At 49.1% G+C, this 57,671-nt stretch carries 48 protein-coding genes, 1 tRNA gene and 1 other annotated feature (1 of these 50 running past the window's edge); of the genes, 38 read left to right on the top strand and 11 right to left on the bottom strand.

What is annotated here, in order from left to right; translation table 11 throughout:
- From AC50YG_RS19595 to nagB, 3 genes are all read right to left on the bottom strand, one after another.
- Positions 1-67, bottom strand: partial view of a glycosyltransferase family 39 protein gene (locus AC50YG_RS19595; protein WP_494828898.1) — the beginning only. It extends 1,433 nt beyond the left edge of the window; only the first 67 of its 1,500 coding nucleotides appear in the window; it begins with the start codon at positions 65-67; the stop codon falls past the left edge of the window.
- A 196-nt stretch (positions 68-263) separates the two neighbouring features.
- Positions 264-1,457: an N-acetylglucosamine-6-phosphate deacetylase gene (gene nagA / locus AC50YG_RS19590; RefSeq protein ID WP_494828896.1), complete on the bottom strand. Its 1,194-nt coding sequence runs from the start codon at positions 1,455-1,457 to the stop codon at positions 264-266.
- Position 1,458: 1 nt separating this feature from the next.
- Positions 1,459-2,184, bottom strand: coding sequence for a glucosamine-6-phosphate deaminase (nagB, locus tag AC50YG_RS19585; RefSeq protein WP_494829368.1), 726 nt, complete (start codon positions 2,182-2,184; stop codon positions 1,459-1,461).
- Positions 2,185-2,350: 166 nt separating this feature from the next.
- Between nagB and fni the strand changes: the two genes are divergently transcribed.
- Positions 2,351-3,430, top strand: coding sequence for a type 2 isopentenyl-diphosphate Delta-isomerase (fni, locus tag AC50YG_RS19580; RefSeq protein WP_494828894.1), 1,080 nt, complete (start codon positions 2,351-2,353; stop codon positions 3,428-3,430).
- Positions 3,431-3,469: 39 nt separating this feature from the next.
- On the opposite strand, the gene AC50YG_RS19575 is transcribed toward fni, so the two are convergent.
- The 3 genes from AC50YG_RS19575 to AC50YG_RS19565 are packed head-to-tail and all read right to left on the bottom strand — an operon-like array spanning position 3,470 to position 7,001.
- Positions 3,470-4,576 (bottom strand): Ger(x)C family spore germination protein, encoded by a 1,107-nt coding sequence (locus tag AC50YG_RS19575; protein WP_494828889.1) that lies wholly within the window; start codon positions 4,574-4,576, stop codon positions 3,470-3,472.
- Positions 4,573-5,673: a GerAB/ArcD/ProY family transporter gene (locus AC50YG_RS19570; protein WP_494828884.1), complete on the bottom strand. Its 1,101-nt coding sequence runs from the start codon at positions 5,671-5,673 to the stop codon at positions 4,573-4,575. Before AC50YG_RS19570 ends, AC50YG_RS19575 begins: the two co-directional genes overlap by 4 nt.
- Positions 5,670-7,001 (bottom strand): spore germination protein, encoded by a 1,332-nt coding sequence (locus tag AC50YG_RS19565; RefSeq protein ID WP_473761856.1) that lies wholly within the window; start codon positions 6,999-7,001, stop codon positions 5,670-5,672. Before AC50YG_RS19565 ends, AC50YG_RS19570 begins: the two co-directional genes overlap by 4 nt.
- Before the next feature lie 169 nt (positions 7,002-7,170).
- Between AC50YG_RS19565 and AC50YG_RS19560 the strand changes: the two genes are divergently transcribed.
- Both AC50YG_RS19560 and AC50YG_RS19555 read left to right on the top strand, forming a co-directional pair.
- Positions 7,171-7,920, top strand: a complete 750-nt coding sequence (locus AC50YG_RS19560) for a class I SAM-dependent methyltransferase (RefSeq protein WP_494828881.1) — start codon at positions 7,171-7,173, stop codon at positions 7,918-7,920.
- Entirely contained in the window at positions 7,920-8,909 is a 990-nt protein-coding gene (locus tag AC50YG_RS19555; protein ID WP_494828879.1) for an MBL fold metallo-hydrolase, read from the top strand. The genes AC50YG_RS19560 and AC50YG_RS19555 overlap by 1 nt, the downstream gene beginning before the upstream one ends.
- Here AC50YG_RS19555 and AC50YG_RS19550 read toward each other — a convergent pair.
- A complete protein-coding gene (locus AC50YG_RS19550) occupies positions 8,894-10,720 on the bottom strand; it encodes an APC family permease (protein WP_494828877.1) in 1,827 nt (608 codons plus the stop codon). The genes AC50YG_RS19555 and AC50YG_RS19550 overlap by 16 nt on opposite strands.
- A gap of 604 nt (positions 10,721-11,324) precedes the next feature.
- Positions 11,325-11,864 carry a phosphatidylglycerophosphatase A family protein gene (locus tag AC50YG_RS19545; RefSeq protein WP_056039845.1) on the bottom strand — a complete coding sequence of 180 codons (540 nt, stop codon included), beginning with the start codon at positions 11,862-11,864 and terminating at the stop codon, positions 11,325-11,327.
- A 139-nt stretch (positions 11,865-12,003) separates the two neighbouring features.
- On the opposite strand from AC50YG_RS19545, the gene AC50YG_RS19540 reads away from it, so the two are divergent.
- The 3 genes from AC50YG_RS19540 to rdgB all read left to right on the top strand — a co-directional run bounded on the left by AC50YG_RS19540 (position 12,004) and on the right by rdgB (position 14,613).
- Positions 12,004-13,065 carry a GerMN domain-containing protein gene (locus AC50YG_RS19540; RefSeq protein WP_494828875.1) on the top strand — a complete coding sequence of 354 codons (1,062 nt, stop codon included), beginning with the start codon at positions 12,004-12,006 and terminating at the stop codon, positions 13,063-13,065.
- Positions 13,066-13,225: 160 nt separating this feature from the next.
- Positions 13,226-13,975, top strand: a complete 750-nt coding sequence (rph, locus tag AC50YG_RS19535) for a ribonuclease PH (protein WP_473761842.1) — start codon at positions 13,226-13,228, stop codon at positions 13,973-13,975.
- Positions 13,975-14,613, top strand: coding sequence for an RdgB/HAM1 family non-canonical purine NTP pyrophosphatase (rdgB, locus tag AC50YG_RS19530; protein ID WP_494829366.1), 639 nt, complete (start codon positions 13,975-13,977; stop codon positions 14,611-14,613). Before rph ends, rdgB begins: the two co-directional genes overlap by 1 nt.
- Positions 14,614-14,677: 64 nt before the next feature.
- Here the strand turns inward: rdgB and AC50YG_RS19525 are convergent, their stop codons facing one another.
- Together AC50YG_RS19525 and asnB are read right to left on the bottom strand one after the other, a co-directional pair.
- The gene (locus AC50YG_RS19525; RefSeq protein WP_494828871.1) at positions 14,678-15,418 is read right to left on the bottom strand and encodes a glycosyltransferase; all 741 of its coding nucleotides are present in this window, start codon (positions 15,416-15,418) and stop codon (positions 14,678-14,680) included.
- Between the two features lie 117 nt (positions 15,419-15,535).
- Positions 15,536-17,383: an asparagine synthase (glutamine-hydrolyzing) gene (gene asnB, locus AC50YG_RS19520; RefSeq protein ID WP_494828867.1), complete on the bottom strand. Its 1,848-nt coding sequence runs from the start codon at positions 17,381-17,383 to the stop codon at positions 15,536-15,538.
- A 159-nt stretch (positions 17,384-17,542) separates the two neighbouring features.
- On the opposite strand from asnB, the gene AC50YG_RS19515 reads away from it, so the two are divergent.
- The 4 genes from AC50YG_RS19515 (at position 17,543) to AC50YG_RS19500 (ending at position 21,495) form a co-directional block, all read left to right on the top strand.
- A complete protein-coding gene (locus tag AC50YG_RS19515; RefSeq protein ID WP_494829364.1) occupies positions 17,543-17,929 on the top strand; it encodes a hypothetical protein in 387 nt (128 codons plus the stop codon).
- Positions 17,907-18,041, top strand: coding sequence for a hypothetical protein (locus tag AC50YG_RS19510; protein WP_257790761.1), 135 nt, complete (start codon positions 17,907-17,909; stop codon positions 18,039-18,041). The genes AC50YG_RS19515 and AC50YG_RS19510 overlap by 23 nt, the downstream gene beginning before the upstream one ends.
- A gap of 399 nt (positions 18,042-18,440) precedes the next feature.
- A complete protein-coding gene (locus AC50YG_RS19505; RefSeq protein WP_494828865.1) occupies positions 18,441-19,700 on the top strand; it encodes a TraB/GumN family protein in 1,260 nt (419 codons plus the stop codon).
- Between the two features lie 214 nt (positions 19,701-19,914).
- Positions 19,915-21,495: a trypsin-like peptidase domain-containing protein gene (locus AC50YG_RS19500; RefSeq protein ID WP_494828863.1), complete on the top strand. Its 1,581-nt coding sequence runs from the start codon at positions 19,915-19,917 to the stop codon at positions 21,493-21,495.
- A gap of 264 nt (positions 21,496-21,759) precedes the next feature.
- On the opposite strand, the gene AC50YG_RS19495 is transcribed toward AC50YG_RS19500, so the two are convergent.
- Positions 21,760-21,833: transfer RNA gene (locus AC50YG_RS19495), tRNA-Arg, on the bottom strand.
- Positions 21,834-22,044: 211 nt separating this feature from the next.
- Here AC50YG_RS19495 and AC50YG_RS19490 point away from each other — a divergent pair.
- From AC50YG_RS19490 to AC50YG_RS19355, 28 genes are all read left to right on the top strand, one after another.
- Positions 22,045-23,034 carry a hypothetical protein gene (locus tag AC50YG_RS19490; RefSeq protein ID WP_473761832.1) on the top strand — a complete coding sequence of 330 codons (990 nt, stop codon included), beginning with the start codon at positions 22,045-22,047 and terminating at the stop codon, positions 23,032-23,034.
- A gap of 88 nt (positions 23,035-23,122) precedes the next feature.
- Positions 23,123-24,430, top strand: coding sequence for a trigger factor (gene tig / locus AC50YG_RS19485; RefSeq protein WP_494828860.1), 1,308 nt, complete (start codon positions 23,123-23,125; stop codon positions 24,428-24,430).
- 217 nt (positions 24,431-24,647) lie between these two features.
- Positions 24,648-25,232, top strand: a complete 585-nt coding sequence (gene clpP / locus AC50YG_RS19480; protein WP_056039867.1) for an ATP-dependent Clp endopeptidase proteolytic subunit ClpP — start codon at positions 24,648-24,650, stop codon at positions 25,230-25,232.
- Positions 25,233-25,255: 23 nt separating this feature from the next.
- Positions 25,256-26,512 (top strand): ATP-dependent protease ATP-binding subunit ClpX, encoded by a 1,257-nt coding sequence (gene clpX, locus AC50YG_RS19475; protein WP_046229405.1) that lies wholly within the window; start codon positions 25,256-25,258, stop codon positions 26,510-26,512.
- A gap of 94 nt (positions 26,513-26,606) precedes the next feature.
- Positions 26,607-27,719, top strand: a complete 1,113-nt coding sequence (ispG, locus tag AC50YG_RS19470; RefSeq protein ID WP_494828857.1) for a flavodoxin-dependent (E)-4-hydroxy-3-methylbut-2-enyl-diphosphate synthase — start codon at positions 26,607-26,609, stop codon at positions 27,717-27,719.
- Between the two features lie 270 nt (positions 27,720-27,989).
- Positions 27,990-29,693: an ATP-dependent protease LonB gene (lonB, locus tag AC50YG_RS19465; RefSeq protein WP_473761825.1), complete on the top strand. Its 1,704-nt coding sequence runs from the start codon at positions 27,990-27,992 to the stop codon at positions 29,691-29,693.
- Between the two features lie 37 nt (positions 29,694-29,730).
- Positions 29,731-32,262: an endopeptidase La gene (gene lon / locus AC50YG_RS19460; RefSeq protein ID WP_494828854.1), complete on the top strand. Its 2,532-nt coding sequence runs from the start codon at positions 29,731-29,733 to the stop codon at positions 32,260-32,262.
- Positions 32,259-32,846, top strand: a complete 588-nt coding sequence (yihA, locus tag AC50YG_RS19455; RefSeq protein WP_341281726.1) for a ribosome biogenesis GTP-binding protein YihA/YsxC — start codon at positions 32,259-32,261, stop codon at positions 32,844-32,846. Before lon ends, yihA begins: the two co-directional genes overlap by 4 nt.
- Before the next feature lie 275 nt (positions 32,847-33,121).
- Positions 33,122-33,712, top strand: coding sequence for a non-ribosomal peptide synthetase module (locus AC50YG_RS19450; RefSeq protein ID WP_341281727.1), 591 nt, complete (start codon positions 33,122-33,124; stop codon positions 33,710-33,712).
- Positions 33,713-34,358: 646 nt separating this feature from the next.
- Positions 34,359-34,757, top strand: coding sequence for an adenosylmethionine decarboxylase (gene speD / locus AC50YG_RS19445; RefSeq protein ID WP_341281729.1), 399 nt, complete (start codon positions 34,359-34,361; stop codon positions 34,755-34,757).
- A 188-nt stretch (positions 34,758-34,945) separates the two neighbouring features.
- Positions 34,946-36,328 carry a glutamyl-tRNA reductase gene (gene hemA, locus AC50YG_RS19440; protein WP_473761820.1) on the top strand — a complete coding sequence of 461 codons (1,383 nt, stop codon included), beginning with the start codon at positions 34,946-34,948 and terminating at the stop codon, positions 36,326-36,328.
- Positions 36,329-36,374: 46 nt separating this feature from the next.
- Positions 36,375-37,187 carry a cytochrome c biogenesis protein CcsA gene (gene ccsA, locus AC50YG_RS19435; protein WP_473761818.1) on the top strand — a complete coding sequence of 271 codons (813 nt, stop codon included), beginning with the start codon at positions 36,375-36,377 and terminating at the stop codon, positions 37,185-37,187.
- Positions 37,188-37,203: 16 nt separating this feature from the next.
- A complete protein-coding gene (locus AC50YG_RS19430; protein WP_494828844.1) occupies positions 37,204-37,848 on the top strand; it encodes a precorrin-2 dehydrogenase/sirohydrochlorin ferrochelatase family protein in 645 nt (214 codons plus the stop codon).
- The gene (gene hemC, locus AC50YG_RS19425; RefSeq protein ID WP_494828842.1) at positions 37,849-38,820 is read left to right on the top strand and encodes a hydroxymethylbilane synthase; all 972 of its coding nucleotides are present in this window, start codon (positions 37,849-37,851) and stop codon (positions 38,818-38,820) included. It abuts the gene before it with no gap.
- 2 nt (positions 38,821-38,822) lie between these two features.
- Positions 38,823-40,373: a uroporphyrinogen-III C-methyltransferase gene (gene cobA, locus AC50YG_RS19420; RefSeq protein WP_494828840.1), complete on the top strand. Its 1,551-nt coding sequence runs from the start codon at positions 38,823-38,825 to the stop codon at positions 40,371-40,373.
- 117 nt (positions 40,374-40,490) lie between these two features.
- Entirely contained in the window at positions 40,491-41,489 is a 999-nt protein-coding gene (gene hemB, locus AC50YG_RS19415; protein ID WP_494828838.1) for a porphobilinogen synthase, read from the top strand.
- 3 nt (positions 41,490-41,492) lie between these two features.
- Entirely contained in the window at positions 41,493-42,794 is a 1,302-nt protein-coding gene (gene hemL / locus AC50YG_RS19410; RefSeq protein ID WP_494828836.1) for a glutamate-1-semialdehyde 2,1-aminomutase, read from the top strand.
- A 60-nt stretch (positions 42,795-42,854) separates the two neighbouring features.
- Positions 42,855-43,823: an RluA family pseudouridine synthase gene (locus tag AC50YG_RS19405; protein WP_494829362.1), complete on the top strand. Its 969-nt coding sequence runs from the start codon at positions 42,855-42,857 to the stop codon at positions 43,821-43,823.
- A gap of 117 nt (positions 43,824-43,940) precedes the next feature.
- Positions 43,941-45,425 (top strand): LysM peptidoglycan-binding domain-containing protein, encoded by a 1,485-nt coding sequence (locus tag AC50YG_RS19400; RefSeq protein ID WP_494828834.1) that lies wholly within the window; start codon positions 43,941-43,943, stop codon positions 45,423-45,425.
- A 314-nt stretch (positions 45,426-45,739) separates the two neighbouring features.
- Positions 45,740-45,972 (top strand) — a binding site (T-box leader).
- 75 nt (positions 45,973-46,047) lie between these two features.
- A complete protein-coding gene (locus AC50YG_RS19395; RefSeq protein WP_494828833.1) occupies positions 46,048-48,708 on the top strand; it encodes a valine--tRNA ligase in 2,661 nt (886 codons plus the stop codon).
- 29 nt (positions 48,709-48,737) lie between these two features.
- A complete protein-coding gene (locus tag AC50YG_RS19390) occupies positions 48,738-50,111 on the top strand; it encodes a bifunctional folylpolyglutamate synthase/dihydrofolate synthase (RefSeq protein WP_494828831.1) in 1,374 nt (457 codons plus the stop codon).
- Positions 50,112-50,118: 7 nt separating this feature from the next.
- Positions 50,119-51,519 (top strand): UDP-N-acetylmuramate--L-alanine ligase, encoded by a 1,401-nt coding sequence (murC, locus tag AC50YG_RS19385; protein ID WP_494828829.1) that lies wholly within the window; start codon positions 50,119-50,121, stop codon positions 51,517-51,519.
- A 535-nt stretch (positions 51,520-52,054) separates the two neighbouring features.
- Positions 52,055-53,527 carry a hypothetical protein gene (locus AC50YG_RS19380; protein WP_494828827.1) on the top strand — a complete coding sequence of 491 codons (1,473 nt, stop codon included), beginning with the start codon at positions 52,055-52,057 and terminating at the stop codon, positions 53,525-53,527.
- Between the two features lie 63 nt (positions 53,528-53,590).
- Positions 53,591-53,833: a DUF4321 domain-containing protein gene (locus AC50YG_RS19375; RefSeq protein ID WP_338555257.1), complete on the top strand. Its 243-nt coding sequence runs from the start codon at positions 53,591-53,593 to the stop codon at positions 53,831-53,833.
- A 25-nt stretch (positions 53,834-53,858) separates the two neighbouring features.
- Positions 53,859-54,650, top strand: a complete 792-nt coding sequence (locus tag AC50YG_RS19370; RefSeq protein ID WP_494828825.1) for a Maf family protein — start codon at positions 53,859-53,861, stop codon at positions 54,648-54,650.
- 546 nt (positions 54,651-55,196) lie between these two features.
- A complete protein-coding gene (locus AC50YG_RS19365; protein WP_494828823.1) occupies positions 55,197-56,087 on the top strand; it encodes a hypothetical protein in 891 nt (296 codons plus the stop codon).
- Positions 56,074-57,009 carry a DNA adenine methylase gene (locus AC50YG_RS19360; RefSeq protein WP_494828821.1) on the top strand — a complete coding sequence of 312 codons (936 nt, stop codon included), beginning with the start codon at positions 56,074-56,076 and terminating at the stop codon, positions 57,007-57,009. Before AC50YG_RS19365 ends, AC50YG_RS19360 begins: the two co-directional genes overlap by 14 nt.
- Positions 57,010-57,046: 37 nt before the next feature.
- Positions 57,047-57,472: a hypothetical protein gene (locus AC50YG_RS19355; RefSeq protein WP_494828819.1), complete on the top strand. Its 426-nt coding sequence runs from the start codon at positions 57,047-57,049 to the stop codon at positions 57,470-57,472.
- Positions 57,473-57,671: the final 199 nt, after the last annotated feature.

Here is a 57,671-nt window from a genome sequence, read left to right as displayed (position 1 = left end):
CTCCTATAAAATTGAGTGCTTGAGCAGATAAAGAACGAATCGATTGGAATGAGTGGAATAAACGCATAGCTTCTCCTTTCTTTTAGCGGACTGACTTCTCCAAGTTTATCCGAAAAGGGGGAATGAGGCTAGCGGCGAGCTGGATTTGACTAAAACCAGCAGAAATAAGCAGTATTAAACCGAAGCCTAAGCCGTGTATCTCAAACGAATAAAGCCGCCCCTGCTGTTAGGCAAGGGCGGCTTACATCTATTGAGGAGAAGGTTTATTTGTCGGAAGCATGGAACACAAGCTTGCCGCCTACCCAGGTGCGGCTAACAGCGGAGAAATCGGCATCCGTCAGGATGACATCTGCTTGCTTGCCGCAAGCGATGGAGCCCGTCTGCTCATAGATGCCAAGCTGCTTAGCCGCATTGCCGCTCGCGCAGCGGCTGACTTCAAAGGCGGACAGCTCAGTGTTCGCCAGCATGTACCGGAAGGCGCGCAGCATCGTCAGACTGCTGCCTGCGAGACTGCCGCTGCCCTGCAGGCGGGCAACCTGATCCTTCATCTCGACGGCCAAGCCGCCGAGCGAGTAGTTCCCGTCGGGCATGCCCGCTGCCGACATGGCATCGGTAATGAGAATAAGCTTGTCTGCCGGTTTGGCAGCTGCAAGCAGCCGGATCGCTCCCGGATGGACATGATGCCCGTCGGCAATCAGCTCGGCATAAATCCGTGGATCGCTGAGAACAGCGCCGACGGTTCCCGGTTCCCGGTGATGCAGCGGACGCATCGCATTATACGTATGGACGGCGTGGGACAGCCCAGCGTCTGCTGCGGCTTCCATATCCGCATAGGTAGCATCTGTGTGGCCGCAAGCGGCAACGATGTTATTTTCAGCAAGCCAGGCAATGAGGGGAAGAGAGCCTTCCCGTTCAGGGGCAAGCGTCAAAATTTGAATTAAATCGGGAAACGCTGCAGTCCATGCTTCCAGCCAGTCAAGCCGAGGAGGCGAGAGGTAAGCGGGATTTTGCGCACCGATCCATTTTTCATTCAGAAAAGGCCCTTCCAAATGGACGCCAAGCAGCGCAGCATAGGGCATGTCGCCGCTTCTGTAATCCGCTGCTGCTTGCAAAACAGCTTCGATAGCTTCTTTAGACGCTGTCATGGTAGTCGCCAACATGCCAGTTGTGCCTTGGGAGGCGTGGAAACGGGTAATCGTGTCGTAGCTGCTGCGGCTGGCATCCATAAAGTCGGCGCCAAAGCCGCCATGCACATGGACGTCGATAAAGCCCGGCAATAAATAACCGCCGGCTCCATCTATAGTTGGCAGCGCCAGATCCTCAGCGCTAAGAACTGCATCATTTTCCAGCAGACGGTGAATGAGGCCATTTTTAATAACGGCACTGCCGGTAATCATACGGTCTTCCAAGACAATATGGACGTGATGTATCACCCATGAGGCGGGCGAGTTGAACATATTATTTCAGCTTCCTTCCGGCTTCGCGGTCAAGAAGCACGATAACCCGGGGATGCGTCTGGAGCAGCGAAGCCGGTACATTGGTTGTAATAGGGCCGGTTAATGCTTGCTTCACGATCTCCGCTTTATCTGCGCCGCGAACCACGAGTATTATAGTGTGTGCTTTCAGGATGGAGCCAACACCCATTGTCAGCGCCATCTTCGGAACTTCTGAGGCTGATTCAAAAAAACGGGCATTCGCTTCCAGCGTTTCCGCCTTCAATTGAACGGCATGGGTGCCTGCGGATAGCAACGCATCAGGCTCATTAAAGCCAATATGTCCGTTATGTCCGAGCCCAAGCAGCTGAATATCGATCGGATTTTGCTCCAGGAGCTGGTCGTAACGGACGCATTCGGCTTCCAAATTTTCAGCCAGCCCATTAGGCAAATGATAATGGTCGTCTGCAATATCAATCTGGGAAAATAAATGCTGCTTCATATAATAAGCATAGCTTTGTTCATGCTCAGGAGGAAGGCCTACATATTCGTCCAAATTGACGGTAGTCGTCTTGGCAAAGGATACCTCCTTGCTGCGATATGCTTCTATTATTTTGGCATAGATGCCGAGAGGTGTCGAGCCTGTAGCGAGCCCTAGCACTGCATCCGGCTTCTCCTGGATTTTATTAATAATGGTTTGGGCCGCATAAGCGTCAAGCAGCTCCCAGTCGTTAAAGTGAATGATTTGCATCATGAAGCGCCTCCTTCAGGTTATGATTTTATTTTAAACCAAAACTATCTTTTTAACAATAATTTTGATTGTAAAATTCATATTAATGAATTTTACAATCAATTTAGCATGGACTTACAGCATATGTTATGATGAACGGATAGAATATTCGCAGGAGGTAAGGGCAATGACGATAACGCAGCGTACGGAGGCGGAGGAAGCGGAGAAAACCGCGAAGCGCAAAAATGAGCATATCCGCATTTGCTTGCAGGAGGAAGTGAACGGGCAGCATATCGATACAGGGCTTGATCGGTTGCGGTTCCGTCATAATGCGCTGCCTGAGCTGTCATTTGAGGAAATTGAGCTTAAGACGGAGTGGTTCAAGTCGCCGATGAAAGCGCCGCTGCTCGTCAGCTCCATGACCGGAGGCACCTCGGAGGCTGGGGCTATTAACCGCCGGCTGGCGGAGGCTGCCGAGGCACGAGGCTGGGCGATTGGACTCGGCTCCATGCGGGCAGCTATTGAGCGCGAGGACTTGGCGTCCTCCTTCCATGTCAGAATGGAGGCGCCCTCGGTACCGGTCATTGCCAATTTGGGAGCCGTACAGCTAAATTACGGCTTCGGTACGGATGATTGCCTGCGTGCGGTTGACATTGCAGAGGCGAATGCCCTCGTGCTTCACGTCAACAGCATGCAGGAGGTTTTTCAGCCGGAAGGCAATACGGACTTCCGCGGCTTGCTGGCGCGAATCGAGCAGGTATGCCGTGCGCTCCCTGTGCCAGTCGGCGTGAAGGAAGTAGGCTGGGGCATTGATGCTGGCACTGCCGCAATGCTTGCGAATGCAGGCATTTCCTTTATAGATGCGGCAGGAGCGGGAGGCACATCCTGGAGCCAGGTCGAGAAATACCGGGCGGGTGATGGACTGCGCCGGCAAGCTGCGGAGGCGTTCGCGGATTGGGGCATTCCGACTGCGGAAAGCGTTAGCGCCATTCGCAGTACATTGCCGCATATGAACGTCATTGCGAGCGGCGGCTTAAGGCATGGTGTTGATGCAGCTAAAGCGATTGCGCTTGGGGCGAATCTCGCTGGCTTTGGGCGTGTCTTATTGCCGCAAGCGGTGCATGGGACAACCGATCTGTCGATTCGCCAGCTTACCCAGCAGTTTGAGCGAATTGAATTTGAGCTGAAGGCGGCGATGTTCGGCATTGGCGTCCGCACGATTGAGCAGCTTCGCCAGACAGATCGGCTAGCTTCGAAAGCCGACTAATGATGAAATAGCCCACACAGCAAACGAAAGGACCGCAGCCTATCTTACTAGGCCGGTCCCTTCGATTTTGATTCGGGCATTGACGGCGAATTGCAGCGTCGGGTAAATATTTTGCCATTGCTGCCAGGCTGCTTCGCCAGCATGGGTTGCCCGGTAGCGCAGGCCAAAGCCAAAGGGATCTACGCCAGCCTGTTGTATTTTTTTCAGCAGCTGCTCCGTCGATTTAGAGTAATCTGCACTTAGTTTTTTCTCCACGGGCCCCCAGCTTTGCTCAAATAGATTGGAAGGAGCTTCCTCCATAAGCGCTTTAATGCGAACATCCATGTTTAATTGAAGCTTGCCATTATTATCGCTGAAGTAATAGCGGCTCTTAATTCTGCTGATAGCCCCCACAAGCCGATTGCTCGAGAAGCTTCCCTGAATGGAGGATTTCTCGAAGTTTTGGGCCAACTGATTAAAGAGCTGTGATTCTTCCGGCTTCAGGACGAGCTTAATTTTCGTTTTATCCAGCAGCGCAGTACGGTTAATAATATAGCCGCTGTTGCCCTCGTTGCGAATAATCGGAATAATAGGATCGAGACCTTGTTCCATGACCCGTCTGGACAGATCGGAAAGCGATTCTACATAGGTATAGGGATTATCCGTTCCATCTGCTCCGAAGCTTAGAAACAGCGCATTTCCCGGATAGCGCTCTGCCAGGGGATTTATTTGCAAAATCGTCCGCGCATCCGGCTTGCCGATCGCCAAATTCGCAATGCTTTGTATATCCCTCCGTCTTTTCATCCAATCCAGCACAGGGGAATAATCTTTCCTGGCCACGCGCTCGCCAATGAGGAAAATTTTGCAATGGCCAAAGTCCAACTCCTTGTCCACATGGGCTTTCAGCATGCGCACACCTTCGGCTATGCTTGCAGCTTCAATGGTTTCGACTTGCGCTTTGCCAGCTCCAGGCTCGATTTTAGGTGAGGCGATGGCGAGGCGCAGTGTAATGAGATAAGGATTTTGTTTTTTGCCGCTGTAATCGATACCCATCGCCACGATAAAATAACGTTTGTCAATATCCTTAAAACCGCAGCCGCTTGATGCTGTACAGACTAATAGCAAGCACAAAGCTAGCAGCGTGAGCTTTAACCAGCGCATGTTCATGCGGATTTACGCTCCTTTCGGCTAAGCATGAACACAGAAATAACGATGGCTATATAAGAAAACAGCATCGCGATTAGCCAATAGCGCGTAAATATAAACTCCAAACGTTCATCGCTGAAAAATAAATAAAATACGGCAGCTATAGCAAACACGCCGCAAATGATATAGTTGATAAATGGCGTTTCCTCGAAGTCGGTCGCCATTTTCAGCTTGGGGAAGCAGCTTTTTATAAATTCCATCGCTTGATGCCAGCAGCTCATCGTATAAATGAGCGATAGATTCAAATAGACTATCAGAAACAGAAACAATACGCGTTCGATGAAGCCGTATTGCAGTGTAATTGAGTCGGCAGTCATGCTCCAGACATAGAGGTATTCGCCTACCGCTTCTGTACCATGGAACCCAATAGGCACGAAGAAGGAAATGCTCAATATAATCATGCCCAAAATCGGAACGAGCCAGCGGTACGTATAGCTGAAATTCGGCGGCAGCAGACGGTTGAAAATCGACAGATTGAAAAATCCGGTGAATACAAATACTCCGGCTGCTATAGAACCAAGCTCCGGACGCACCATGACAAAATTGGCAACGGTATGAATGGCATCCCAATTCAGCTGCGGGTTTCTCACCATTTTGAACAGCACGAAAAAAATTATCGGAGCATTGAGCAGCAGCCCAACCTCAATAATATGCTGAACGGATAACGTCGAACGCGAAGCCGCATAGCCGCAGGCAATTACGAGCAAGCATAAAATCGCCAGCGGATTCAGCTCCGGATTGAAGAAGCGGTTAATCATGACCGCAAAGGCGGCCACGACAATAGTAGACGAAATGAAGCAAATAATCGCTACGTAAAACATAATGGGGGAGACGAGCCAGCGCGGCCAATAGATGCGTAAAATTTCAGGCAGCCCCATGCCGGGAAAATGCGATAGCGCAGCCGTGTAGGCATAGGTCAGAAAAGTTCCGATGGCTCCGGAAATCAGCATCGAAGAGACGGCGCCGGTGTAGCGGTGTTCGATCAAAATATGCGGTACATACAGCATCAAGTTAACAAAGCTGGTCAGAAAAAAGTTGTAAAAGAAGTAACGCGTCATTCCACCTTCACCTGCCCAATATCCCCCGACTGCGGTTTTGTGCCTGCAAACATGCGGAAATAAGGCTTGCCAAAGCTGCGCAAATTGCATAAATACACCACATACATGAAAGCACCTACCGTAACACCGGTAATACCGAAAAAGATGGCCATCACAATGAGCGGGTATTTCAAAAAGCGTATCGCAAATGACAAGGAATTAACGGGAACGACAAAGTTGGAAATAGCGACAACGGAGGTCACGATAATCATAATGCTGCTGACGAGACCGGCTTGCTGGGCAGCTTGTCCCAAAATAAGACCGCCGACGGTCGTAGCGGTTGAGCCAATATAGCGGGGCAGCCTAATGCTAGCCTCTATTAGCGCTTCGATCATAAATAGCATGACCATTACCTCGATGAAGGACGGATAGGGAACGGCCGAACGGCTTCCAGCGATGGAGAGCGCCAGTTGTACCCGGAACAGCTCTGGATTGTAAGAAATAATGGATACATAGAGAGCTGGCAGCGTTATAGTCAGTACAACCGCAACATACCGCAGTAAAATGAGCGTACGGGTCATCCAAAAGGCTTCATAGTTATCCTCGACAGCATGCATAAAATCGAAAAAGGTGACAGGAAGCACTAAAGCGAACATATTTCCTTTTATGAGAATGGCGATTTTACCATTGGAGATGGCGGTCGTAATGCGGTCTGGGCGCTCAGTAATCAGGACGGTAGGGAACAAATGCCACTGCTTTCCAGTTAAAATAGTTTCTAGCTCGCCTGCTGCCTGCAGCATTTCGGTTTGCGCTTTCGTCAGTCTTTGCCTTAACTGATTCAATACAGTCGGATCGACGCGGCGCTGGTCAAACAGCACAATAATTTCCGTCTTCGACAGCGAGCCTACGGTGTGCTCCTCGACACACAGCTCAGGGGAGTGGTACATGCTGCGGATGAGGTTGAGCGACTTTTTCAAATCTTCGTTCAATGCTAGTTGAGGCCCTTGAATCGCGCTTTCTACTTGGGTTTGGGTACTTTCATTACTAATAATTTTCGCTGTGTAAAGCGAGTAAACAATACCTTGCGCTTCGATTAAGATATTGCCCTTAAGCAGCAAATCGGTCCATGTAGCTGGATCGTCAACGACTAGATAATCGCTAATTGTACGCAGCTGCTTATCGTAAGGCACCTCTTCCTTCATAAAAGGAACGATCACATAATTGCTGATCATTTGCTCGTCGCATAGAGAGGAAATATAGGCAATTTCAATACTCAATTCATCATTTTTGAGTTGTTGCACCTTCAAGTCAACCGATTGGGCAAACAGCAGGCGAATGTGTTCGATCACAGGGCTTCCCTCCTTCCAGCTTGTCGCTCACGGGCTTAAGGTGCGCCAGGCGACCAGTAATTATACCCATTGGAGTGAAACATTACAGGGTATTCTTTTGCCTAAGCAGCATAAAGTGCAGTACAATGAAGGGATGAGAAGTGAATTGCTAGGGTAGAGGAGAATACATATGTCCAACTGGTTTGAGCAGAGTTTCGGAAACGATTATATGGTTGTTTATAAGCATCGGGATTGGGATAATGCCTACAAGGAAGTACAACTGATGGCGCAGTGGCTCCAGTTGCCAGCTACAGCAAAGGTGCTGGATATTGGCTGCGGCATGGGTCGTCATGCTTTGGCACTGGCGGATTGCGGCTACGAGGTCACAGGGATGGATTTGTCAGAGCCGCTGCTTAGCGAAGCAAGGAAGCAGGATGCGTTGCAGCGCGTAACCTGGGTGCAGGGCGACATGCGCCAGCTCCCTTTCGAATCGGGGACGTTTGAGGGGACGGTTAATTTATTTACGTCGTTTGGCTATTTTGCAGATGAAAAAGAGAACGTACAGGTACTGCGGGAAATTCGCCGCATGCTGAAGCCAAACGCGCCATTTCTAATTGATTTTCTGAATCCGGCTTATGTCGAGCGTAATCTCGTTCCGGCATCGGAGCGCAAAGATGCAGAAACAGGCTGGGTCATTCGCGAGCAGCGTAAAATTGAGGATGGTTGGGTTAAAAAGCATATCGAAATTGCCGTAAGCAGCAATGAGGCGGATAATCGCCATTATGATGAGCAGGTTCGCTTATATTCGCTCACGTGGTTTGAGCGGGCTTTCGCCGAGGCAGGCCTTGTGCTGGAGAAAACATTCGGCAATGTCGATGGCTCAGCCTTTGATGAGCTGAATTCGCCGCGCCTCATTATGCTCGGAAGGGCTCTTGCGTAATGGCGGCTCAAGCGGTGCAATGGGAGCATGGACTGCTGCAAGTAAAGCTTCCGCTGCCCTTTGCACTAAAAACGGTAAACAGCTACGTATTTACTGAGCCTGCGGGGGGTTATACGCTTATCGATCCTGGTCTTCGAACGGAGGAGACGCTTGCGGCCTGGGGAGAGGTGTTTGCGGACCATTCGTTTGCGCCAGAGCAAATTTCGCGCATCGTCCTCACGCATCAGCATCCCGATCATTACGGCTTGGCGGGCTATTTTGCCGAGATAAGCGGCGCGCCAGTATTGATGTCAAGGCGCGCCCATAACTATGCCAAACGGTTATGGGGAGAGGGCAGCACGATGACAGAGGAGTTTGCTGATTTATTTGCGCTGCATGGCATGCCGCAGCACGATATAGATGAAATTAGCAGCAACTTTAGCAGCTTTCATGAAAAAGTTTCGCCGCAGCCGCAGCAAGAGCAAATCATTTATATTGAAGCTGGAGAGATGCTTGAGCTTGGCGGTTCGCAGTGGGAGCTGCTAGATGCGCCAGGGCATGCCTATGGCCAGCTCTGCTTTTATGAAGCAAATAAACAATGGATGATATGCGGCGATCAGGTGCTGCCGCGCATTACCCCCAATATTAGCATCATGCCAGGTGAGGAGATAAATCCGCTTGGCGATTTTCTGGCAAGTCTGGATCGCTTAAGCGAATTCGAGGTGAAGCGCGCTTTTCCAGGTCATTATGATTCATTTACTACGTTTGCCAGCCGGATCGCCGAAATCAAGCAGCATCATGTGCAACGGCTGGAGCAAATGCGAATGATGCTGCAGGAGCCGCTCACAGGCTTTGAGGTGTGTGAACGATCTTTCGGTGCACGGGTACAACAAAGCCCGCATCAGCACCGTTTTGCAATGGCCGAGACGCTTGCCCATTTGTATGAGCTGGAGCTGTCAGGCAAGATATCGCGAACGGAGCGTGCGGGCGTTATTTATTTTTTTAAATGATAGGGAACGGTCGTTACGACGACGTTTTTGCGGTGCAGCAGCAGGGCGCGAATCATAAAGCTCGTTTGGTTGTGTAAAATATTATGCCAGCCGCGTTTCGGGATAAATTGCGGAATAATAACCGTCACGCGGTAGCTCGATTGGCTTGCCTTGCGCTCCACCGTATCAATAAATTTCAGCAGCGGCTGCATGACAGAACGATAAGGCGAATGCAGCACAACGAGCCGTATGTCCGGCTGCCACTCCTTCCATTTTTCCTCGAACGCCTCGCCTTCCTCTCGCTCAAACGGCACATACACCGCGATAATTTGATTCACTGACAATGACTTCGCATAGGCAATGGAATTATCAACAACATGCGTCATGCCGGCCACAGGCAATATCAATACATTACCTTCAATAGCCATGGCAGGCTCGCAGGTTGTGAGCCGCAGTTGCTCGCCGACAGCGTTGTAATGCTTTTTAATCCGGTGAAACACATAAATAATAATCGGCAGAAACACGAGCACAGGCCATACCTGAGCGAACTTGGTCAAAAAGAACATCATCGTGACGATTAGGCTAATGAGCGCTCCTGCCGAATTAATAAGCAGCTTCACGACCCAGCCCTTCGGCTTCTGGCGTACCCATTTTACGATCATTCCCGTCTGGGACAGGGTAAATGGAATGAACACACCGACTGCATAAAGCGGAATCAAATGCTCGGTCTGACCGCCAAAAGCAATAATTAATAGGATGGACAGCACGCCAAGGCTGATAATGCCGTTGGAATAGCCAAGGCGATCGCCCCTGACCGTAAACATACGCGGAATAAACTTGTCTTTAGCCAAATTCACCGCAAGCAGCGGGAAGGCCGAATAGCCAGTGTTGGCTGCCAAAATCAAAATCAGCGCCGTTGTGCCCTGAATGAAAAAATACATAAAATGCCGTCCAAAAGTATGCTCAGCAATTTGCGAAACAACCGTAACTTCTGCCGCCGGTTTAATGCCATAAAAATAGGCCAGAAACACAATGCCAGAGAAGAGAATAGCCAGCAATATGCCCATCGATGCCAGCGTCTTTGCAGCATTGCGGGGAGCCGGGTCGCGAAAGTTTGGTATCGCATTGGAAATGGCCTCTACTCCTGTGAGCGCGGAGCTGCCAGAAGCAAAGGCGCGCAGCAGCAGGAACAAGCTAATGCCTGCAACTGGCGTGCCAATCGGCGTATGCAGCTCAGGCGGCACGTGGCCGGTTACAATGTTGTAAATACCTGCCCCAATTAAAATAAACAGCGCAAGGACGAACAAATACACCGGATAAGCGAGAATGGAGGCCGACTCGGTTACGCCCCGCAAATTCAATATCGTAATTAAAATGACGAAAATAACAGCAATCAACACATTATGCTCATGGAGGCTGGGAAATGCCGATGTGATCGCATCGGTTCCAGCGGAGACGCTTACGGCTACCGTCAATATGTAGTCTACTAGCAAGGAGCCGCCTGAAATTAATCCAGGGAAAATGCCGAGATTTTCTTTGGAAACGATATACGCGCCCCCGCCCTGCGGATAGGCAAAAATAATTTGCCGATAAGACAGGATGAGCGCCAGCAGCAAAATGAGCACGAATGCGGCAATGGGGATGGAATACCAGAACGCAGCAGCGCTTACCGTTATTAACACAATCAAAATTTGTTCAGGTCCATAGGCAACGGAGGATAGAGCATCCGACGAAAGGATAGCCAGCGCTTTCAGCTTATTCAGCTTCTGATCGCCCAATTCATTGGATTTGAGCGGCCGTCCGATTAAAAGCCGTTTTAAAAAAGTCATCATTTTAGGTCACCGCCAGCTGTTAGTCGTAAAAGTAAAAAGCATTTTTGCAGAGCACGTTATTGCTACTATCTCCTGTTATAAGTTATTTCACCATGGAAAAAAAAGCTGCATAATCTCTCCGCATGATCATAGTCCTCCAGCATGCTGTTTGTAAAATCTCGTTTTCAGCTGAAAAGAGGCGGAAAGGTTCCCTTTTGACCGTGTAAGCGATTACAATCAATTGCTGTTTAGCGGCGCGAGGTGTAGCTTGCGGTAGGAATGATTATTGCCTTATTTTCAAAAATCATGATTTGAAATCATCCTGTATGGTTGCTCTTTTATTTGCTTTGAGGGGTTATCCCCTCAGCTCAGAAAAGTTAATATGCATAGGCAAGCCCAGATTCTGAGCTAAGGGGATAACAGCGTAAAGCAAAAAATATAGCGGGCATTATTTCATGGCTAAGCTTGTAAAGCTGAAAAGAGAATGCTGGGTGGTTGAAGGCAGAAGGGGGACATGAGGTGTTTCTAAAGGGTACATCTGCCCTTTAACGGGCTAGTCGCTAGTTATTAAAACAGGCGCCGCGTCTTGGGTGAGACGCGGCGCCTGTTCGTTAAATATCCGACTTTAATCGAGCGGGGGATTAGTTGCTCCTTCACGCTCCGCTTGCTTACGATGGGCAATGCGGCTTGCGGCTGAGGCTGCAATGGCACCGATAATATCATCGAGGAAGGTGTGGACGTCACCGCTCGATTTATCGTTAAGCTTTTTCAAAATGCCGGGCTTCAGCTTGTCAATATAGCCGAAGTTTGTGAAGCCGATACTTCCATATACATTGACGATGGACAGGGCGAGAATTTCATCGCAGCCGTACAGTCCTTCATCGTTTTTGATCATTTCCTGAAGCGGCGGCAGCAGCTTGCCTTCCTCGGCCAGCATATCGAGCTGGATGCCAGTGAGCACTGCATTTTGTACCTCGCGCTTGGATAGAACGGCGTCAACATTTACGATGCATTCATCGATCGTTAGCTCAGGAAAATAATCCTTTTGCAAAAAATGCACGAGCTGGGCCACGGCGATCTTCGTAATGCCGCGCTTAACAAGCCACTCCTCCGTCGCCTCGGCAACCTTGCGGCTGTTCAAGCTGTATGGTTGTGGTGTTGTCATCTTGGTGTCCCCCTTATTGGATGTAATTTTGTGGACAAAACTGGTCTAAAACGGGGAAGGGCTCGTATACATATTACTACAAAATGAGAGTTGTACAAAGCCGCATGCGGCAAAAATCACTAGAGGAGGAAAAAATAAAATGGTTCAAACGAAATGGATTCGCCTTGCCGCGATAAGCGGTGTTATGGTTGTGCCTCTGCTGACCGCAGGGTGCGGGCTTTTTTCAACGGAGACAAGCAAGGAGATTGACCCGCCTCAGACGGAATCAACCAACGTCATTGACGGTACGAATACAGGACAGACAAGCAGCGTAAAGCCGCAAGGGGAAGAAACGCAATTGACCGTCTACTTGGAGGACAAAAACGGGTATCTTGCACCAATCTCGCTGCTTACGACGCTTGGTGGCAAAGAAGCAGCCGGGCAGAAGGCGCTGGAAATGATGGTCGATGGCGGCGCTTATGCGAGCCAGTTGCCGGAAGATTTTCAGGCGGTGATTCCACAGGGTACTCAAATTAAGTCCTACCATGTTGATCCGCAGTTGAAGCTGGCGACAGTAGAGTTTTCCGCTCCTTTTGCAGATTATACGGCAACGAAAGAGCGGGAGATCGTTGAAGCGATCACGTGGACGCTGACGGCGATGACAGGAATTGAAAAGGTGGAGCTCTGGTACGAGGGAAGCAAGCTGAGCGAAATGCCGGTTGATGGTTTCCCGCTGGACCGTCCGCTTACTCGCTCAGTCGGCATTAATCTGGAAACAGCGGATGGCGTCAGCTCGGCCTATTCTACACCAGTGACGCTGTATTTCTCCTCACAAACGTCCAACGAAGAGCAATATTATGTACCCGTTACAAGGCTGATTGCAAGGCCCGAATCGACGGTGAAAGCAGCGGTGGAGGAGCTGATAGCCGGTCCGCTTAACCGCAAACAGTTGAATGGTGTGATGACGAATGACATTCAGGTTACAAGCATAGAGCAAAAGGATGATACCGTAACGGTGGATCTTCAAGATACCGCATATGAGAGCGGCCAAAATGCCCCAGCTGAAATGCTGCAGGCTGTTGTACTATCTGTGACGGAGAATACAGGGGCAGCCAAAGTTCAAATCCGGTTGAACGGCGAGGCGAACGTTGTGGATGATCAAAATACTTCTTACAGCGAGCCAGTCGGCAGACCGCATCATGTGAATGCAATGAAGTCATAAAAGTATAATATAGGCAATGGGATGGAGCCTGATGTGATGGCTTCACGGCAAGGAGAGGGCGTATATGCGCCCTCTTTTTGCGGTTTCGGATGCTTTTCTAGTTTTACTTTGGTAAAATGGGTAGTATTGTGTTGAAACATAGCTAGGGGGCTGCATGACGATGAGAACAGATGGACGTCAAACAAATGAGCTGCGACCGGTTACAATTACGGCCGGCGTAAATAAATATGCGGAAGGCTCCGTCCTGATTGAGGTCGGAGAAACGAAAGTTATTTGTACAGCAAGTGTGGAGGAGCGTGTGCCTCCTTTTATGAAAAATCAGGGAAAAGGTTGGATTACGGCGGAATATTCGATGCTGCCCAGAGCAACCCATTCACGCAATCATCGGGAATCGGCTAAAGGAAAGCTGACAGGCCGTACAATGGAAATCCAACGTCTCATTGGCAGAGCTTTGCGATCTGTCGTGGATTTGCAGGCGCTGGGGGAACGAACGATTACGCTGGATTGCGACGTTATTCAAGCAGATGGAGGTACGCGCACGACCTCGATCACTGGCGCTTTTCTCGCGCTTTGTTTGGCAGTAAATAAATTATCCACGAACATAACGTTTACGAAATATCCGATAACGGATTATTTGGCTTCTGTGAGCGTTGGCGTTATTCAGGATCAGTCGATGCTTGACCTTGCTTATGACGAGGACTCCAAGGCGAAGGTGGACATGAACGTCGTGATGACGGGAAGCGGCCAATTTGTGGAGCTTCAAGGTACAGGGGAGGATGCACCATTTTCACGCAAGGAGCTGAGTGAGCTTCTAGAGCTGGCAGAAGGCGGCATTGCTGAGCTGATTGCTAAGCAGCGCGAGGTGCTTGGGGAAGCAGCGGGGCTTATCGGAGGAGGAGCAGAGAAATGATGGAGCTGAGCAGCGAGATCATTCTGATTGCTACGAAAAATGAGGGCAAGGTCAAGGAATTTGCCCATGCCTTCGCCAAGCTTGGCAAGCGTGTAGTCAGCCTGAATGAATATCCGGATTTTGCGGATATTGTGGAGGATGGCGATACCTTCGCGGCAAATGCGCGAATTAAAGCGAAGGCGGCTGGCGATGCGTTTCAGGTGCCGGTGCTCGCCGATGATTCCGGCTTGAGCGTAGCGGCGCTTGCCGGTGCTCCTGGTGTATATTCGGCCAGATATTCTGGCGAAGGGGCTACGGACAGCTCCAATAATGCAAAGCTGCTTGCTGAGCTGAACCGTTTGGCGCAGCCAGAAGCAGCTGAGGCGCTGGAGGATGGCACAAGGCTGCTGAGCCGTGCCCAATTTGTATGTGTGCTATCGCTGTATGATCCAGCGACAGGCGAGTTTATGGAAGCCGAAGGAACGGTTGACGGTTTTATTATGGATAAGCCGCGCGGTGCTGGCGGCTTCGGCTATGACCCGCTGTTTTGGCTGCCGACGCTTGCTCGCGGCATGGCGCAGCTGTCCAAGGAAGAGAAGCAGCAGATCAGCCATCGCGGAAATGCGCTGAAGGAGCTTTTGCCGAAGCTGGTACAATAGCGTAACTGTTTATTCATAACTAAAAAGGAAGCGAATACGCGGCGCGGCGTGTTCGCTTCCTTTTTTATAGTCCCTGCTTGCTTTCACGTATCCACTTTAGCAGGCCTTCATTTGTTGTAAGCGACTCTGCGCGGTTTAAAAAATGAAGAGCTTTGGTTGGGTCAAACGATTTCATTTCCCTTCCAAGCTGCATCCAGAGGCGGGCATTTCCTTGATCTACCTTTAAATTTTGCTGCAGCAAGGTAAGATTGCGAACGGCTTTTTGCCGCATGTCTACAACATTGTTATCGTGCCCGTCATGCAAAATATCAATATCGGACTGCAGAAGTTCCATACCCTGTATATCCACAATTTCATGAATCATATCTTTATAGCGCAATCTGCTTGGAAATAGTCGCAAATATGCTTTTTCATAAACGGTATTTATGACACCATCTACGGTATTATTATAACGAACGTACATGCCGACCTCGCGTCCCTGCTGATCCATTTCAGAAGTATATTGTCTTGGTTTATGAACTTGATCAGGCGGCAGTACATCATCATCATCTACAACAAATGCCCATTTATGCGTGACGAGAGAAAGCGAGTAGTTCCGGGCCGCCGAAAAATCATTTATCCACGTAAAATGATGCAGCTTCATCTTTTCATGTTCCTCGGCCAGCCGATTGAGAATGGAAAGGGTTTCGTCTGTCGAACCCGTATCAACGATTATAATTTCATCTACAGCGTCCATAATGCTGTTTATTGCACGTTCTATTGATCTTTCTCCGTTTTTAACGATCATTGCGGCCGATACACCCATGAATTAGTCCCCCAGCTTGAATTCACGAATGAAACGATACAGCCAACTGTTATTCCACCTTTTGTAACATTCGCTGCTTTAATTATACAATAAACGAGCCATACGACAACGGCGGCATTATTGAATGCGAATGCCATACTCTTTCAGCCAAAGGTTCAATTGATACAAATAGGCGAACAGCTGAGGGCCGGACATTAATTGGCCGAACCAGGGAATATTGGAGCTGGCGTCAGCGGACTCGGCGAGCTCGCGCACTTTTTTAACATCAATGAGCGGCAGCAGCGGGGAAGAGGAATCGTTTAATACGTCAAGCAGCAGCCCTTTGACAGCGGCCAAATAATTCGGATTATGCGTCTTCGGATAGGGGCTTTTTTTGCGTGTCAGCACGTCGTCTGGCAATACGCCGCGGAGCGCCTTGCGTAAAATGCCTTTTTCGCGGTCACCGGATGTTTTTATATCCCATGGAATATTCCATACATACTGCACGAGCCGGTGGTCGCAAAATGGGACGCGCACTTCAAGTCCCGCAGCCATGCTCATACGGTCCTTCCGGTCCAGCAGCGTTGGCATGAAGCGGGTAATGTTGAGGTATGACATTTGCCTCATTTTTCGCACAGCTGCGCTTTCGCCGTCCAGATGCGGCACTTCTGCAACCGCTTGGGCATAGCGGTCACCGATATAATCAAGCGGCTTAATCCATTTTTCTACATCCGGAGCGAGCAGACTCGCGCGCATATCAGAGGCGAGCGACCATGGAAAGGTGGACGCATTCAGCGCATCCTCGCGGTGGAACCATGGATAGCCGCCAAAAATTTCATCGGCCGCTTCACCAGAAATGGCGACGGTCGCTTCTTTTTTGATTTCACGGCAAAACAAAAGCAGCGAAGCATCGACGTCCGCCATGCCTGGCAGGTCACGGGCGAAGGTGGCATCGCGCAAAGCGGCTACCAGCTCCGGCGTATCAAACTGCACCGGGTGATGGATGGTATCAAGGTAGGTGGTCATCCGCTCGATCCATGGGGCATCGCTGTTCGGCTGAAAGGCATGAGCCTTAAAATGCTTGGCATTATCCGCATAATCAACGGAAAACGTATGGACGTTTCCTTGTCCGGTCTGCTCATAATATTGCACCGCAAGCGTCGTCAAGGCGCTGGAATCCAGTCCGCCAGACAGCAGGGTGCACACCGGGACATCCGACACGAGCTGGCGCTCGGTTGTATCACGAAGCAGGTCGCGGACATGCTCGGCCGTTTCTTGTACATTTTCCGTATGGGGCGAGCTTTCGAGGCTCCAATATTTTGTTCGTCGGATCCCCGCTTGAGACACCGTCATGCACTCTGCTGGCAGCAGCTCGGTAATATGCTTATAGACGCCTTGACCGGGCGTTCTCGCAGGGCCAAGTATGAACAGCTCGGCAAGCCCTTCTGCGCCAACCTCCGGCAGCACGTCAGGATGGGCCAAAATCGCCTTTGGTTCTGATCCGAACAAAAATAGTCCGTTTGCCTGACTGATGAACAAGGGTTTGACGCCAAGTCTGTCACGGGCCAAAAAAAGCTCCTGCTCCTCCACATTCCATATCGCAAAGGCGAAGATGCCATTAAAGCGTTCTACGCAAGCTTTGCCCCATTCCATAAAAGCTTGGAGCAGCACTTCCGTATCGCAGGTCGTTGTAAATTTGCTACCAGCAGCCTCCAATTCCTTGCGCAGCTCTCCTGCGTTGTATAACTCGCCATTATAGACGATGACAAATAAATCATCATCTTCGGTGCGCCGAATCATCGGCTGGGCACCATTTTCCGGATCGATAACGCTGAGCCGTCGGTGTCCAAGCGCACAATGCGCTGATATCCATGTGCCAGAGGCGTCAGGGCCGCGAAGCTCAAGTGTTTTTGTCATTTTTTCCAAAATGCTGCTGTCTTGGGTCAGATCGCGCGTCCAATCAATCCAGCCGGTTATTCCACACATTGCCCTCATCCCTCTCTTTGCAGGACTCCAGTCGCGATAATAATAGTCATATGCTGAAAAAAGGCATAAAATGTCTGTCCAACAGGGGAAGCTAGGGATGGCGGCGCGGCAAGCAGCTGTGTTTAAGGCATAAATTCGGAAGGGAGTGTCAGCTTGCAAATGAGACAAGGCGATGAATTAGATCATACCCGCCGAAAATATTATGTATCCGTCCAGGCAGGGCAAATTCTTGAGGATCAAGGCGCTGCAGCCTATGAGCTGGAGATTATGGCAAACGAACGGGAGTTTATCCGCTTGCAGGAGCTGTTTGAGGAGCTTTCGAGCATGGATGAATTGCAGACGTTCCATTTTGCCAAAACGCCGTTCAGCCCAGCCAGTGATGAAGAAATGAACTACGGGTACGATTCGTTAATCGTTCAAATTTATCGGCTGCTGCATGAATATGGCACAGAATCAACGAAACACCATGTTGAGCAGATGGGGCTGCCGCTTCACGAGGCCACAATGGGAGGGGGAGCAGAAGATGAGTCAATCACCCAAGGATAAAAGCCTAAAATTTGACGTGAACCCGAAGTTTGCCGAGCAGGTTGTCGATAAAAATCCCAAGCATGATGCGCAAAATAACCCGACCGGCAAACGTCGCGGCAATCAAAGATAAGCTATTTTTGACGTTAGCTGGCTAAAGGCTATATCCGACTACTTTTTATAATCTAAATAGCGAATGCTTTACTGCTTCGCCTTACGGATTCGTCAATACGCGAACCGATAAGGCGCTTAAAATGCGGTAAGCATTCGCTTTTTATTTGATTAAGTAGATCTTGTACTTTCATTTGCTCAAATATGGAATTGATTAACAAGAGGAGTGGACAGGTATTGAAACCTGTGGGTGAAGAGGGTAAACTTACCAAGAGAGATAGAGTGATTGCATATATCCATGCAGCAAAGTGCACGGTCGTGGCAGCTTTGCTGCAGTTCGTTTGCAGAATATGGAGGGGGGAGTTTTTAAAACGAGCAAGCAGCATTCTTCTCTACTACTACTGAATTATAAGGAGTCCAAATGAAAAAAATTAGTGCTTTACTCATGTCATTATTTGTAGCTTTTTCCCTGTTCACTCCTGTACATGCGGCTGAGAAGCCAATAAGCGTCGTTATTAATGGCAGCGAGGTCAAGTTTGACAATTTTGAGCCTGTTATTGAGAAGGGCAGCACGCTCGTGCCAATGCGTCCGATTTTGGAAGAGCTTGATGCGAAGGTCGTGTGGAACAAAAGCACGCAAACGGTAACCGCTACCAAAGAAGGCGTAGATCTGTCGCTGCAAATTGGCAACAAAACGGCTACGGTCAACGGCGAGAAAAAACAGCTTGAAGTAGCTCCAAAAACAATCAAAAACGTAACGTACATTCCGCTTCGCTTCATTGGCGAGGCAACTGGCTATCAAGTAGACTGGAGCAAAGCGCTTCGCACGATTACCTTTACGGTTAAGGTTAATGCCGAAGGCAGCAAAGGCTTTCTATGGAAAGTAGAAAAAAATGGAAATACAGTTTACCTGCTTGGCTCGATTCATGTGGCGAAAGACAGCATGTATCCGCTTCGTCCGGAAATTGAAGAGGCATTCAAAACAGCACAGCATCTGGCGGTAGAGGTTGACTTGACAAAGCTTGATCCTGCAGCCTTGCAGGCTTATGCAAACAAACTGGGTACTTACTCGGATGGTACGACGCTCAAGGATCATATCTCGGCGGAGACATATGCAAAAATTACAGCTCTGTTGAAAGCGAATAAATTGCCGGAAAATACTTTTGATCCTTATAAGCCATGGATCGTAACACAAACCATTACTGCGATGGGTATGCAGGGTACTGGTTACAATACTAGCAATGGCATAGATCTTTATTTCACAGAAAAAGCGAATAAAGCGAATGTTCCTGTCATTTCTCTTGAGACAGCAGAGGGTCAACTGTCCATGTTTGAAGGTTTTTCAAAAGAATTGCAGGAGAAGCAATTGGTTCAAACTCTTGATGCAGTAAGCCAGCCAGCAACTTCGGAGCCTACAGGCATCGATGCTTTAACCGATATGTGGGTAAGTGGCAGCGACGATGTACTCGTTGCATTGACAGCAGAAGTTGAAAAAGAGCCTGAATATTACAATGCTTTGATTAAAGACCGCAATGTTGGCATGACGGATCAAGTAAAAGGATTTTTGAACGGCACTGATAAATCGACTTATTTTGTAGTAGTAGGTGCATTGCATATGTTGGGTCCTGACGGTATCGTGACGCTGCTTGAGAAAGATGGCTTTACCGTTGAAAGACAGTAGTAAATCGTTGCTATAATCGAATGATTTAGGAATTAAAGACACCATTTCTCCCGTTAATTGGGGAAGAAGTGGTGTCTTTTCTTTTTGTAAGTGAATAATGAATGCTATAATTCGTAAAATTTCTTTATTTTTTAAAAATAATCTTTTACTTGCGTGGCATTGTTGTAATATACTTCAATAAGCAGGAAGCATATAAACTGAAGGGATGTTTGCATTGAAGAAAATAGTATTTTTTATCCTTATGATTTCGTTATTTATTCCAAGTGCTGCTACAAGTTATGCAGCAGAAGGGAAATGGAAAGTATATTTGGATGGTACAGAGCTGTCATTCAGTAATTCTCCATTTGTTAGTGAAGGCACTACGCTTGTGCCGTTCCGCAATTTGTTTGAAGCATTAGGGGCAACCATTAGCTACAATGGCAAGACGAAAACGATTAATGCGAAAAAAGATAATACAGAAATTATTTTAACGATTAATAATCCAGTAGCTTATTCTAATGGGGCATCCTTTAAATTAAATGTAGCTCCTAAAGCGATATCGGGTGTAACATATGTGCCGCTTCGTTTTGTAAGTGAAACGTTAGGCTATGGCATTGAAGTGAAAAGCAAAAAAATATATTTGAATGCTGGTAGTACAACGACGGAAACTCCTGCTCCGACAACTACGCCGGCACCTACTCCAACTCCAACTGATCCTGCTAAAACGCAAGATATGACGATTGAACAAATAGGCGAGCTGTCCGATCGGGTTGTGTATATTGAGGTAGTTGATCAAAATAATAAAGCAATCGCAAGCGGAAGCGGCGTTATTGTCGGATCAAAGGGCGAAATTATAACCAATTATCATGTTATTGAAGGCGCTCATAAAGCGGTTATTTATACAAGTGATGAAGTGAAATATGTATCCAGCACTGTTTTAAATGCCGATAAGGATAGAGATCTGGCTTTGATCAAAATAGATTCGTCTAATTTGAACTTGCCAACCGTTACGATTGGGGATTCCTCCAAGCTGAAATTGGGCGAATCTGTCGTGGCAATCGGGTCCCCGCTTGGCTTCACCAACTCGCTCACTTCAGGCGTTGTTAGTACGAAGAACAGAACGGTTGACGGCCAAAATTATATCCAAATTTCTACGCCTATCGATCATGGGAGCAGCGGTGGAGCCTTGTTTAACTTGAGAGGCGAGCTGGTAGGCATTACAACTGCGCTTGTAGAAAGCTCTGCAGCCATCAATCTAGCTATTCCTTCTACAGATGTGAGCACTTTTTTGAAAAAGCCTCAGCAATCTAAATCTTATACTGCGGCTGCGCCAGGAGAATCGACGTCTGGGAATACTACGCTAGCTGCCAAAGCGGACGAAATAGAGGAATATTTAAATGAGGAGTATGGCTACTTTACCTACGAAGGCTTGGAGCTGGAATTTGAATGGTTCACTACGCTTTCCTCAGATAAGAAAAATATCTTAATTGGCGGGGCCATAACTGATACGGCGTCCTATTCGAGCCTGATGAAGCTTCAGAAGAAGGATGATACGTCTCTCCCGTACATTGTGCAATATATAGCTGAGGATTTGTATGATAACTTAGATGTCGCCAATTCCTTTTTTGGATTATATCTTGATACTTATTCGAAGACCTACCCTAGTGCTTACCCGGCTGAAGCTATTGAACGTGAAGGGTCGGGCTATCGGGTCTTTAACAATTTCATGATTGCTATCGTGGATTACAATGAGCGGGAAATGTATTACACATTAGACCCTTATACGGATGATGATCTTATAACAATCGAGATTTAATGGACTGGAATAAAAGCCTGGGAAGATAAACTGTTGAAAAACAGTATGTTCCCGGGCTTTTATATTTTTTCTATATATGGTAATTGATACATACCACCAAATTTTATAAAAGTTAGCAAGAAAAGCGATTGCTATAGGATAACAGTTATAAGTGATTTGTATTTTCGAAAAAATTCGAAATGCAAACCCCCCCGCAAACACTGGTGTACCAGCGTTTGCGGGGGGGTTCTGATTTATTAAAATAATACTTATTTGTTTAAGGAACGTCCCAGGAGAGATTCGAACTCCCGACCGACGCCTTAGAAGGGCGTTGCTCTATCCAGCTGAGCTACTGGGACACGTAAGAATGAGTATAGCATGGCGGCCTGTATTTACGCAATAGGCAATTTAATGTTTCTGCCTGAAAATACTTGGGTAAAAAAGCCACATGAATTAATATACACATTTTCAATGTGCAGGGCAAGCTTTTTTTATAATTATGCTGCCGGATAAACGTATATTTTTATATTGCTCGCTTCCGTGGTATAATCTATCGCATGCAATGGACAGATGAAGCTGGAGTTTGACCGACAAGGTGGTGGTACCATTACAACTCCCAATGACTCGCATAATGAAGGCACAGGAAAAAACGTGTATTTGTTCCCGCGAATGTTGGATCAGTATCAAATTCAATTGACCCGGATGCTTGAAGCCGAGCAATATGGCGAAGCCAAGCGGCTGCTGCAGTTCCTGCTTTCCTGCAAAGGCGAGGACGAGCGCCACTATGAGGAATGGGAAAGCTTGCTTTCCTGGCTCGATATGGCTTTTCCGGAATATCGCGTTCCTGGTGAAGAGGAGGCTTTAAATCCAGCAGAGCAGGAAGCCGATGAGCAAGCGATACGTGAAGATCTGCTCAATCCTGCTGAGCAGGATGAAGGTTATGTGAAACAGGTGCTCTACATTATGAAGCATCACCCGATGATTGATCAGCAGATTTTAGCGCTGGAACGGGCGGTATTCATTCGGGCAACCGAGGTGGATGATATCATTTCACAGTGGCTCACCACAGCATCAGACGTTCATCCTATCGTGCAGTTCAAGGCGCTGCAATGCTTGCGCAAGCGAGGAGCGACCGGACGGCTCGTTATGGAGCGGCTAGGCGAGCAGGCAGAGCTGGAGATTGACGCGACGCCGCTTGCAATGGATGATTTTCCACAACCCGTCAACCGCATTTTGGAGCGCGTGGAGAGCATTACGGAGGCGGATGATCCATCGCTTCCACATTTTGCGAGAGAGCTTTGGAAAGACAGTCTGCAATTTTTATATGGCACGACCGCTTACACTTGGATGCTGCGGGATGATGAGGAGACGGTGGATTGCTACGCAGGAGCGCTGCACCAGACTTTGTTAATTACCGTATACGGCACCGTCAATGATGATGATATTCGAGATACATACGGCATTACAGAAGCACTTAGATTCCGTTACGAACAGGCCTGCCGGACGCTTCGTCAGGTGGCCGTTGTACAGCAACCAGGGGATGAAGATCCAGAGCCTTGATTAAAAAGCTCAATACTATTATAATAGAATGGTTTATGAAACGTGAAATCTACGGATGTATGCGTATTTTTGGAGGGGAAAGCATAAAATGAAAGCAACTTGGGAAAAAATAGACAAGAACCTCATCTCTATTGATGTTGAGGTTGGTGCTGAGAAAGTAGCAGTAGCACTGGATGAGGCGTTTAAGAAAGTCGTTCAAAAGGTTAACGTTCCTGGATTCCGTAAAGGTAAAGTTCCACGGGGCATGTTCGAATCGCGCTTTGGCGTAGAGAGCCTGTATCAGGATGCAATCGACATTTTGCTGCCTGAAGCTTACACAAACGCAATCGAAGAAAACGATCTTCAGCCGGTTGACCGTCCTGAAATCGATGTTGAGCAATTTGGCAAAGGCCAAACGTTCAAATTCAAAGCTAAAGTAATCGTTAAGCCAGAAGTTGAGCTTGGCGAGTACAAAGGCCTTGAAATTACAGCTGCAAGCACAGAAGTTAGCGAAGAAGAAATCACTGCTGAACTGGAGCGCCTACAACAACGCCATGCTGAGCTGACTGTTCTTGATGAAGGTTCAGCTGAGAACGGCGATACAACTGTCATTGATTTTGACGGTTATGTAGATGGAGAACAGTTCGAAGGCGGTAAAAGCGAAGGTTATTCGCTGGAGCTGGGCTCGAATTCCTTCATTCCAGGCTTTGAAGATCAAGTAGTTGGTATGCAAATCGGCGACTTCAAAGATGTTGAAGTAACGTTCCCGGAAGCCTACCACGCTGAAAACCTTGCTGGTAAGCAAGCGATTTTCAAAGTGAAGCTGCACGAAATCAAACGCAAAAGCCTGCCTGCTCTTGACGATGAGTTCGCTAAAGATGTCAGCGAATTTGATACGCTTGAAGAGTACAAGCAAGATCTTGCTGGCAAGCTGAAAGAAAAGAAAGCTAAAGATGCAGAGCAAGCGCTTGAAGTTCAAATCGTTGAAAAAGCAAGCGAAGCTTCGCAAGTGGAAATTCCTCAGCCGATGGTTGATACTGAAGTGGATTTCATGCTTCGCGATTTCGAAAACCGTCTTCGCATGCAAGGCATGACGCTGGACCTATACTACCAGTTCTCTGGCCAAGACGAGTCCGTGCTTCGTGAGCAAATGGCAGGCGATGCAGCTAAACGCGTTCGCAACAACCTGGTTCTTGAAGCGATTGCTAAAGCAGAGGGCATCGAGATTACAGACGAGGATTTGACAGCTGAGCTTGAAACACTGTCGACTTCTTACAACCGTCCAGTTGAAGAGCTTCGTGAACTGTTCACGAAAAACGGCAACATCGACAGCCTGAAGCAAGATGTTCAACTGCGTAAAACAATCAAGCTCTTGAATGACAACAGCAAGATCGTTGAAGCAGTTCAAGAAGCTTAATCAATCAACTGAATATAAGCATTAACCTGAGAATAAGGCACGTCTACCCACGTGCCTTATTTTCAAACTACATAATGGTACATTTAAGCGCGGGGCAGTTCTCCGTACATATCAAGCATCGCCGTTCGCATAAGGTAGTAGTGAAAAATGACAGTGAGCTTTTGGCGTGTTACAATAAAGTTGGAAATTAAGCCATAAACGAAAAGAGGTTGGTCGGATGAATCTGGTACCTATCGTAGTCGAACAAACGAATCGCGGGGAGAGGTCTTACGATATTTACTCGCGTTTGCTCAAGGACAGAATTATATTTCTCGGAAGTGCGATTGATGACGATGTTGCAAACTCCATCATTGCACAGCTGCTTTTTCTAACGGCCGACGATCCTGAGAAAGACATCCATCTGTACATCAATTCCCCTGGCGGTTCCGTTACGGCTGGCATGGGCATTTTTGATACGATGCAATATATTAAGCCGGACGTGTCTACGATTTGTGTAGGTATGGCTGCGAGCATGGGTTCCCTTCTGCTGACAGCGGGAGCCAAGGGCAAGCGTTTCGCGCTGCCTAACAGTGAAGTTATGATTCATCAGCCGCTCGGCGGTGTAAGAGGTCAGGCAACGGATATTAAAATCCATGCCGACTGGATTCTTAAAACCAAGCATAAGCTGAATAATATTTATGTGGAGCGTACCGGCCAGCCCTATGATAAAATCGACCGCGATACAGATCGCGATTATTTCCTTAGTGCACAAGAAGCGCTTGAATACGGCTTGATCGACAAGGTTATTACCACGCCGATATAAGATTTTGAAGAAGGGGTGATTCCATGTTTAAATTCAACGATGAGAAGGGCCAGTTGAAATGCTCATTCTGCGGCAAATCGCAGGAGCAAGTGCGTAAATTGGTTGCCGGTCCCGGCGTCTATATATGCGATGAATGTATCGAGCTCTGCACGGAGATTGTAGAGGAAGAGCTAGGTCATGAAGAAGAGCTGGACCTGAAAGACATTCCGAAGCCGCAAGATATTCGCGGTATTCTTGATTCCTATGTTATTGGACAGGAATTTGCTAAGAAGTCGCTGGCAGTTGCGGTTTACAATCACTACAAGCGCGTAAATTCACAAAGCAAAATCGAAGACGTTGAACTGCAAAAAAGCAACATTTTGCTTGTTGGCCCTACAGGCTCTGGTAAAACGCTGCTGGCGCAGACGATGGCTAAAATTTTGAACGTTCCTTTCGCAATTGCTGACGCAACTTCGCTTACTGAAGCGGGTTATGTGGGCGAGGACGTTGAGAACATTTTGCTCAAGCTTATTCAGGCGGCAGATTATGACGTTGAGAAAGCAGAGCGCGGAATTATTTATATCGACGAAATTGATAAGGTGGCTCGTAAATCCGAAAACCCTTCAATTACGCGCGATGTATCGGGTGAAGGCGTGCAGCAAGCCTTGCTGAAAATTCTTGAGGGTACGGTTGCCTCTGTACCGCCACAAGGCGGTCGCAAGCATCCACATCAAGAGTTCATCCAGATTGATACGACGAACATTTTGTTTATTTGCGGTGGTGCTTTCGATGGCCTGGAGCAGCTAATCAAACGTCGTATTGGCAAAAAAGTGATCGGCTTCAATTCTACTGGCGAAGTACAGAAGGATTTGAAAGCGGGCGAATACTTGTCGATGGTTTTGCCGGAGGATTTGCTCAAATTCGGTCTTATCCCCGAGTTTGTCGGCCGTCTTCCTGTTATTTCGACTTTGGAGCCGCTTGATGAGCCGGCTTTGGTACGGATTTTGTCCGAACCGAAAAACGCACTCGTTAAGCAATACCAGAAGCTGCTGGAGATGGACAATGTAAAATTGGACTTCGAAGAAGGCGCACTGGAAGCAATTGCTAAGGAAGCAATCAAGCGCAATACAGGTGCCCGCGGCCTTCGTGCTATTATTGAGGGCATTATGCTTGATGTGATGTATGAAATTCCGTCGCGCGATGATGTCAACACTTGCCTCGTTACGGAGCAGGCAGTTCGGGACAAAATTATGCCTGAACTGACAGCGAAGAAGGGCAAGAAGAAGGAAGAAAGCGCCTAAATAATATTCATCACCGTCACTGTTCCACCCGCTGGGCGGCTTCATAGCTCGCATCAAGAGGGTGGACTTTGACGTTCATGGGAGAGATCACTGTATGTACACACGTAAAGATACGGTGCCTGTCAAAGTCGGTAACTTGACGATTGGCGGCAGCGACGAAGTCATCATTCAAAGTATGTGCACGACCAAAACGGCAGACGTAGAGGCAACTGTTGCGGAAATACTTCGGCTCGAGGAAGCGGGCTGTCAGGTCGTTCGCGTGACCGTCAACAATAAGGAAGCGGCGGAAGCGATTAAGGAAATAAAGAAGCGGATTCATATTCCTCTTGTTGCCGATATCCATTTTGATTATAGGCTCGCGCTTGCTGCAATTGAAAACGGCATTGACAAGGTTAGAATCAATCCCGGCAATATTGGCCGCCGCGAGCGTGTCGAAGCGGTCGTTAAAGCCTGCAAGGAAAAAGGTATTCCAATTCGCATCGGTGTAAATGCCGGCTCCTTGGAAAATCATTTGCTGGAGAAATACGGCTATCCGACGCCTGAGGCAATGGTGGAGAGCGCTTTGTTCCACATTGGTATTTTGGAGGAGCTAGATTTCCATGATATTATTGTGTCACTCAAAGCTTCCGACGTTCCTATGGCTATTGCCGCTTACAAAATGGCGGCGGAGAAGATCCGTTACCCGCTTCACCTTGGCATTACGGAAGCAGGCACGCTGCATACGGGTACGATCAAAAGTGCTGCCGGCATTGGTGCGCTGCTGACGCTTGGCATTGGTAATACACTGCGTATTAGCTTAAGCGCTGATCCAGTGGAAGAAGTAAAGGTAGCTCGGGAGCTGCTGAAAACATTTGGACTTATTACGAATGCGGCAACGCTCGTCTCATGTCCAACTTGCGGCCGGCTTGATATTGACTTGTTCACTATCGCCAATGAGGTTGAGGAATACATTTCGAAAATCAAGGTGCCGATCAAGGTGTCGGTGCTTGGCTGTGCCGTCAACGGTCCTGGTGAAGCACGTGAAGCGGATATCGGTATTGCGGGAGCTAGAGGCGAAGGGATGCTGTTCCGTTACGGAGAGCTGGTTCGCAAAGTTCCGGAAGCTGAGCTGCTCAGCGAGCTAAAGAAGGAAATCGATATTATCGTACGCGCTTTTGAAGAAACAGGAGAAATTCCTGGCCGCAAGCATCATACGCCTGCCTTATAAACATGGCCGTGCTGTTGTTCATGTGAACGACGGCACGGTTTTTTTGAAAATATAGGAAAATATATGGTGTTTCCATCCTTTCTCTATATTTCTACATTTATGAGTTTTTTATAAATCAGCTTCAATTTCACCGCGAAACGGGCGTTGCCGCCAACGGAAGGCAACGCCATTTACGCTTATATCGACGGTTATTTTTCTCCCGATGAGGCAATACTACCAGTTATGAACTTTATTGCCGGATAGTGTGCCTTTGAGAGGAGCGGGTAACGTATGAGTTTAAGTATTATTTTGATGCTGATTCAAGTGTTTTTTGCAGTGGTTATCGGTTTGTACTTCTGGAATTTGCTGCGCAATCAAAAAACGAATCGGTCTGCGGTTGACCGGGAGTCCCGCAAGGAAATGGATAAGCTGCGCAAGCTGCGTTCCATCTCGCTGACGAAGCCGCTGGCCGAGAAGACAAGGCCACAGGCGATGCAGGATATCGTTGGCCAACTGGATGGCCTGCGTGCGCTTAAAGCTGCGCTTTGCAGCGCAAATCCGCAGCATGTTATTATTTATGGCCCGCCGGGCGTTGGCAAAACAGCAGCCGCTCGCGTCGTGCTGGAGGAAGCGAAGAAAAACGCAGCCTCGCCATTTTTGCCTGAAGCGAAGTTTACGGAAATTGACGCGACTACCGCGAGATTTGATGAGCGCGGCATTGCTGATCCTTTGATTGGTTCTGTTCACGATCCGATTTATCAAGGCGCGGGGGCGATGGGAGTTGCTGGTATCCCTCAGCCGAAGGCTGGCGCTGTAACGAAGGCGCATGGCGGTATTCTGTTCATTGACGAAATCGGGGAATTGCATCCCGTCCAAATGAATAAGCTGTTAAAAGTACTCGAGGATCGCAAAGTATATTTGGAGAGTGCTTATTATAATTCTGAGGACGTTAATATTCCTTCGTACATCCATGATATTTTTCAAAATGGCCTGCCTGCCGATTTTCGTCTTGTCGGTGCGACGACACGTTCGCCGCAGGAGCTGCCGCCCGCGATTCGCTCACGCTGCATGGAAATTTTCTTTCGTCCGCTGCTAGCAGGTGAGATTGCTTCCATTGCCGAAAATGCGGTTCGGAAAATTGGGTTTTCCCCTTGCCCTGAAGCTGTAGAGGTTGTGCAGCGATATGCGACAAATGGCCGTGAAGCGGTAAATGTCATTCAGCTGGCAGCAGGTGTTGCTTTATCCGAGAAACGGGATCGCATTTCAGCTGCCGATGTTGAATGGGTTGTGAACAGCAGCCAAATTCCACCGCGTCCAGAACGGAAGGTGCCAGAAGCGCCGCAAGTAGGCATCGTCAACGGTCTTGCCGTCTATGGCCCGAATATGGGCATGCTGCTCGAAGTTGAGGTCAGTGCTATTCCGGCTGCCAGTGGCAAAGGGCAATATACGATTACCGGAGTAGTCGAGGAGGAAGAGCTCGGCGGAGGCTCGCGTACGCTGCGCCGCAAAAGCATGGCGAAGGGCTCTGTTGAAAACGTCCTGACGATGCTGCGCCGATATGGTCTCAATCCGCAGGATTATGACCTGCATATCAACTTCCCGGGTGGAACGCCGATCGATGGCCCGTCTGCGGGAATTGCGATGGCGACAGCAATCGCTTCAGCGATCAAAAACGAGACAATCGACAACAAGCTGGCGATGACAGGAGAAGTTGGCATCCATGGCGACGTCAAGCCTGTTGGCGGCGTGCTGGCGAAGGTCGAGGCGGCTTTTCAGGCAGGGGCGGACACGGTCATTATTCCGCGTGAAAACTGGCAGGCCATCTTTGCGGATTTAAAAGGTTTGAAGGTCATTCCTGTGGAACGTGTAGATGAAGTATTTAATCTGGTGTTCCCTTTAGGAAATACCGTCGTAAACGAAGTGGAAAACCACGTCGCAAACGAGCGGTATATGGGGGCGGCTGTTCCCTATTTGCAGGCTGATTCCGCAGAATGATAAAATAAGGGAGACTTAAACATTTGGAGGTGCTGGTGTGGGACCCGGAAAAACGAAAAACCGTCGGCTGCCCTTGCTTCCGCTCAGGGGGCTACTGGTATATCCCAGCATGGTGCTACACCTTGATGTGGGTAGGGACAAATCGGTTCGCGCGCTAGAACGCGCGATGGTTGACGATCATATGATATTGCTTTGCTCGCAATCGGAAGTGAACATAGAGGAGCCGACCGAGGAAGATATATATAGAGTCGGCACGATTGCAAAGGTACGGCAGATGCTTAAGCTGCCTAACGGAACGATCCGCGTGCTGGTGGAAGGCGTCCTGCGCGCGGAAATTATTGATTATTTGCCGACTGAAGAGTTTTATGAGGTTATGGTTAAGGAATTTCCGGAAGAGGAAACGACCGATCCTGAGGTGGATGCGCTCATGCGCTCGGTGCTCAGCCAATTTGAGCATTATACGTCCTTGTCCAAAAAAATTACGCCAGAGACGCATGCGGCTGTCTCGGATATTGACGAACCAGGCCGCTTGGCCGATGTTATCACGAGCCATCTATCTCTCAAAATTAAAGACAAGCAAGATATTTTGGAGACGATTGATGTCCGGCAGCGGCTTGAGCGGCTGCTCGATATTTTGAACAATGAGCGAGAAGTGCTGGAGCTCGAGCGCAAAATCAGCCAGCGCGTCAAGAAGCAGATGGAGAAAACGCAGAAGGAATATTATTTGCGTGAGCAGATGAAAGCGATCCAGAAGGAGCTTGGCGAGAAGGAAGGACGCGCCGGCGAGGTTGAGGAGCTGCGCAGCCAGCTGGAGCAGGCTGACGTGCCTGACCAAGTGAGAGAAAAGATTGAGAAGGAAATTGACCGTCTGGAAAAAATGCCGACTACCTCGGCTGAAGGCGGCGTTATACGCAATTATATTGATTGGCTCTTATCGTTGCCATGGAGCAAGGAGACTGAAGACGATCTCAGTCTGTCCAAGGCGGAAGACATTCTTAACCAGGATCATTATGGACTTGAAAAGCCGAAGGAGCGGGTACTTGAGTACCTTGCGGTCCAGCAACTGGTGAAAAAGCTTAAAGGACCGATTCTGTGCCTAGTCGGCCCTCCAGGCGTTGGTAAAACGTCGCTCGCCCGCTCCATTGCGAAGTCGCTGGGACGCAAATTCGTCCGCATATCGCTTGGCGGCGTTCGGGACGAAGCAGAAATTCGCGGGCATCGCCGTACATACGTGGGTGCTATGCCAGGACGTATTATTCAAGGCATGAAGACTGCGGGTTCTAGTAACCCGGTATTTCTGCTCGATGAAATCGACAAGATGGCAATGGATTTCCGCGGCGATCCGGCCTCTGCATTGCTTGAGGTGCTGGACCCGGAGCAAAACAATACGTTTAGCGATCATTTTGTTGAGGTTCCATTCGATCTGTCGAGCGTCATGTTCGTAACGACGGCGAATGCCATGCATAATATTCCTCGCCCGCTGCTGGACCGGATGGAAGTGCTGTACATTCCCGGTTATACCGAGCTTGAGAAGCTGAAAATCGCTCAGCGCTATTTGCTGCCGAAGCAGAAGCGGGAGCATGGTCTCACAGATGAGCAGCTGCAGGTGAGCGAGGAAACGCTGCTTCAGCTTATTCGCGATTACACGCGCGAATCCGGCGTGCGGAATTTGGAGCAGCAAATGGCTGCGATTTGCCGCAAGGCAGCCAAGCAAATTGTTGCATCGGGTACGGTTCCAATAAAGATAGAGGAAGCAGCTGTTCAAGATGAGCCAGCTTTGAATGTGCTGGAAGCTGCATTTGGCGAGGGCGGAGAAGCTGCCTCTATATCTGGGCGTCTGGAGAAGCAGCAGGAGGCTGCCTTGCAGTCTGAGCAACTTGCAGAGACAGAGCAGCCAGCCGAGGTGAAGACGCTACACGTTGATCTGGAGCTGCTTAAGGAATGGCTGGGACCTGCGAAGTTCCGCTACGGCATGGCTGAGGCCGAAAATCAGATCGGTGCAGTTACAGGCTTAGCCTGGACTGAGGTCGGCGGCGATACACTCGTTATTGAAGTGACCGTTATGCCAGGCAGCGGAAAGCTGACGCTCACGGGGCAGCTCGGTGATGTCATGAAGGAATCGGCGCAGGCCGCGTTCAGCTATACGCGTTCGAAGGCGCTGGAGCTTGGCATTGACCCGCAGTTCCATGAGAAAAACGATATTCATATTCATATTCCGGAAGGTGCGATTCCGAAGGATGGTCCGTCCGCGGGCATCACGATTGCCACTGCGCTTATTTCGGCTTTGACTGGACGTTATGTGTCCAAAGAGGTCGCGATGACAGGGGAGATTACGCTTCGAGGACGCGTCTTGCCAATCGGAGGACTCAAGGAGAAATCGCTTGCTGCCCACCGTGCAGGCATTAAGAAAATATTGCTGCCGAAGGACAATGAACGCGATCTGCGTGACATTCCAGACAGTGTGCGGAGTGAGATAACGTTTGTCCCGGTCGGGCATATTGATGAAGTCCTCCTGCATGCGCTGCTTCCGGCCAAGACAGAAGAGAAAGCAGGAACACCTATATTATGAAGATTACACAAGCAGATTTTATTATAAGCGCGGTTCAGCCGCATCAATACCCGGAGGATGCCTTGCCAGAGATTGCTCTGGCAGGGCGTTCGAATGTCGGGAAGTCCTCATTAATTAATAAAATGATTATGCGTAAAAACTTGGCAAGAACAAGCTCGCAGCCTGGTAAAACCCAGCAGCTTAACTATTACCGTGTCAATGACAGCATTTATTTTGTCGATTTCCCCGGTTATGGCTATGCCAAGGTTTCCAAAACCCAGCGCGAGGCTTTTGGCCAAATGATTGAAAGATACATTCGCGATCGCAAGGAGCTCAAGCTGCAATTGCTTATTATCGACATTCGCCATGAGCCATCCAAGGATGATCAGCTTATGTACAACTGGCTCAAGCATTACAATATTCGGACCTGCATTGTGGCTACGAAAGCGGACAAAATCCCTAAAGGCAAATGGGACAAGCATATTAAAATGATCAAGACGACGCTGCAAGCGGATCCTCGTGATAAAGTAGTGCTCTATTCCTCAGAGACTGGCCAAGGCCGCGATGAATTATGGAGCGTTATTACGGAGACGATATCCACATAAGCGAGCAAGTACGGCAACTTTTCACATAAAGAAGAGAATACAGGAAGATTTGTGGGTCTCCTCGCATAATTTTCCCGTTTTTTCTGAAATATGCGAGAATTTCGGCACTGAGCGGCAGGAATAATTGGATGCAATCACGTATAATATAGGTAAGCGAGCGTGAAAGGGCGAATGGTCATTGGAAGGATTCGTTTCAGTTTCGCGTAAAGCGGGTATAGAAGAATAGAATTGATTGTAGCATCCAATTGCAAGTTTAAAGAATTGAGGAGATTTTTATGGCTCAGCGGCTAGCCACAGAGTATGTAAATGCCAAACTGCAGTTAACGAATGAAGAGATGACCCAATTTGTCCGTTTTTTTGATGATCAGCAGCTTCACCTACAAGTGATGGTGCTCGATAACGGCAATCAGGAGCTGGTTCTCGAAGACGTAGCAGGGAGGGAAGAGATCAGACTGATCTTTGAGCGTCAACAAGACCGTTACGTTTGTGTGCTCACCTGCCGCCTTGTTCACCAGAAGCTAACCAATGCTATGCGCAAAGCTGTTTCAGCATTCCATGGGGACGCCGTTGTTAATCGCATTTACAGCCATTATACAATGACCTACCACTATATACAGGGAGCCGTTCGTAAAATCGTTGAAACAACGAAGAGCGGCGCACGTGTTGTGTTCGAGTACAAGGATACGATCGGGCAACTGGAGCGGGTATTCCGCAGCCGTTTGATTGAACGCGAGATTTCGATGGTTAATAATGCCATTAATGAGCTGCTTGATCTTCGGAATCAGACGAAAAATCAGACCGAAATCGCCGCTATTGATGAGCGTTTGGCTATGCATACGCACAAGCTGTTTATGCTTGAGGCGTAATTAAAGTATACATGGCAAGCAGATAGTAAACATAAGCTTATAGGAATCGCAGCCGCGGTTTCTTTTTTTTATTTTCAGGAAGAACTGCTTTGAGGCAAAATTATAATGTGGTAATTTTTGGAATGAGCTGCATACTGCAACATTTCGCTTACAGGAATAGTCCATAATAACGAAGAGCAATCTTTTACAAGTAAAAGAAGCAGGAAACATCCGCTAACGGTCAGGAAACAGCGCCAGTAAGCTCGCCTGCTAATGGACAAGCAGGTCAGAGCGGACATGCAGGCCAAGCTAGTGAAACGCTCAGCATAGGCCAGCTTGTTGCTTTGGCGAAGGAAGGCAAAATTCCCGAGGTGAAATAGGCGGCGCATATTGCGTTGTTTGACGAGATTGAGCGCGACCATATTTCCGTATTCAGTCCGCAGTATGCAAAAAATAATATGGCCGGCTGAAAAAAAAGGTTGCAATTCTTTCGGATAGATGTTATTTTTAATCTCGTTGAAAACATCGTTTAACACAATAATAGGAACCAGGATTCACTCAGGACATGGTTATGTTGCGAGAGATTATTCCCTCGGGAAGTGAATGACGTAGGTCCTAGCGGATGAAATTTTTAAACATTTTATTCCTAGGAAGGGGGAACCGGAAGATGGAATACTCAACTTTCGGAAGACACGTTGCTGTTGATACTTGGGGAGTAGATTTCGATCTACTGAACAACGCTGAATTTTTGCAAGCCCAAATGGTGGAGGCTGCTGAAAGCTGTGGCGCTACTGTAATGTCGGTGCAATCCAAACAATTTGAGCCTCAAGGAGCAACCGTACTCGTGTTGCTGTCAGAGAGTCACCTCTCTATTCACACGTATCCTGAGAGAGGATTTGCCGCGCTTGATTGTTATACTTGCGGCGAAACCGTGGATCCACAGGTGGCTATCGATTATATGATTGCTGTGCTGAAGCCAACAACAACTCATGCGAAAAAGCTGATACGTGGTATGGGCGAATTGCAAGTTGAAGAACCGAAATTGAAACAAATCGAGCTCGTTTAAAGCTCTCACATGTATGATACAGAAATAACCATGGAAGCTTCCATGGTTATTTCTTTGTATGATTAGGGAATAATGGATTTGTGGTTCAAACTTTATTCATAAATGAAGGAAGTATGAATGTCGAACTGTGCTATAATGGCGTAGAAAGAAAGAACGCGGCAATTTGATAAGGGAGGCAGGTGACACACATGCACATCATTACAGTAGGTCTTAACTACCGTACAGCTCCAGTAGAAGTAAGAGAACGTTTTGCGTTTTCGGAAAAAGAGCTGCCGGAAGCTGTCAAACAGCTTATGAATACAGACAGCATTTTGGAATGTGTCATTGTGGCGACCTGCAATCGGACAGAATTGTATGCGGTGGTGGACAGGCATCAATTATGCGGGCATCATATTCGCAGCTTTATGGAGCAGTGGTTTAACCTGCCGAGGAAAGAATTTACGAATCATTTATATATGTACGAGGATGAGAAGGCAATCGAGCATCTTTTCCACGTAACGAGCGGTCTGGATTCAATGATTATTGGCGAGACGCAAATTCTCGGACAAGTGAAGGATGCTTTTGCACTAGCCCAGCAGCAGAAAGCGACGGGAACGCTTTTCAATACGTTGTTTAAGCAGGCGATTACGATGGCGAAGCGGGCGCATTCGGAGACGACGATTGGCGAATCTGCCGTATCGGTCAGCTATGCTGCTGTTGAGCTGGGCAAGCGAATATTCGGTCAATTTTCCAAGAAGACGGTCATGCTGATTGGGGCTGGCGAGACGGGCGAGCTAACCGCGAAGCATCTGTACGCGAATGGTGCTGATAGAGTTATCGTTGTGAACCGGACGTATGAGCGTGCCGTTCAGTTGGCGGACAAGTTTAACGGAATAGCTTGCTCTATGGATGAAGCGACGAATAGGCTGCATGAAGCTGATATCGTGATTAGCTCGACGGGTGCTGATAACTTCGTGCTTACGCGTCAGGTAGTCGCAAGCGCCATGCAGCGCCGGAGATCAAAGCCGCTATTCATGATTGATATCGCCGTTCCAAGGGATCTTGATCCAACGATTGCTGCGGTGGACAACGTCTTTTTATATGACATTGACGATTTGGAGGGCATTGTGGAAAGTAACTTGGAACAGCGCCGCAAGGAAGCCGCCAAAATCGAAACGATGATCGCTCAGGAAATGGATCTGTTTGAGCAATGGTACAAAACGCTGGGTGTCGTGCCGCTTATTCGGGCGCTGCAGACGAAAGCAGCAGAGATTCATGAGGAGACGTTCAACAGCTTGACGAACAAGCTCCCGGATCTGGACGAGCATGAGCTTAAAGTAATTAGAAAGCTGACGAAGAGCATTGTCAATCAAATGATGCAGGACCCTATTTTGCGGATCAAGGAAATGGCCGGAGAAAGACGTGCTGACGAGGCGATGGACATGTTTGTAAAGCTTTTTGCATTGGAAGAGCAATTGGACAAGTCGCAGCAAGCTGAGCTTAAAGCGGAAGCTGCCGAGGCGGCTGCAGCAAAAATGAAAAATGTGCAATCACCTGCAGCTACGGCAGCATTGGCTTCTGCCCTTCGGTAGAAGCACGCTCTTGACAGACGCATAGGGCGGCGATGTGGAGGCATTTATGGCAACGCTAAACTGGTTGTATGACGCGATACTTTATGTATACGCCCTGAGCCTTCTGTTTTATTTCTCCGATTTTATGGACGCAAGCCGGAGAGCGAAACGGATGGGTACAGGGCTACTTATTTTTGTATGGATTTTACAGACGTTATTTTTGATTTCGCGAATCGTGTCGCACTTTGAAGTGGCGACGATATCAACCTTTGAATATTGGCTGGGGTTTTGCTGGCTCTTGGTCTCTATATCGCTTGTAATTAGCCGGTTCTTCAAAATAGAGTTTATTGTGTTTCTTGTAAACGTCGTTGGTTTTTCCGTGCTGGCCCTTAATCTTTACAGCAAGCCAGGCAATGAGGCGATGTTTGCGATTTCTACAACAGCAAGAGAGCTGCTGATTGTGCATATTAGCCTTGTGCTCGTTTCCTACGTGTCATTGACCATAGGCGTTATTTTCGCCGGGATGTACATTTTTCTGCATCGGGAGCTGAGGGAGAAACGCTGGTCCAAATATGTGAGAAGGCTGCCAAGCCTTGATAAAATTGAAAGATATTCTGATCGCGCTGTCATTATCGGTGTTCCACTGCTTGCTTTGTCGCTGTCTCTTGCAGTGACGCTGCTGCTTATTGAGGGACGTTCGATGCTGCTGCTGGATTGGAAAGTGATCACTTCCTTCCTCGCTCTGATTGTATATATTATTTTTGTAGTAAACCGGTCGTTGCTTAATCGCACGAGTACGCAGCTTGCGAAGCTGCATATTGTGGCGTTCAGCTTTCTAGTTCTCAATTTGCTGGCAAGCTACGTATCTAATTTTCATTAGAAGTTAGGTGATGTTTATGAACGGCTACTATCCGGTAATGCTAAAGCTTCAAGGAAGCCGCTGCATCGTTGTTGGTGGCGGCCCGATTGCCGAGCGCAAGGTGCTGGGGCTGCTTGAGGCGGGAGCCGATCAGGTGACAGTTATTGCGCTTGTTTTTACCCCGCAGCTAGAGGAGCTTGCGAGTGCCGGTCATATCGAGGCGAAAGCGAGAGCTTATGCGAGCGAGGATGCGAAGGCGGCGCGGCTTCTTTTTGCCGCTACGGATCAGGCGGAACTGAATCGCCAAATTGCGCTGGATGGCGAGCAAGCAGGCATCTGGGTTAATCGTGCAGATGAGGCCGGGGCAGGAACTTTTATTAATCCGTCGGTTGTGAGGCGCGGCGAGCTGGTCGTTGCCGTGTCTGCATCAGGAGCGAGCCCGGCGTTATCCTCGCGTATTCGGGAGGAGCTGGCGCAGCAGTATGGTTCGGAATATATAGGCAGTACAGCTAGGCTGAAGGAGCTTCGTGAGCGGGTGAAGCTCACAATTGGCGATCACAGGCTGCGACGCGAGGTGCTGAAGCTTGCGGCGCACGAAGCGCCATGGCAAGGCGAGGAAGACGGCGATATAGACGCCTGGATTGAGCGGCTCATCGCAGCAACTGACAGGAGGAATACATAAATGGCAGCAAACAATAAGGAAAAGCGTACCATTACCGTAGGAACCCGTCAAAGCGCACTGGCGCTTACGCAAACGGGACAAGTGATTGACGAGCTTAAACGAATCAGTGAGCAGCATGGCTTCGACTATTCGTTTGAAATTCGAAAAATCGTCACAAAAGGTGATCAAATTCTCGATGTGACTTTATCGAAGGTTGGCGGAAAAGGATTGTTCGTAAAGGAAATCGAGCAAGCGCTGCTGGATGGCGAAATCGATATGGCGGTCCACAGCATGAAGGACATGCCATATGAGCTGCCTGAGGGGTTAGTGAACGGGGCGATTCCGAAGCGCGTTGATCCGCGCGATTGCCTCATTATGAAGCAGGGGGACAGTCTCGCTGCTTTGCCGCAAGGCGCAAAAGTTGGAACAAGCAGCCTGCGCCGCTCATCCCAGCTCAAAAACCTGCGCCCTGACCTAGTTGTAGAATCCATTAGAGGCAACATTGATTCCCGTATTCGTAAGCTGGAAACGGAAGGGTTCGATGCGATCGTGCTTGCAGCCGCCGGTCTCAGCAGAATGGGCTGGGAAAACCGCATATCTGCCTTTTTACAGGAGGATGTATCGGTGCCAGCTGTTGGGCAAGGCGCGCTTGGTATTGAATGCCGAGGGAATGACGGGCAGATTCGCGAGCTGCTTGATTTATTTAATGACGCCGAAACCGCTTATGCCGTTCGGGCCGAGCGGAGCTTTCTTGGCGCGCTTAATGGCGGCTGCCAAATTCCGATTGGAGCGCATGCGGTTGTGCGTAAAGGTGCAGACGGTACGCTGGAAGGCGCTGAGCTTGCGCTAACGGGAATTGTAGGGTCAGCGGATGGGGAAGTGCTGCTGAAGGAAATCAAGACAGGCAGCGATCCAGAGGTGCTGGGCAAGGAAGTGGCCGCAGCGCTCATAGCAAGAGGAGCGGACCGCATATTAGCGGAAATCGGGGGATAGCCATGATGGGGAAAGGTATCGTTTATTTGGTTGGCGCGGGTCCGGGTGACGCCAAGCTGATTACGCTTCGCGGCTTGGAATATCTGAAGAAAAGCGATGTTGTCGTCTACGACCGCTTGGCAAGCCCAAGACTGCTTGCGCATATGAAGCCGGGCGCCGAGAAAGTATACGTAGGCAAGCTTCCCGATCGCCACACGATGAAGCAGGAGGAAATTAACCAGCTGCTTGTGGACCTTGCTTTGCAAGGCAAGGTAGTGACGCGGCTTAAGGGCGGCGATCCGACGATTTTTGGCCGCGTAGGCGAGGAAGCGGGACTGCTTAAGGAAAACGGCATAAGCTTTGAAATCGTGCCGGGCATTACTTCTGCGATTGCTGTCCCTGCCTACGCTGGCATTCCGGTGACGCATCGCGATTTTGCGTCCTCGCTCTCGATCATAACGGGACATGAAAGCCCTGATAAGCTGGATCGCTCGATATATTGGGACAAGGTAACGAATGCTACGGGAACGCTTATTTTCCTGATGGGCGTAGCCAAGATTGGCTATATTGCCGATCAGCTCATGAAACATGGCAAGCCTGGCACGACGCCAGTTGCGCTGGTGCGCTGGGGAACGAGAGTCGAGCAGCAGACGGTTGTCGGCACGCTTGCTACGATCGAGCAAATTGTGCGGGAGGCTAATTTTCAGCCGCCGGCTGTCATTGTCGTTGGCGATGTCGTGCTGCAGCGCGAGCAATTGCAGTGGTACGAAAGCAAGCCACTGTTTGGCACGCGCGTGCTGGTGACGAGAGCGAGAGCACAGGCAAGCGAGCTGGCTGACCTTGTAGATGAGCTGGGCGGCGAACCATGCGAATATCCTGTCATTGATATCCGCGAGCCTCAGGAGGCCGCAGCGGTCGCTACACTGCGTGCTGCGCTTTCGGAAGCGGAGCAATATGGCTGGCTGATGTTCACGAGCGTAAATGGCGTGGACTATTTCTATCGTTGGCTGCGGCGGTTCGGCATCGATATCCGGCGCTTCCATAAGGCGAGAATTGCCGCCGTTGGCCCAAGGACAGCCGAAGCGCTGGAAAATCGCGGGCTGACTGTCGAGCTGCTGCCGGCAAAGTTTCAGGCTGAAGGGCTGCTGGAGCAGCTTGCAGGAGAGCTGCAAGCTGGCGAGCGGGTACTGCTGCCGCGAGGTGATTTGGCTCGCGAGGTGCTGCCGCGCGAATTGGCAGCCAAGGGACTGCTGCCAACGGAAATTGACGTATACGAAACCGTGCTTGCCGATACGCAGGATGATCAGGTGCTGGAATGGATCGACGAGAAGCAGATTCACATGATTACGTTCACCAGCTCTTCGACGGTGACGAACCTGCTGGAGAAGCTGCGCCGCAGCGGCATTAGTGATCCTGTGCAGGCGATTTTGGACATTCCGGCGATCAGCATTGGACCGCTGACATCGGCTACCATGAAAGAAGCGGGCTTGCGTGTAGCCGCTGAGGCCGAGCAGGCGACGATACCTTCGCTAATCGATGCAATGATTAAGTACCGCAGCGCGGAACGGGCATAAGGCATTATTTTAAAAATATAGATGGGCAAATACTTGGTGTAGCTAACAAATGAGGCAAATGCTAGCCGTAATTGGCAGGGCACAAGCCTCACAAAACAGTTGGAGGAGGAATGGAAGATGGCATTTCCTGTCGTAAGACATCGGAGATTGCGGCAATCCGCCGCTCTTCGCAGCATGGTGAGGGAAACGGCGCTTTCTGTTAATGATTTTATTTATCCTATATTTGTAACGGTGGGCACGAACGTGAAGGAAGAAATCACATCGATGCCGGGCGTTTATCATTTTTCATTAGACCGCTTGGAAGAGGAAATCAGGGAAGTTGCGGCTCTGGGTATTCCATCCGTCATGCTGTTTGGCGTTCCTGCTGACAAAGATAGCGAAGGCACTTCCGCATTTGCTCCTGATGGTATTGTGCAAGAGGCAATTCGTGCTGTAAAGGGCTGGGCGCCTGAGCTGCTCGTTGTAGCAGATACTTGCTTATGCCAATTTACAGATCACGGTCATTGTGGCCTAATCCATGTGCATGAGCGTACAGGCAACGCAGAGGTTGATAATGATGCTTCGCTGACACAGCTCGTTCGTACAGCAGTTTCCCAAGCTGAGGCAGGCGCGGATATGATCGCTCCATCCAATATGATGGACGGCTTCGTGGGCGCTATTCGCGAAGGTTTAGACGAAGCGGGCTTTACACATATTCCGATTTTGTCTTATTCGGTCAAATATGCTTCTGCTTTTTATGGCCCGTTCCGTGAAGCGGCGCATTCAACACCGCAATTCGGCGACCGCAAGACGTATCAGATGGACCCTGCCAATGCGCGCGAGGCGCTGCGGGAAGCGGAGTCCGACGTCATTGAAGGCGCGGATATGCTGATGGTTAAGCCAGCGCTTGCGTATATGGACGTTATTCGCCTGCTGAAGGAGCATTTTGACCTGCCGGTGGCGGCGTACAATGTGAGCGGCGAATATGCGATGGTAAAAGCGGCAGCGGCAAATGGCTGGATTGACGAGCGCGCCGTCGTATTGGAGACGCTGACCGGAATGAAGCGCGCTGGTGCGGACATTTTGATTACGTACCATGCGAAGGATGCGGCACGTTGGTTGAAAGGGGCTGAATAGTCGATGAATCATTCATCTACAGGCAGAAGTGATACACGCTCACGCGAGGCATTCGCACGGGCCAAGCAAGTCATTCCTGGCGGTGTGAACAGTCCGGTTCGCGCTTTTAAATCCGTAGGATTGAACCCGGTTTATATGGAGCGGGGCCAAGGCAGCCGCGTATTTGATATCGACGGCAACAGCTATATCGATTACGTCGCTTCATGGGGACCGCTCATTATGGGCCATGCGCATCCTGAAGTCGTTGAAGCGATCAAGCGTACCGCAGAAAAAGGCACCAGCTTTGGGGCGCCAACAGAACTGGAGACGCTTATGGCGGAGCTGGTGTGCGAGCGCGTGCCTTCGGTTGATGTGGTCCGGATGGTCAACTCCGGCACAGAAGCGACGATGAGCGCTTTGCGTCTCGCACGCGGGTTTACGAAGCGCAGCAAAATCGTCAAATTTGAAGGCTCTTATCACGGTCATGCCGACAGCTTGCTCATTAAAGCGGGTTCCGGTGTGGCGACGCTTGGCTTGCCCGATAGTCCTGGCGTTCCAGAAAGCATTGCCTCGCAGACGATTACCGTGCCATACAATGATATCGAGTCGATGAAGCTCGTATTTGAAAAATACGGCGAGGAAATTGCCTGCGTCATCGTCGAGCCGATTGCCGGCAACATGGGCGTAGTCCCGCCGCTTCCGGGATTTCTGCAAGGCCTGCGCGATATAACGGAGCAATACGGCAGCCTGCTTATTTTTGATGAAGTAATGACCGGTTTCCGCGTTCACTACAGCAGTGCGCAAGGTTTGTATGGCATTAAGCCAGATATCACATGCTTTGGAAAGGTGATCGGGGGCGGATTGCCGGTCGGCGCTTATGGCGGCAGACGCGATCTGATGGAGCTTATGGCGCCGAGTGGTCCGATTTATCAGGCGGGCACGTTGTCAGGCAATCCGCTGGCGATGGCTGCTGGTTATACGACGCTCAAGCTGCTGACGCCGGAGACATATGAGCTGCTGGAGCGCCAAGCGGTCCGGTTACAGCGCGGCTTTGAAGCGAATGCGAAGGCGGCTGGCATTGCTTCGACGATCAATCGTGTCGGCTCGATGGTATGCCCGTTTTTCACCGAAACGCATGTCATCAATTACGATACAGCCAAAACAGCAGATTTAGAGCGCTTCAAGGTGTATTTTGCCGCTATGCTGGAGCTTGGCGTGAGCGTCGCTCCCTCGCAGTTTGAAGGCATGTTCGTATCGGCTGTCCATACCGATGAAGATATTGATGCAACGATTGCTGCCAACGCGGCTGCTTTGAGCAGATTGTAGTTCTAGCAAGCAGCCATCTAGGCGATTGCATTCGAAAATAGGAGGTTTCATTCCATGCCAATGCTTCACTATAAGCGGGCGGGGGAGTGGCTTGAGCTGGATTGGCAGGAGCTGTCAGAAGGCTCATGGTCTGCACCAAATAACGACGGGCAACCTGGAGAACGCACCGGAACATTAGAGGCCGGCAGTCATCCGCATCAAGTGCGGCAGTGGCTGCTGGCCCGTTCTCTTTTTCCAGAAAAATGGATTAATCGGCTGTTCTCCATCGGCGGCATCCGTTTTGATGGGCAGCATATTCGGCTGCTCGCGTTTCCCGCCGCCGATCTGCTTAGCGATCCATTGTATCGTCATGCGAAGCTGTCGCAAGGCAGTGCCCGTCCTGTTGTTCTTTTCGAGGATGACTTTTGCCTCGTACTTTATAAGGAGGCAGGTATGGCTGTGCATGGCACAGGCACCAATCAGGCGGGAACGCTGGATGAAGCGGCGGCGCGCCATATGCTGCTGCAGGGAGATCCGCTGCCTGTCCGCCACATCCACCGTCTCGATGATGATACATCGGGTCCTGTCCTTTATTCCAAAAATGATTTCGCCCAGTGGAAGCTGGACGAAGCGATGCGCCGCAAGGCGATCGACCGCCGCTATATTGCGTTTGTCCAGGGGCGGCTGCGCCCGGCCGCGGGCACCGTTGATGCTCCGATTGGCAAGGATCGCCATCATCGCTCCAGAAGACGTGTTGCGCCGGGCGGCGATTCCGCTGTAACCCACTATGAAGCGGCCGAAAACTATGCAGCGGCTACGCTTGTCCGTTTGCAGCTGGAGACGGGACGAACGCATCAAATTCGCGTCCATATGAGCCACTTGGGCCATCCGCTGCTTGGCGATGCGCTTTATGGAGGCTCTGTGCAACTGCTGAAGACGCAGGCGCTGCATGGCGAGCGACTTCTTTTTGCCCATCCGTGGACGGATTTGCCTGTGGAAGTTGCAGCCCCGGAGCCCGATTGGCTTGCTGAATTGCGAGCTAAATTGTAGCTACTGCAAAAGATAGTCATGCTCTCCCCCCTTAGCCCATATAGATAATTAGTGAGAGTAGCATTTTTAGCCCAAGCATTGTCTAAATGGGTCAGTATAGGGAGGGAGGACTTGAGCGTGACGGATCAAACGAAAGGCTTGCGCTTTGACGTGTATGAACGCGTGCATCTGTCGGATGAAGTTGCCGATATCGATGAGCTGGAAGAAATTGAGCTTGTGCCTCGCATTCAGGTTGTTGAGCAGGGGGAGCACGCAGTATTGAAAGGCCAGCTGCTGCTAAGCGGAGTATATCGCAGTACGAATGAAGCCGCTCCGCTTCAGGCACTGGAGCATTTCATCCCCGTCGAAATTACAATGCCGTTGAACCGGATTTCACGGCTGGACGATGTGACGGTGGAAATTGATAATTTCGATGTCGATTTGCTATCATCGCGAACGCTTAACATTACCGGGGTGCTGTCGCTTCGCGGCATTCTCGTGGAGCCGCAGCAGGAGCCGGAGGAAGCGTGGCGCGAGGAGCCATTCACCGTCATCCATGATCGTATAGATACGAGTCAGGCTTCGCTGGAAGAGGAGCTTCGGCGGAGTGGTGGCGAACCCTTTGCGGCTCACGAGGCTGCTGAGGCTGCCCAGGTTGCTTTGGGAGCGCAAGCTGAGCCTTATTTTGCTGGACAGGAAAGGCAACTGCCCTTAAGAGGTGAGCAGGAAGAAGCTCAAGCGTTTAATGGGGATCAAGCGTTCGACGAGTCTGATTCCGAGATTGAAGCTTACAATGCTTATAATGAGCGGGTGTATGAAGAGGCTGATGAACGCGAGGAAGCAGAAGGGCCGGAGGCTGGGGTTACGATTTCGCCTTCGCCGCGTGATGCAGGCTGGTCGGCAGCCGAGTGGTTTCAGGAGCAGGATCATTCCGGGTCGCAGCCGAGCTTTAACGCAAATTATAATTCGGCGCCTGCTTATGCGCAGCAGCCAGCCGTAACTGGGCTGGGTCATGGTATCGCGCAGGAGAGGCAGCAGGGAGCTTCTGCCTATCAGCAAGCGGAGGATTTTGAATGGAGCCCGGGGGGACAACCGCAACAGCCAGAGGAGCCTTACATCCCCGCGGCAGCAGAGCAGAACAGCTACGATGCATCTCCGTGGCAGGATAGCGAGCTGGAGCGTTTAAGCCAGTGGCAGGAGGCGGAGGAAGCAAGTGCGGAGCCGCAAGCAGAGCCAGAGAAGCAGGAGATGCGAATAGCATTTGGCAGCAAGGCGCCGGAAGCAGCGGCATCCCCTGCATCAGGCGTGGGGCTTGTGACGCTGCTGCAAACGAGCAAGCGCGAGCAATTGGCGCGGCAAGCTGCGGAGCAGGAGGCGGCGGAGTATGCGCTGGAGCAGACGAAGGCGCAGCAGCCCGCAGGCGATGAAATCGAGTGGCGCAATTTGTTTTTGAAGCAATCCGATGAGCGGGAATTCCGTAAAATCCGGGTATGCATCGTGCAGCGCGACGAGACGCTTGATTCAATTGCGGTGCGCTACAGCTTGAACCCGCGGGAGATTTTGCTGTACAACGGCTTGAATGAGTCGGCGGTGGAGGAAGGACAGCTGCTTTATATTCCGTAGCGGCAGGAAGTTTGACAGAAGGAGCTTTGATCAGCGAAATAGCGGTCAAAGCTCTTTTTATATTCCACCCTCGAAACGGCAGCTTTGCCGCCAGAGGACGATGGCAGCCGTTTACGCTTGAAATATAGGAAAGGATCTGATTTCTCCATCCCCTCTCTAATATTTCTCGGACTGAAACGCGCCGCGCCGCGAAAGGACGGCTAGAGCCGTTTCACCTTGGCATACAGCATGACATATAATGATTTGTACGAGCCCTGTGGTTTGACTTTTTCTCACAAAGAGTGTATCATTAGATAAATATGTCTTAAAGTCAACGAACGACGTTGAAGGGGAAGAGTACGCAGCCAAGCCTTCAGAGAGCGGAGCCGTTAGTGCTGAGAGTTCCGCAGGATTTTACTCGTACAAGTCGCCCTGGAGTTGCTTGAATCAAACGAATTGCTATTCGTTAATTCAAGCCGGCCACAGCCGTTATCTGTTTGAGTGCCGTGCAGCAGCAAGACGCGCGGAACAAAGGTGGTACCACGGAAGCTAACCTTTCGTCCTTTGCTATAAGGGCGGAAGGTTTTTTTGTATTCAAAATTATGTATGGATGCCATTATGCGATATGTGGAGGATGGAGCTTATGTCTGAAAATCAAACGACGCCGGCGATGCCGACGACCTACGACCCAAAAGCCGCTGAACTGAAGTGGTATGACTTCTGGATGGATGGAAAATTTTTTGAAGCGGGCAAGCGCCCAGAGGCCGAGACCTATACGATCGTTATTCCCCCGCCGAATGTAACGGGAGTTTTGCACATTGGGCATGCGCTCGATTTCACCTTGCAGGATATTCTCATTCGCTTTAAGCGGATGCAGGGCTTTGATGCTCTGTGGTTGCCGGGAACGGACCATGCAGGCATTGCAACACAGACGAAAGTGGAGCAGAAGCTGCGCGAGCAAGGACAATCCCGCTACGATCTCGGACGCGAGGCTTTTTTGGAGCAGGTATGGGATTGGAAGGAGCAATACGCTGGGACGATTCGCGGCCAATGGGCAAAAATGGGGCTGTCGCTCGATTATTCGCGCGAACGCTTCACGCTTGACGAGGGGCTGTCTAAGGCTGTTCGCGAGGTATTTGTACAGCTGTACAAGAAGGGCCTCATTTACCGCGGCAAAAAAATCATCAACTGGGACCCGGCTGCGAGAACCGCTTTGTCTGATATTGAGGTTGAGCATAAAGAGCTGAACGGTCACTTATACCATTTGCAATATCCGCTGAAGGACGGCTCAGGACATATTACGGTTGCGACAACGCGTCCGGAAACGATGCTGGGCGATAGTGCGGTTGCTGTTCATCCTGAAGATGAGCGTTACCAGCACCTGATTGGTCAAATGATCGTATTGCCGGTCATTGGACGCGAAATTCCGATTATTGGAGACGAATACGTAGACAAGGAATTTGGCTCCGGGGCTGTGAAAATTACGCCAGCTCATGATCCGAATGACTTCGAGGTAGGCCTTCGTCATGATCTGCCGCAAATTATCGTTATGGACGAGTCCGGCAAGATGAATGCGGAAGCCGGCCCTTATGCGGGACTGGATCGTTTCGACTGCCGCAAGCAGCTCGTGAAGGATTTACAGGAGCAGGGCGTGTGCGTTCAAATCGAGGATCACGTGCATCAGGTGGGCCACAGTGAGCGCAGCGGCGCGGTAGTTGAGCCGTATTTATCGACGCAATGGTTCGTTGATATGAAGCCGCTGGCTGAGCAGGCGATTAAAGCGCAAAAATCCAGCGACGGTGTAACATTCGTTCCGGATCGTTTTGAGAAAATTTATTTGCACTGGATTGAAAATGTACACGACTGGTGTATTTCCCGTCAGCTGTGGTGGGGACATCGTATTCCGGCCTGGTATTGCGACGCCTGCGGTGAAATGCATGTAGACTATAAAGAAGTAACGAGCTGTTCGTCTTGTGGTGGCACGGAGCTGCGCCAGGATGAGGATGTTTTGGATACATGGTTCAGCTCGGGTCTGTGGCCGTTCTCGACGCTTGGCTGGCCGGAGCAGACCGAGGACTTAAAACGCTTCTACCCAACGAATGTTTTGGTGACGGGCTACGATATTATTTTCTTCTGGGTATCCCGGATGATTTTTACCGCGCTGGAGTTTACGGAGCAAAAGCCGTTCAAGGACGTGCTGATTCACGGTCTCGTACGCGATGCGAACGGCAACAAAATGTCCAAGTCGCTTGGCAATGGCATCAATCCGCTCGAAGTGATTGAACAGTACGGCGCCGATGCGATGCGCTATATGCTTTCGACAGGCAGCACACCGGGGCAGGATTTGCGCTTCCGCTTTGAGAAGGTCGAGCAGGCACGCAACTTTGCGAATAAAATTTGGAATGCGTCGCGTTTTGCGCTGATGAATCTGGAAGGTTTCGCAGCGAGCGACATTGATATAAGCGGCAAGCTGGGTACGGCGGATCGCTGGATTTTGCACCGCCTGAATGAAACGGTTCGCGAAGTAACCCGTTTGATGGACAGCTACGAGTTTGGGGAGACTGGACGCCAGCTGTACAATTTCATCTGGGATGACCTTTGCGACTGGTATATCGAGTTTGCCAAGCTTAACCTCTATGGCAACGATGAAGAAGCGAAACAAGCGACAAAGTCGGTACTCGCATATGTGCTTGACCGCACGCAGCGCCTGATTCATCCGTTTATGCCTTACATCAGTGAGGAAATTTGGCAGCATCTGCCGCATGAAGGCGAGACGATTACGCTTGCCGCATGGCCGCAGTACGATGCTGCGCTGGAAGCGCCTGAAGCAGTGAAGGAAATGGAGCTGCTGATGGATATCATCCGTTCAGTGCGTAATGTCCGCGCGGAAGTAAACGTGCCGATGAGCAAAAAAATTGAGATGTTGATTAAGCCGAGCGGCGAAGCCGAAGCGGTAATTCTGACTCGCAATGAAGAGTTTGTCCGCCGGTTCTGCGGAACCTCGAAGCTTGAGACTGGTCTTGATTTATTGGCTCCGGATAAGGCGATGAGCGGTATAGTAACGGGCGCGGAGCTGTACTTCCCGCTTGCAGGGCTGATTGATATTTCGCAGGAAATCGCCCGACTTGAGAAGGAGCTTGCGACGCTGAACGGCGAAGTAACCCGCATTGAGAAGAAGCTGGGCAATGAGGGCTTTGTAGCGAAGGCGCCTGCGAAGGTCATCGAAGAGGAACGCTCCAAAATGAAGGATTATGCGGACAAACGCGATAAGGTTCAAGCTAGAATCGCGGATTTGCGCGGATAGACACCGGGAAGAAAGAAGGCGTTTCTACGATGACAAATCAGCTCTCAGGCCAGCCGGAAAGCGGCGGGCTGCAGTCTTACCAGGAAGCAGTAGATTGGATAAATGGTCTTATTCCATTCGGAATAAGGCCTGGTCTTGAGCGGGCCCTAGTCTTGATGGAGCGGCTGGGCAATCCGCATCGCAGACTGAAGTTTATCCATGTCGCTGGAACGAACGGCAAAGGTTCTACCTGTGCTTTTTTGACGAGCACGCTCATTAAATGCGGTTATGATGTAGGTACGTTTACATCGCCATACATTACGAAGTTTACGAATCGTTTTCAATATAATAACGCTGATATTGAAGAGCAGACACTGCTTGAGCTGTCGAATGTGCTAAAGCCTATCGTTGAGGAAATTGCGGCAACTGAGCTGGGTTCTCCAACGATGTTCGAGGTGTCTACGGCGCTGGCTATCTTGTATTTCGCTAAGGTAACCTATCCCGATTATGTCGTATGGGAAACGGGGCTTGGCGGACGAATGGACGTTACAAATATTGTGACGCCTGTTCTCTCCATCATTACCAATGTCGGGCATGACCATATGGATCGCCTTGGCGATACGCTGGAGAAGGTAGCGGCGGAAAAGGCAGGTATTATTAAGCCTGGCGTTCCCGTCGTGAGTGCGGTTACGCAGCCAGAAGTGATCGAAGTTATTCGGCAAAAAGCGATCGACAGCAAAAGCTCGCTGTATTTGTTAGGCGAGCAGTTCAGCGAGACGGCGCTTTCGGTTCGCGAGGATGAGCAAACGTTCCGTTTTGATGGGCTTTTCCGTCCGATTCATCCACTGACGATCACGCTGAACGGCGCCCATCAGCGCACGAATGCAGCGGTCGCAGTGATGGCCCTTGAGGTGCTTCGCCAATATGCGGCTCTTATTGTGGAGGATGATGCGCTGGAGGAGGGGCTGCGCCTTGCTGCATGGCCTGGGCGCCTGGAAATGGTGTCGCATTCCCCGCGTATTCTCATTGATGGCGCGCATAATCCTGAGGGAGCACAGACGCTTGCTGCCGCATTAAAATCAACCTATCGTTATGATCGTTTAATCCTAATGATGGGTATGCTGGATAATAAGAATCATCGCGAGGTTATGAAGCATATACTGCCAATAGTAGATACGCTAATTGTGACCGAGCCTGATTTTCGCAACAAAAAAGATGCGCAGGCGCTGGCTGATCTAGTACGTGCTGTACAGGGGGACGAGGCTTTTGAGTTGATTGTGGAGCCTGACTGGAAAGCAGCGCTTGAGCAGCTGCAGCATTTGACCGGGGAAACAGACCTTGGGGTTGTGACCGGAACGCTTTATTTAATAGCGGACGTTCGCGCCCGCTTATTGTACAACTCTGATTCTGAAAAAGGTTGGTGAACCGTCTTTGAATACAGCAAAACATGTTCATTTCATCGGAATAGGCGGTTACGGGATGAGTGCTATCGCCCGCGTTATGCTGGAGAAGGGCTATACTGTAACTGGTTCTGATGTCGCTCGTCAGGAACTCACAGAGAAGCTGGCGGCGAAAGGCGCAAAAATCTATATCGGTCATGAGCCGGAAAATATTAAAGGTGCGGAGCTGGTGGTTTACTCCACTGCACTAACGAAGGATAATGTGGAGCGCCGCGCCGCGGAAGCTCTCAATATTCCGGTGCTGCATCGTTCGCAAATGCTGGCTCAGCTTATGAATGAAGGCAAGGGCGTCGCTGTTGCTGGCGCTCATGGCAAGACGACGACCTCGTCGATGATCGCGCTCGTTATGGAAAACTGCGGAACCGATCCGACGTATATCATTGGCGGCGAGATTGTAAACGTCGGCACGAATGCAAAGGCGGGAAAAGGGGAATACGTCGTAGCGGAAGCCGACGAGAGCGATGGCTCTTTCCTGCATTATCACCCGTCTATTGCGATTGTAACCAATATTGAACCGGATCATCTGGAAAACTATGACGGGGATTTCGGCAAGCTGAAGGCTGCCTACGTTCAGTTTCTGTCGCAGGTAAAGCCGGATGGCAAAGCTATCGTATGCGCGGACGATGACAATATTGAAGAGATCATCAGCAAGCTGTATGCAAGCCAATCGCTCGACCCATCACAGCTCGTTACTTACGGCATTGATGGTGAAGCCCAGTACAAGGCAGAGAAAGTCGTGCTTGGTGACCGCAAAGTATCGTTCGAGCTTACCCACCAAGGGAAGCTGCTGGGCCAGGTTGAACTGTCTGTACCAGGTAAACATAATGTATATAACGCGATGGCTACCATTATTACCTGCCTGGAAGCAGGGCTGCCATTTGCGCAAATTGCGGGCGCTATTCGTGAATTCATTGGGGCGAAGCGTCGTTTCCAAGTGCTCGGCGAAGTAGAGGACATTCTCGTTATTGACGACTATGCCCATCATCCTACCGAGATCAGCGCAACGATCAGTGCTGCCAAAGCGACAGGCAAACGGATTGTAGCTGTGTTCCAGCCGCAGCGTTACACGCGTACCTATTTCCTTCTCGACCAGTTCAGCCGGGCGTTTCCGGAAGCGGACGAGGTCATCATTACCGATATCTATTCGCCAGCTGGCGAACAGCAAATTGAGGGCGTCAATTCGGAGAGGCTGGTCGAGCTGATTAAGACGAACAGCAATGCGAATACGACGTTTATTGCGACAAAGGAAGAAGTGCTGGAGTATTTGAAGACAGCTGCTTCTGCTGGCGATCTTGTCATTACGATGGGAGCCGGCGATATTTGGAAAACAGCGGATGCTTTGGCTAAATGGCTGAAGGCAGGCCGTAAATAAAGCTGGTATCCCTTGCTAAGGGCATATGGACTCCATTAAACGCTGGAAAACGTTAAAATCGTTTTCCAGCGTTTTTGGTTTCGTTGCAAAAAGGAGCTGCGCCCAAACTATGGAAATGTCTTTGAAGATATTTACATCATGCTTTCAAATGAGCTAGCACGGCTTTTATATGATGGATACAATTCCCTTAGCTTTTTATAGCAAAAAAGGTTGTCGACTGTACGAAACTTGAGGTAAGCTGCGAATGTTATTTAAAATATAAGAATTTATAAGTTTTGCACTTATAAATGGGCTTATATTTCTCGGAATGAAACGAGCCGCGCCGCCAAAGGACGGCGATAGCCGTTTCACCTTGAATTCTAAGAATATATAAGTTGCATCCTTATATCCGCTTAGAATTCTAGGGCAAAGCTCTTCGCTCGTCCTAGAAGGACGACGAAGTCGTTTTTGCTTGCGTATCCGTTTGTTCATAATCATAAATCTCTTAATTGTCTCATAGAGTAGGAATAGAAGAATGAGACAAGGAGAGAATGACATGAACTCAAAAAACCGCATTACGTACCGTTTCGACCAAGCCGGACAAGCTTCGCGCTCCGAAAACAAGCAGATGGCCGCGGCGCAGCCTGTTGTGGAAATCCCGGCTGCTTCTGCGCAGCCAGGTGCTTCGAAGCAGGGAGGTTTTGCTGAAGTCATCCCCTTATACAAAAATGCAGCCTCTTATTCAGATGAGCAGTTCAGTCCATGGAGCAGCCAGGCCGGGGAGGATATGGATCAGCTGGAGCAATTGATTCGCGGGTCGGATCATCACTTGCCTGAAGAATCTAAGACAAAGACGGCTAGTCGAATCCGTTCGCATGCCGATTCGCCCATTTCGTCGAAATCGCCGAAACATATAGTAGATAAAGAGCCGCCTGTTCATATTTCTGAAGAGCAGTCTCAGATGGACGAGCAGGAAGGGGGCCCGCTATCAAATGATCCTCACCAGCAGCAGGCACCTTCTTTCAGCGGCTCAAAATGGAGTGCCAATGGAGCGGAGCATGGGCCAGAAAATGCCAACTATGGATGGGCAAATGACAGCGAGCGGCATTCGCCTGAGCTTGAGCTGGGCAACCGTCCGGTTCGCTCTATTCGCAAGCTTGGACATTCGCCATCATGGATCAATGTTTTTTTATCTGTCGCTGGGGCGCTGGCAACGGGAGCATTATTCGGGTATTTGCTGCTGTCTTTATTTTTGGATTCCTCATCAGCAGACCCCTCTAATTCGGGCGGGCAGTCGAGCGCGGTTAGCGGAAATCCAGCTTCGCAAAGTGCGGAAAATGGCTTGGGCACGGAAGCAGGTGCGGGGAATGGGGCAAGTTCAGCTGCGCCGCTTGAAACGGTAGAAGTGGCTATCCAGCCACAGGCCTACCATTTGCTGCAATATGGCGTATTTAGCAACTCAGAAGGCAAGGATGCCGCCATGGAGGAGCTGGCTAGCAAGGGGCTTGCAGCTGCTGCTGCGACAACAGCAGACGACTACCGGGTATATGCGGGGATGGCGGGTGACCGCAGCAGGGCAATTGCGCTGAGCAAAATGCTGCCTGGCACCGAGGTATATGTGAAGGAGCTGATCATTCAGGCGCCGCAGCAATTTCCATTTAAAGGGGATGCAGCAGAGGCAAACCGCTTTTTTGAACAGACGAATGCCTTGATAAGCATGCTCGATGATTTGGCGCTGGCCCAGCTGGAGCAGCCAGTTCTTGCACCACTTGGCGAGAACGCGGCGAAGGCTTGGAGGGCGGAGCATCAAAAATGGACGCTCAGCATAAAGGCGATGGAGTCCGGCATTCAAGGCGAGACGGGTAAAGCTTCAATGGGGGCGGTTGTCCAAGCGGTAAATACGGCGGCTTCGTCGCTTACGGAATATGATAAAAACCCTTCTCAGGCACACTTGTGGTCGGTACAGCGAGCGCTAATGGAAGCGATCCTGACACAAAAAACATGGTTTGAGACTATACGCGCATTGTAAACAGAAATCATACTAAGGTATAATAGAGAGCAGTTGTCATTACTTGGCGAGAGGCGTTGAACTATGAAGAAAAACGGCTGGATGTTATTGCTTTTCCTAGTGCTCGGTCTGCTTGCGGGGGCCTTGGTGGCACGCTGGCTGGAGTCGATTCCGGGAATAACTTTCTTGACCAAAGCGATTCAGGCTTCATGGTCTCCTGCCGTTGATTTATATGTGCTGAGCTTTACAATGACGATTAACTTCCAAATTAGCTTATTCAGTATTATTGGTGTTATAGTGGCTATATGGCTTTATCGCAAAATGTAAGCTTAAACGAAGGAGCGCTATACCTATGAATCCGATCAGCCAGTTTGTGCTGGCATCGTCGTCTCCGCGCCGGAAGGAACTGGTCGCCTCTCTTGACCTTTCCTTGCCGGTTTATATTTTGTCCTCAGAAGCGGACGAAAGTGTGCCGTCCGATTGGAGCCCCGAGCAAATTGTGGAACAGCTTTCCTTGCGCAAGGCGCGGGCAACGGCTGAGCTTTTGCGGAAACAGGGGAATACGGAACCCTCTATCGTCGTAGGCGCGGATACAATTGTCGTTGTGGATGGCCATGTACTGGGCAAGCCAGTGGATGAGGCAGATGCTTTTGCTATGTTGAGCAGCCTACAAGGCAGAGCTCATGAAGTATATACAGGTGTTGCTTGTGTTTTAACGCATAATGGTGAACAATCTTCGGCTCATCGTATGACGAAGGTGCATATGAGGCCGCTTAAGGATGAACAGATTCATCGTTATATAGCTACCGGGGAATCGTATGACAAAGCTGGGGGCTATGACACCACAATGCACCTTGGAGACATTGGTCAGTATCGTGTTTTATCTCAGTCACCAAGTGGACAGCCAACGGTAATTGTGGGTTATATTATAAGTAAAGTAACGTTTAGACCAATGAGTGACCAGGAAATACGGGCATATGTAGCAACTGGAGAGCCACTTGATAAGGCTGGAAGTTACGGTGTACAGGGGTTAGGTGCAGTTTTTATTGAGAAAATTGAGGGCGACTTTTACGGGATAATGGGTCTTCCATTGAACATGCTTTATCAGATGTTGTTGAAGTTTGGTGTTAGTCCATTTAGATGAATAAAATTTTTGAAGAAGGTGTTGGGAATTTTGGCACCTTCTTTGTGCTTTTATGACATAATTATGGGTAGTCAAGTGTTGCAGGACTTCTCAGCTCGAATGTCAGTTTATGAAATTTGTTTTGCAAGGGGAATTCGCCCTAGTAGTTGTGTAGCTAATACATAAGTAGAAGAAGAAACTGAATAAATAAAATTACTACATATTCTATTGAAGCTCAACTCGAACCTCGAGTTGGGCTTTTTCTGTATTTATCGTCCTAAACTATCTCCCTCTCCTTCGACCTATCCAGACTTTTTTGATGCCAACACGGATCAATTTTCTGTTGGAGTAAAAGAAATCAGCTTCATAAGGTGGCAGACCTGAGAGTGTGAGCAACCAAAAAAAATTGAAGTCTGAATAAGCCGATGCTCATGTGTTCGATCTAAAATGCAAGTTGGAGTTGAAGATTCAACTGCAGGAGTTGGGGAAACAGCTTCAAGAGGTACCAGACATTGAAGTGAGAGCAGTCAATCCAAAAAGCTTGAATATCATTAGGAGGGCAACAGTATGTCAAAACAAAATCAGGAAATACAAAATGAAGATGTAGCTGAGTTACTGACTAGAGCAGTGTCCAAGACGCTTGAGAAAGCTTTAAAACGTTTTGAAGTGAAATTATTTTTGAACTGGTGTGAGATTGAAGGGGAAGCACAAGATGCTTTATATGTCGAGCTAGTCAGTAAACTGACTGGTGGTCGAGTTACTTTTTTGCACAGCATTTTCAAGTCTAATGTTAAGGGAGTTTTAAATAAGTTGAATAGAATTGGTAGCGCTGATGTACACATTCATGATGCATTAGTTTCGCACCTTGAAGACCTTTACGATAATCAAGAAATTTCAAAAGGCGTATACTCTGCCAATAAAATTAAGTCCCTCGAATGGGATGATCAAGTATCGATGGCGCATGCAAGATGTATAGTAAGGAACTATTTGCTCAATAAGTCTCGTTTTGCTCTTCAGTCGATCAGAAATTATGATAGTTCTATGCATCTAGGAGTAATCCTTGATGAAGAAAAGGGACTTCCAGAAGGGACAATTGCAGTAGGCTTCAAGGGAGGAGCTCTACAATCAGTGTTAAACCCGAGAGGTCGTATCCAATCACAGCAGTACCGCCGCGAAATCTTAGGAGGTCTTGTCCATATTGGGGTATTGAATGCTGAGATCCCTGAGTATGACCTTGAGGACGAAGATGTCGATTCTGGAGTAGAGGGGTACTATGATGGATACCCAATTATTAACGGTAAAATTAAAAGAGAAGGTGGCAAACAAGTTAAGAGAAAGAAAATCCCTCGCTTGGACAAACAACGTAAAGTAACTAAAGACATGAGCGGAGCAAAGTTTTACATCATGAACTTTGACAAGTCACTTATAGAGGAGATGAATAAGTATGTCGAAGCGTGATTTTACAATATACAGTAGAGTAGGGGACTTGTTGAATAGAGTTCATGCCCCTATTCCTACTCTTGGTGGTAAGAGTGCATTGATGAAGACGCTCATTTGGATATTCGATTATTGTATTGGAGAATACGGGATTACATTGTTTGCAGATTTATTTCTCGGAGGCAATAGATTCCACACCCACTATAAGAATTACCGAATAGCGAGAATCGGTAATGAGTTAGATCGAGGTTTGCTCAGTTTCTTCAAAACGATCCAAGACCCCGATCAATTTAATCGCCTTATCAGTGGAATCGGAGCATTTAGCAAGCCTAGGTCTGTAACCAAGGAGAATTTTGAGGATTTTGTAAAGTGGAGACGCGATCCGCGTACGGATGCAATCGATGCAGCAATCTTGACCTACGTGGTAAGTAAGTATAGTCGCGCATCAAATCGTAAGGGATTTTGTCACTTGAAAGCAGGTGAAGGAATCACCTTAGGAAACCTTAGAAAGAATTTAATCCCTCTCACAAAGATTTACCGAGAGGTTCTATTCCTAAATCAGGGGTATCATAATCCTTTTAAAGATATAATGCATCGAGATGATGCATTGATTTATCTCGATCCACCGTATCTTTCTAATGAAAACAAAATAACCGAAGAAACTGAAGGTTACGATGACGAGTTCACTGTAGGCGATCACATTAAAATGTTAGACCTTATCGTTTCCGAGTTATGTAATGCGAAAGTCATAATAAGTAACTATTATAACGCGCTGTACTTGGACTACGTGAAAAGAGGGCTTTTGTATTGCTACTTCGTCGGCATGGTTCATGTTAGTAGTTCTGGAACAGGTAGAAAGCGACCTGAGTTTATATTTAGTAATTTTCAAATCCCACTTTATGTTCTCCCGTCGATTCCACACGACTTTCGGTTTTACATATAAAGTCTGTTTACAAATATAAAAACTAGGAGGTATTACGATGTTTATGAATACTCTAAAATCTATTAGAAGTGAAGTTATTAAAAATCGTAAGATTGATCAATTATATAAGAATGTTAAACTAATCGATACAGTCGATATTCTTGATGTCCTTGCACCTTATGAGATGGTTGAGCTTGATGGTAAACCGGATGAATTTTTGGAGCACTTGATCGTACACGGTACGGTAGAGGATGTGTACCGCGAACAATTTTATTCTGGTGATTATTTTAATAATCATTCAGTTGAGTTTTCCTTTACATACTACAATAATATCGTAATGGGGTCATGTATCGTAGAGCTAGTAGTGGGTATCAGCCCTACTGAGAATGGTTTCTATCCAAGAGTTCTTTTGGATTTTGATGACAGCGCAGGATTTAGCGACATCCTCGCACGATGGATGTTTGATAATAAATCGGAGGTTTAAGTTGTCTTGCATACAAGTTTTGGGGTTATAAAACAAATTATAATGGTTGTTGAAGATCTACCGATTTAACCTCAAGTTACAATTACCTAGAGGGTGTCTCAAAAGCCATAGGCTTTAGAGGCACCCTCTCTTCAATGTTTTGAAATCTGTAAAAAACAAAGAAACCAACCTTTGGTAAAATGGAGGTACCACCCAACCA

This window comes from Paenibacillus sp. J31R34 (assembly GCF_059383715.1).
Note: the sequence above shows the minus strand (reverse complement) of the source record. Positions and strands in the feature narration are given on the sequence as shown.

Bases quoted from the DNA above. Each gene is read 5' to 3' on its own strand.
- AC50YG_RS19490 (WP_473761832.1), top strand. From the start codon at position 22,045: ATGAAGCTGGAGTTTGACCGACAAGGTGGTGGTACCATTACAACTCCC.
- AC50YG_RS19405 (WP_494829362.1), top strand. From the start codon at position 42,855: ATGCTTCACTATAAGCGGGCGGGGGAGTGGCTTGAGCTGGATTGGCAG.
- AC50YG_RS19395 (WP_494828833.1), top strand. From the start codon at position 46,048: ATGTCTGAAAATCAAACGACGCCGGCGATGCCGACGACCTACGACCCA.
- hemB (WP_494828838.1), top strand. From the start codon at position 40,491: ATGGCATTTCCTGTCGTAAGACATCGGAGATTGCGGCAATCCGCCGCT.
- AC50YG_RS19365 (WP_494828823.1), top strand. From the start codon at position 55,197: ATGTCAAAACAAAATCAGGAAATACAAAATGAAGATGTAGCTGAGTTA.
- ccsA (WP_473761818.1), top strand. From the start codon at position 36,375: ATGGCAACGCTAAACTGGTTGTATGACGCGATACTTTATGTATACGCC.
- AC50YG_RS19370 (WP_494828825.1), top strand. From the start codon at position 53,859: ATGAATCCGATCAGCCAGTTTGTGCTGGCATCGTCGTCTCCGCGCCGG.
- hemC (WP_494828842.1), top strand. From the start codon at position 37,849: ATGGCAGCAAACAATAAGGAAAAGCGTACCATTACCGTAGGAACCCGT.
- AC50YG_RS19525 (WP_494828871.1), bottom strand. From the start codon at position 15,418: ATGGGTGTATCGGCCGCAATGATCGTTAAAAACGGAGAAAGATCAATA.
- rph (WP_473761842.1), top strand. From the start codon at position 13,226: ATGAGAACAGATGGACGTCAAACAAATGAGCTGCGACCGGTTACAATT.
- AC50YG_RS19555 (WP_494828879.1), top strand. From the start codon at position 7,920: ATGGCGGCTCAAGCGGTGCAATGGGAGCATGGACTGCTGCAAGTAAAG.
- hemA (WP_473761820.1), top strand. From the start codon at position 34,946: ATGCACATCATTACAGTAGGTCTTAACTACCGTACAGCTCCAGTAGAA.
- clpP (WP_056039867.1), top strand. From the start codon at position 24,648: ATGAATCTGGTACCTATCGTAGTCGAACAAACGAATCGCGGGGAGAGG.
- rdgB (WP_494829366.1), top strand. From the start codon at position 13,975: ATGGAGCTGAGCAGCGAGATCATTCTGATTGCTACGAAAAATGAGGGC.
- lonB (WP_473761825.1), top strand. From the start codon at position 27,990: ATGAGTTTAAGTATTATTTTGATGCTGATTCAAGTGTTTTTTGCAGTG.
- tig (WP_494828860.1), top strand. From the start codon at position 23,123: ATGAAAGCAACTTGGGAAAAAATAGACAAGAACCTCATCTCTATTGAT.
- AC50YG_RS19360 (WP_494828821.1), top strand. From the start codon at position 56,074: ATGTCGAAGCGTGATTTTACAATATACAGTAGAGTAGGGGACTTGTTG.
- AC50YG_RS19510 (WP_257790761.1), top strand. From the start codon at position 17,907: ATGAGTCAATCACCCAAGGATAAAAGCCTAAAATTTGACGTGAACCCG.
- AC50YG_RS19560 (WP_494828881.1), top strand. From the start codon at position 7,171: ATGTCCAACTGGTTTGAGCAGAGTTTCGGAAACGATTATATGGTTGTT.
- AC50YG_RS19545 (WP_056039845.1), bottom strand. From the start codon at position 11,864: ATGACAACACCACAACCATACAGCTTGAACAGCCGCAAGGTTGCCGAG.
- AC50YG_RS19430 (WP_494828844.1), top strand. From the start codon at position 37,204: ATGAACGGCTACTATCCGGTAATGCTAAAGCTTCAAGGAAGCCGCTGC.
- AC50YG_RS19540 (WP_494828875.1), top strand. From the start codon at position 12,004: ATGGTTCAAACGAAATGGATTCGCCTTGCCGCGATAAGCGGTGTTATG.
- AC50YG_RS19380 (WP_494828827.1), top strand. From the start codon at position 52,055: ATGAACTCAAAAAACCGCATTACGTACCGTTTCGACCAAGCCGGACAA.
- ispG (WP_494828857.1), top strand. From the start codon at position 26,607: ATGTACACACGTAAAGATACGGTGCCTGTCAAAGTCGGTAACTTGACG.
- AC50YG_RS19550 (WP_494828877.1), bottom strand. From the start codon at position 10,720: ATGATGACTTTTTTAAAACGGCTTTTAATCGGACGGCCGCTCAAATCC.
- speD (WP_341281729.1), top strand. From the start codon at position 34,359: ATGGAATACTCAACTTTCGGAAGACACGTTGCTGTTGATACTTGGGGA.
- nagA (WP_494828896.1), bottom strand. From the start codon at position 1,457: ATGTTCAACTCGCCCGCCTCATGGGTGATACATCACGTCCATATTGTC.
- fni (WP_494828894.1), top strand. From the start codon at position 2,351: ATGACGATAACGCAGCGTACGGAGGCGGAGGAAGCGGAGAAAACCGCG.
- AC50YG_RS19575 (WP_494828889.1), bottom strand. From the start codon at position 4,576: ATGAACATGCGCTGGTTAAAGCTCACGCTGCTAGCTTTGTGCTTGCTA.
- AC50YG_RS19570 (WP_494828884.1), bottom strand. From the start codon at position 5,673: ATGACGCGTTACTTCTTTTACAACTTTTTTCTGACCAGCTTTGTTAAC.
- yihA (WP_341281726.1), top strand. From the start codon at position 32,259: ATGAAGATTACACAAGCAGATTTTATTATAAGCGCGGTTCAGCCGCAT.
- asnB (WP_494828867.1), bottom strand. From the start codon at position 17,383: ATGTGTGGAATAACCGGCTGGATTGATTGGACGCGCGATCTGACCCAA.
- AC50YG_RS19450 (WP_341281727.1), top strand. From the start codon at position 33,122: ATGGCTCAGCGGCTAGCCACAGAGTATGTAAATGCCAAACTGCAGTTA.
- AC50YG_RS19390 (WP_494828831.1), top strand. From the start codon at position 48,738: ATGACAAATCAGCTCTCAGGCCAGCCGGAAAGCGGCGGGCTGCAGTCT.
- hemL (WP_494828836.1), top strand. From the start codon at position 41,493: ATGAATCATTCATCTACAGGCAGAAGTGATACACGCTCACGCGAGGCA.
- AC50YG_RS19505 (WP_494828865.1), top strand. From the start codon at position 18,441: ATGAAAAAAATTAGTGCTTTACTCATGTCATTATTTGTAGCTTTTTCC.
- nagB (WP_494829368.1), bottom strand. From the start codon at position 2,184: ATGCAAATCATTCACTTTAACGACTGGGAGCTGCTTGACGCTTATGCG.
- clpX (WP_046229405.1), top strand. From the start codon at position 25,256: ATGTTTAAATTCAACGATGAGAAGGGCCAGTTGAAATGCTCATTCTGC.
- AC50YG_RS19375 (WP_338555257.1), top strand. From the start codon at position 53,591: ATGAAGAAAAACGGCTGGATGTTATTGCTTTTCCTAGTGCTCGGTCTG.
- AC50YG_RS19515 (WP_494829364.1), top strand. From the start codon at position 17,543: ATGAGACAAGGCGATGAATTAGATCATACCCGCCGAAAATATTATGTA.
- cobA (WP_494828840.1), top strand. From the start codon at position 38,823: ATGATGGGGAAAGGTATCGTTTATTTGGTTGGCGCGGGTCCGGGTGAC.
- AC50YG_RS19355 (WP_494828819.1), top strand. From the start codon at position 57,047: ATGTTTATGAATACTCTAAAATCTATTAGAAGTGAAGTTATTAAAAAT.